Origin of the sequence: Bacillus yunxiaonensis (assembly GCF_037104695.1) — a bacterium.
GTDB classification, from domain to species: domain Bacteria; phylum Bacillota; class Bacilli; order Bacillales; family Bacillaceae_G; genus Bacillus_A; species Bacillus_A yunxiaonensis.
In genome coordinates this window covers 57672-115342 of sequence record NZ_JBAWSV010000011.1, presented here as the reverse complement: position 1 = coordinate 115342, position 57671 = coordinate 57672, and the positions used below count along the sequence as shown (strand labels likewise).

51 protein-coding genes are annotated in these 57671 nt (G+C 34.5%); 16 read left to right on the top strand and 35 right to left on the bottom strand.

Going from position 1 to position 57671, the window contains the following annotated elements; translation table 11 throughout:
* Positions 1–219 precede the first annotated feature (219 nt).
* Positions 220–993: a YwqG family protein gene (locus WAX78_RS22990; protein ID WP_336484365.1), complete on the bottom strand. Its 774-nt coding sequence runs from the start codon at positions 991–993 to the stop codon at positions 220–222.
* Positions 994–1241: 248 nt separating this feature from the next.
* Between WAX78_RS22990 and WAX78_RS22985 the strand changes: the two genes are divergently transcribed.
* Positions 1242–1403, top strand: a complete 162-nt coding sequence (locus WAX78_RS22985; RefSeq protein ID WP_336484364.1) for a YjcZ family sporulation protein — start codon at positions 1242–1244, stop codon at positions 1401–1403.
* A 102-nt stretch (positions 1404–1505) separates the two neighbouring features.
* Positions 1506–2474, top strand: a complete 969-nt coding sequence (locus tag WAX78_RS22980; RefSeq protein WP_336484363.1) for a patatin-like phospholipase family protein — start codon at positions 1506–1508, stop codon at positions 2472–2474.
* Positions 2475–2582: 108 nt separating this feature from the next.
* Here WAX78_RS22980 and WAX78_RS22975 read toward each other — a convergent pair whose 3' ends face one another.
* The 3 genes from WAX78_RS22975 to WAX78_RS22965 form a co-directional block, all read right to left on the bottom strand.
* The gene (locus WAX78_RS22975; protein ID WP_336484362.1) at positions 2583–3293 is read right to left on the bottom strand and encodes a class I SAM-dependent methyltransferase; all 711 of its coding nucleotides are present in this window, start codon (positions 3291–3293) and stop codon (positions 2583–2585) included.
* A gap of 251 nt (positions 3294–3544) precedes the next feature.
* On the bottom strand, positions 3545–3712 hold the full coding sequence (locus tag WAX78_RS22970; protein WP_336484361.1) for a DUF3933 family protein: 168 nt from the start codon (positions 3710–3712) through the stop codon (positions 3545–3547).
* A gap of 35 nt (positions 3713–3747) precedes the next feature.
* Entirely contained in the window at positions 3748–5196 is a 1449-nt protein-coding gene (locus WAX78_RS22965) for an aminotransferase-like domain-containing protein (protein ID WP_336484360.1), read from the bottom strand.
* A 245-nt stretch (positions 5197–5441) separates the two neighbouring features.
* On the opposite strand from WAX78_RS22965, the gene WAX78_RS22960 reads away from it, so the two are divergent.
* Positions 5442–6056 carry a LysE/ArgO family amino acid transporter gene (locus WAX78_RS22960; RefSeq protein ID WP_336484359.1) on the top strand — a complete coding sequence of 205 codons (615 nt, stop codon included), beginning with the start codon at positions 5442–5444 and terminating at the stop codon, positions 6054–6056.
* A gap of 228 nt (positions 6057–6284) precedes the next feature.
* Entirely contained in the window at positions 6285–7253 is a 969-nt protein-coding gene (locus WAX78_RS22955; protein WP_336484358.1) for a DMT family transporter, read from the top strand.
* A 160-nt stretch (positions 7254–7413) separates the two neighbouring features.
* Here WAX78_RS22955 and WAX78_RS22950 read toward each other — a convergent pair whose 3' ends face one another.
* The 4 genes from WAX78_RS22950 to WAX78_RS22935 all read right to left on the bottom strand — a co-directional run bounded on the left by WAX78_RS22950 (position 7414) and on the right by WAX78_RS22935 (position 12013).
* Complete coding sequence (locus tag WAX78_RS22950) at positions 7414–8091, bottom strand: MgtC/SapB family protein (protein WP_336484357.1); 678 nt, start codon at positions 8089–8091, stop codon at positions 7414–7416.
* Positions 8092–8793: 702 nt separating this feature from the next.
* On the bottom strand, positions 8794–9798 hold the full coding sequence (locus tag WAX78_RS22945) for an LCP family protein (RefSeq protein WP_336484356.1): 1005 nt from the start codon (positions 9796–9798) through the stop codon (positions 8794–8796).
* 427 nt (positions 9799–10225) lie between these two features.
* Entirely contained in the window at positions 10226–11074 is an 849-nt protein-coding gene (locus WAX78_RS22940) for a YitT family protein (protein WP_336484355.1), read from the bottom strand.
* 42 nt (positions 11075–11116) lie between these two features.
* A complete protein-coding gene (locus WAX78_RS22935) occupies positions 11117–12013 on the bottom strand; it encodes a LysR family transcriptional regulator (protein WP_336484354.1) in 897 nt (298 codons plus the stop codon).
* A gap of 1246 nt (positions 12014–13259) precedes the next feature.
* Between WAX78_RS22935 and WAX78_RS22930 the strand changes: the two genes are divergently transcribed.
* Positions 13260–14042, top strand: coding sequence for an alpha/beta fold hydrolase (locus tag WAX78_RS22930; RefSeq protein WP_413789229.1), 783 nt, complete (start codon positions 13260–13262; stop codon positions 14040–14042).
* Between the two features lie 299 nt (positions 14043–14341).
* Here WAX78_RS22930 and WAX78_RS22925 read toward each other — a convergent pair whose 3' ends face one another.
* Both WAX78_RS22925 and WAX78_RS22920 read right to left on the bottom strand, forming a co-directional pair.
* Entirely contained in the window at positions 14342–16165 is a 1824-nt protein-coding gene (locus WAX78_RS22925) for an acyltransferase family protein (protein WP_336484352.1), read from the bottom strand.
* A 399-nt stretch (positions 16166–16564) separates the two neighbouring features.
* Positions 16565–17698, bottom strand: a complete 1134-nt coding sequence (locus WAX78_RS22920) for an MFS transporter (protein WP_336484351.1) — start codon at positions 17696–17698, stop codon at positions 16565–16567.
* Positions 17699–17797: 99 nt separating this feature from the next.
* On the opposite strand from WAX78_RS22920, the gene WAX78_RS22915 reads away from it, so the two are divergent.
* Positions 17798–18649 (top strand): LysR family transcriptional regulator, encoded by an 852-nt coding sequence (locus tag WAX78_RS22915; RefSeq protein ID WP_336484350.1) that lies wholly within the window; start codon positions 17798–17800, stop codon positions 18647–18649.
* A 47-nt stretch (positions 18650–18696) separates the two neighbouring features.
* Here the strand turns inward: WAX78_RS22915 and WAX78_RS22910 are convergent, their stop codons facing one another.
* The 6 genes from WAX78_RS22910 to topB form a co-directional block, all read right to left on the bottom strand.
* Positions 18697–18825, bottom strand: a complete 129-nt coding sequence (locus WAX78_RS22910; protein WP_336484349.1) for a hypothetical protein — start codon at positions 18823–18825, stop codon at positions 18697–18699.
* Positions 18826–19166: 341 nt separating this feature from the next.
* Complete coding sequence (gene rfbG / locus WAX78_RS22905; RefSeq protein ID WP_336484348.1) at positions 19167–20249, bottom strand: CDP-glucose 4,6-dehydratase; 1083 nt, start codon at positions 20247–20249, stop codon at positions 19167–19169.
* Between the two features lie 30 nt (positions 20250–20279).
* Positions 20280–21239, bottom strand: coding sequence for an NAD-dependent epimerase/dehydratase family protein (locus WAX78_RS22900; RefSeq protein WP_336484379.1), 960 nt, complete (start codon positions 21237–21239; stop codon positions 20280–20282).
* A 94-nt stretch (positions 21240–21333) separates the two neighbouring features.
* The gene (locus WAX78_RS22895; protein ID WP_336484347.1) at positions 21334–23436 is read right to left on the bottom strand and encodes a glycosyl transferase; all 2103 of its coding nucleotides are present in this window, start codon (positions 23434–23436) and stop codon (positions 21334–21336) included.
* A 19-nt stretch (positions 23437–23455) separates the two neighbouring features.
* Positions 23456–24205, bottom strand: coding sequence for a sugar phosphate nucleotidyltransferase (locus WAX78_RS22890; RefSeq protein WP_336484346.1), 750 nt, complete (start codon positions 24203–24205; stop codon positions 23456–23458).
* Positions 24206–24550: 345 nt separating this feature from the next.
* Positions 24551–26695, bottom strand: coding sequence for a DNA topoisomerase III (gene topB, locus WAX78_RS22885; RefSeq protein WP_336484345.1), 2145 nt, complete (start codon positions 26693–26695; stop codon positions 24551–24553).
* Between the two features lie 522 nt (positions 26696–27217).
* Here topB and WAX78_RS22880 point away from each other — a divergent pair.
* Genes WAX78_RS22880 through WAX78_RS22870 form a run of 3 tightly spaced genes read left to right on the top strand, consistent with a single transcriptional unit; the run spans position 27218 to position 28558 of the window.
* Positions 27218–27559 carry a PadR family transcriptional regulator gene (locus WAX78_RS22880; RefSeq protein WP_336484344.1) on the top strand — a complete coding sequence of 114 codons (342 nt, stop codon included), beginning with the start codon at positions 27218–27220 and terminating at the stop codon, positions 27557–27559.
* A complete protein-coding gene (locus tag WAX78_RS22875) occupies positions 27552–28034 on the top strand; it encodes a hypothetical protein (protein WP_336484343.1) in 483 nt (160 codons plus the stop codon). The genes WAX78_RS22880 and WAX78_RS22875 overlap by 8 nt, the downstream gene beginning before the upstream one ends.
* On the top strand, positions 28031–28558 hold the full coding sequence (locus WAX78_RS22870; protein WP_336484342.1) for a permease: 528 nt from the start codon (positions 28031–28033) through the stop codon (positions 28556–28558). Before WAX78_RS22875 ends, WAX78_RS22870 begins: the two co-directional genes overlap by 4 nt.
* 405 nt (positions 28559–28963) lie before the next feature.
* Here WAX78_RS22870 and WAX78_RS22865 read toward each other — a convergent pair whose 3' ends face one another.
* From WAX78_RS22865 to WAX78_RS22790, 16 genes are all read right to left on the bottom strand, one after another.
* Positions 28964–30439, bottom strand: a complete 1476-nt coding sequence (locus tag WAX78_RS22865) for a protein adenylyltransferase SelO (protein WP_336484341.1) — start codon at positions 30437–30439, stop codon at positions 28964–28966.
* A gap of 468 nt (positions 30440–30907) precedes the next feature.
* Positions 30908–31303 carry a cytidine deaminase gene (locus WAX78_RS22860; protein WP_336484340.1) on the bottom strand — a complete coding sequence of 132 codons (396 nt, stop codon included), beginning with the start codon at positions 31301–31303 and terminating at the stop codon, positions 30908–30910.
* A 32-nt stretch (positions 31304–31335) separates the two neighbouring features.
* Positions 31336–32637: a pyrimidine-nucleoside phosphorylase gene (locus tag WAX78_RS22855; RefSeq protein WP_336484378.1), complete on the bottom strand. Its 1302-nt coding sequence runs from the start codon at positions 32635–32637 to the stop codon at positions 31336–31338.
* Between the two features lie 54 nt (positions 32638–32691).
* On the bottom strand, positions 32692–33873 hold the full coding sequence (locus tag WAX78_RS22850; RefSeq protein WP_336484339.1) for a NupC/NupG family nucleoside CNT transporter: 1182 nt from the start codon (positions 33871–33873) through the stop codon (positions 32692–32694).
* Positions 33874–33985: 112 nt separating this feature from the next.
* A complete protein-coding gene (gene deoC / locus WAX78_RS22845) occupies positions 33986–34657 on the bottom strand; it encodes a deoxyribose-phosphate aldolase (RefSeq protein WP_336484338.1) in 672 nt (223 codons plus the stop codon).
* A gap of 317 nt (positions 34658–34974) precedes the next feature.
* On the bottom strand, positions 34975–35922 hold the full coding sequence (locus tag WAX78_RS22840) for a sugar-binding transcriptional regulator (protein ID WP_336484337.1): 948 nt from the start codon (positions 35920–35922) through the stop codon (positions 34975–34977).
* A 286-nt stretch (positions 35923–36208) separates the two neighbouring features.
* Entirely contained in the window at positions 36209–36928 is a 720-nt protein-coding gene (locus WAX78_RS22835) for a 3-ketoacyl-ACP reductase (RefSeq protein WP_336484336.1), read from the bottom strand.
* A 157-nt stretch (positions 36929–37085) separates the two neighbouring features.
* Positions 37086–38087 carry a branched-chain amino acid ABC transporter permease gene (locus tag WAX78_RS22830; protein WP_413789228.1) on the bottom strand — a complete coding sequence of 334 codons (1002 nt, stop codon included), beginning with the start codon at positions 38085–38087 and terminating at the stop codon, positions 37086–37088.
* A 7-nt stretch (positions 38088–38094) separates the two neighbouring features.
* Complete coding sequence (locus WAX78_RS22825; RefSeq protein ID WP_336484335.1) at positions 38095–38955, bottom strand: branched-chain amino acid ABC transporter permease; 861 nt, start codon at positions 38953–38955, stop codon at positions 38095–38097.
* Positions 38956–38980: 25 nt separating this feature from the next.
* Complete coding sequence (locus WAX78_RS22820) at positions 38981–39685, bottom strand: branched-chain amino acid ABC transporter ATP-binding protein (protein WP_336484334.1); 705 nt, start codon at positions 39683–39685, stop codon at positions 38981–38983.
* On the bottom strand, positions 39663–40436 hold the full coding sequence (locus WAX78_RS22815) for an ABC transporter ATP-binding protein (RefSeq protein ID WP_336484333.1): 774 nt from the start codon (positions 40434–40436) through the stop codon (positions 39663–39665). Before WAX78_RS22815 ends, WAX78_RS22820 begins: the two co-directional genes overlap by 23 nt.
* Positions 40437–40668: 232 nt before the next feature.
* On the bottom strand, positions 40669–41892 hold the full coding sequence (locus WAX78_RS22810; protein WP_336484332.1) for a substrate-binding domain-containing protein: 1224 nt from the start codon (positions 41890–41892) through the stop codon (positions 40669–40671).
* 281 nt (positions 41893–42173) lie between these two features.
* Positions 42174–43097 (bottom strand): CobW family GTP-binding protein, encoded by a 924-nt coding sequence (locus WAX78_RS22805; RefSeq protein ID WP_336484331.1) that lies wholly within the window; start codon positions 43095–43097, stop codon positions 42174–42176.
* A gap of 258 nt (positions 43098–43355) precedes the next feature.
* Positions 43356–43559: a copper chaperone CopZ gene (gene copZ / locus WAX78_RS22800; protein WP_336484330.1), complete on the bottom strand. Its 204-nt coding sequence runs from the start codon at positions 43557–43559 to the stop codon at positions 43356–43358.
* A gap of 21 nt (positions 43560–43580) precedes the next feature.
* Positions 43581–45977, bottom strand: coding sequence for a heavy metal translocating P-type ATPase (locus WAX78_RS22795; protein WP_336484329.1), 2397 nt, complete (start codon positions 45975–45977; stop codon positions 43581–43583).
* Between the two features lie 12 nt (positions 45978–45989).
* Positions 45990–46301 carry a metal-sensing transcriptional repressor gene (locus WAX78_RS22790; RefSeq protein ID WP_336484328.1) on the bottom strand — a complete coding sequence of 104 codons (312 nt, stop codon included), beginning with the start codon at positions 46299–46301 and terminating at the stop codon, positions 45990–45992.
* Between the two features lie 239 nt (positions 46302–46540).
* Here WAX78_RS22790 and WAX78_RS22785 point away from each other — a divergent pair, with 239 nt between their 5' ends.
* Entirely contained in the window at positions 46541–47107 is a 567-nt protein-coding gene (locus WAX78_RS22785) for a hypothetical protein (RefSeq protein ID WP_336484327.1), read from the top strand.
* A gap of 168 nt (positions 47108–47275) precedes the next feature.
* Here the strand turns inward: WAX78_RS22785 and WAX78_RS22780 are convergent, their stop codons facing one another.
* Entirely contained in the window at positions 47276–48925 is a 1650-nt protein-coding gene (locus tag WAX78_RS22780) for a multicopper oxidase family protein (RefSeq protein ID WP_336484326.1), read from the bottom strand.
* 163 nt (positions 48926–49088) lie between these two features.
* Here WAX78_RS22780 and WAX78_RS22775 point away from each other — a divergent pair, with 163 nt between their 5' ends.
* From WAX78_RS22775 to WAX78_RS22755, 5 genes are all read left to right on the top strand, one after another.
* Positions 49089–49772 carry a response regulator transcription factor gene (locus tag WAX78_RS22775; protein WP_336484325.1) on the top strand — a complete coding sequence of 228 codons (684 nt, stop codon included), beginning with the start codon at positions 49089–49091 and terminating at the stop codon, positions 49770–49772.
* Between the two features lie 31 nt (positions 49773–49803).
* Positions 49804–51171, top strand: coding sequence for a sensor histidine kinase (locus WAX78_RS22770; RefSeq protein ID WP_336484324.1), 1368 nt, complete (start codon positions 49804–49806; stop codon positions 51169–51171).
* A gap of 255 nt (positions 51172–51426) precedes the next feature.
* The gene (locus WAX78_RS22765; RefSeq protein WP_336484323.1) at positions 51427–51990 is read left to right on the top strand and encodes a hypothetical protein; all 564 of its coding nucleotides are present in this window, start codon (positions 51427–51429) and stop codon (positions 51988–51990) included.
* 3 nt (positions 51991–51993) lie between these two features.
* Positions 51994–52653: a PspA/IM30 family protein gene (locus WAX78_RS22760; protein WP_336484322.1), complete on the top strand. Its 660-nt coding sequence runs from the start codon at positions 51994–51996 to the stop codon at positions 52651–52653.
* A 110-nt stretch (positions 52654–52763) separates the two neighbouring features.
* Positions 52764–53225, top strand: coding sequence for an alpha/beta fold hydrolase (locus WAX78_RS22755; protein ID WP_336484321.1), 462 nt, complete (start codon positions 52764–52766; stop codon positions 53223–53225).
* Between the two features lie 183 nt (positions 53226–53408).
* On the opposite strand, the gene uptA is transcribed toward WAX78_RS22755, so the two are convergent.
* Positions 53409–54011 carry an undecaprenyl phosphate transporter UptA gene (uptA, locus tag WAX78_RS22750; protein ID WP_336484376.1) on the bottom strand — a complete coding sequence of 201 codons (603 nt, stop codon included), beginning with the start codon at positions 54009–54011 and terminating at the stop codon, positions 53409–53411.
* Between the two features lie 455 nt (positions 54012–54466).
* Here uptA and WAX78_RS22745 point away from each other — a divergent pair, with 455 nt between their 5' ends.
* Complete coding sequence (locus tag WAX78_RS22745; RefSeq protein WP_336484320.1) at positions 54467–55762, top strand: Nramp family divalent metal transporter; 1296 nt, start codon at positions 54467–54469, stop codon at positions 55760–55762.
* Between the two features lie 131 nt (positions 55763–55893).
* Here the strand turns inward: WAX78_RS22745 and WAX78_RS22740 are convergent, their stop codons facing one another.
* Positions 55894–57522 carry a peptide ABC transporter substrate-binding protein gene (locus tag WAX78_RS22740; protein WP_336484319.1) on the bottom strand — a complete coding sequence of 543 codons (1629 nt, stop codon included), beginning with the start codon at positions 57520–57522 and terminating at the stop codon, positions 55894–55896.
* Positions 57523–57671 lie beyond the last annotated feature (149 nt).

Sequence of the window (57671 nt, the reverse complement as noted above, 5' to 3'; positions counted from 1 at the left end):
TTCTTACATATCTCAACTATATACGAATTTTCACAAAAAAGAAAATCCGATTTTTTACAATTACAAATCGCATTAAAGTTAAAAAATGACTTACACATAACGTAATTCAAACGACGATAAACTAGCTATTCATTCTTATACAAATGAATAATGCCCAAACAACTCAATTCAATTATAAAAGCAGCTTCCGTTATACACGTGAAACTGCTTCTTTTTCTTTTATAAACTTTGCAAAATACAACAAGCTTTCTCAAAACGTCGCTGCTTTACATCTTCATTTGCAATACAGAAATATAACATTCCCATATCACCCCACATCATGTTCAAATGTTCCTCATCTGAATCTACTTGAAATAATAATGTTATCTCGCTATGATGTACACCTAAATATTCCTGTGCTTCTTCAAACACTTCTGTTTGAACTGAAAATGGTGTACCGAAAATTTGATGATTGTCATAGTGATCAGGTATTAATTCCTCTAACAATTGTAAGAAACGATCCGAATCATCTTCGTCCTCAATAAACAAATCTGGAAGTTTTTGCCCTATTTCAAATGTAACCCTACATTGAGTATATTGTGCCTTCACTTGATTCGTTTTTTGTACATCATCTATTTCTCCTTCATAATATAAAATACGCCAACCTTCTTTTACATTTAAATTTCCATATACTTCGCAAAAGGCTTCCTGCTTATCATCAGCAAAATAGAAAAAATATAACATGCCACTTTGAGGCAAATCATTCTTCATACCTACAGCTTGAAGTTCAGCTAAATTAAACTGTGCAACAAAATGAAGAGGATGCCCTTTATATGTAGGATAGTCTAACGTTGTTGGTAAATCGGGATATCCTCCCATTTTTGAACACCCTACTGGTAATACCTCTTCTTGTTTTGGTACTACTTTTATACATTCAAATGCTGTAGCCAACAACTCATCTTTTATATGAGTCAATTGATATTTTTCAATTAATTCTTCAATATGTTTCGTCATAAAAACTCCTTATTTAACTTAATTTCCTACATCATATCACAAAATTTAATCGTATTTCTTTCACGTTTTTCTTTATTCATATCTATACCCATTATGAAAAAAGGCTTGTTCGTCATAATCGAAACGTTTCCTTATTGCATAATATACAGTATTCCTACAAACATGCAATCTCATCATCACTTGTAATACACCCTCATAAACTTCACTTTGTTCACCCAAAAATTTTTCATATTAAGGAGGAAATAAGTATGGGTTACGGATATGGCTATGGCCCCGGTTGCGGAGGATTCGGATACGGTGGCGGAGGATTCGGATGCGGATGCGGATTCGGCGGTTTTGCTTTATTAATCGTTTTATTTATCCTTCTCATCATCATTGGAGCTAGCTGCTTTGGCGGCTTTGTCTGCTAAGTAAACTTTAACAACTATTGTAAAAAAGCACGCACTTGCCGTGCTTTTTTGCTGTTTATTTCATATACAAAAATAAATAATGAATCGAAAGGAATTGTTTTCATGAAAATAGATGGTGTCTTTGAAGGAGGCGGAGTTAGAGGAATTGCACATGTTGGAGCAATCTGCGCATTAGAAGAGCATAATTATGAATGGGAGCGAGTCGCTGGTACATCAGCTGGTGCTATTATCGCAGCGCTTCTTTCCTGTGGATATACAGGAAAAGAGTTAAAAACAATTATAAATGGTGCTGATTATACAAATTTCATTACAAAAACATGTATAGATAAAATCCCTATTATCGGAAAAGGAATAAATGTATGGGTTAAAATGGGGATGTATAAAAATGATTTTATAGAACAATGGTTAGAAGATTTATTATCTAAAAAAGGTGTGCATTGTTTTAGTGACTTACCTAACCCTGAAGGCTTAAAAATTATTGCTTCCGATATTAGTAATGGTAAAATGGTTGTTTTCCCCGACGACTTACTACATTATGGATTTCCTAATAAAAAATTTTCTATTGCAAAAGCAGTGAGAATGAGCGCTACAATCCCTTTCTTTTTTCAGCCTGTTAAATGGAAAACTCCTAAATGGAAGCAGCCTTGCTATATAGTCGACGGAGGCATTCTCAGTAATTATCCGATATGGATTTTCGACTCACCAAATATTCCACGCTGGCCTACCTTTGGATTTCATTTTGTGAAAGACGAAATTCAAGCTGAACCTGTTCATTACGAAGAACCTATTTCGATGTTTAAAGGGCTATTTAAAACAATGATGCAAGCCCACGATTTACGCCATCTCAATACAGAAGCAAGAGCACGTACTATTAAAATCCCTACTGGAAATATTACTAGTACCAACTTCCATTTAAGTGATGAAGAGAAAGAATGGCTTTATCGCTCTGGTTATCAAGCAGCTGAAAAGTTTCTACACTCTTGGAACTTTAACCAATATATAAACCGATATCGAACTGGATCTCCATCTAGTACTACAAGTAGTCGAACCAATACTATCGATAAACATTGAACTACCCCCACCTATGTTCTTCGATTCTCTCTGAGTCTTGAGGTAGGGGTCTTACTGCCCGCGAATAGCGGGATAAAGTGAATTTTCCAGTTAGCGTGGAAGAGAGATTCATGCATTTTCAAATTTTTTTCTTACACAAAAAGTAATTGCGTTTGTTCTTAATAACACGTGCCTTTCATCCCTTACAATTCTATACTCAAGAGGCTTTACTACTACGCGTAATTCTTCCCACCCTATATATATCTTACGCAACATATAAAGCATTTCTTCTGTTGCCAGATTTACTTCAAATAAAGGATCTAATTTTACATTCGTGTCCATATCGATTTCCTCTACACTGGAATTCATCACAATATAATTAATCCCTTTATCTTTCGTACCCGTTTTCATATTATGTAATACATTCTCAAGTTCACTCTTGGAAGGAACATGTTCTAAGCTAGATACTGCCACAATATATTCATATTCATTTGCAGTAATTTGATAATGTTCAATAGTACTCTCTACAGATTGAATACAATCTGCAACACCAAAATCATAACTATACTGCTTCAATCGATGCAATGCTGACGACAGCAGATCTACACATACTACTTTCCCTGTTTTTATTTTTTGGGCAATTGGCATACTGTTTCTGCCAACCCCACACCCTAAATCCAACACAGTAACATATTGTTGTTCTTTGAACAAATTCATCATTTCAATAACACCCGAAACTGGCCTATGTAACCATGACCCTTCTTCAAATAACTTATAATTAGCATAACAATGTTCGTGATACTTTTTTTCTTTCTGTCTTATATATTGTGTTCGATTCATTTCTCGTTTCATCTCCTCTACTATGCAACACATATTTACATTCTCATACTGGTATGTAATTCCCTCTCTAAATCAAAATCCACTACAAAAAAGCAAAACCAGTATCTCAAATAAATCTTTCATCAATGGAAATTTTACGAGCAGTTATTCTACACTTGTCTTCTTTATTCTCTCAAAATTTTGAAGTAGTGGTCTTGGATAAGCCATTTCCCAAGTGTAAAAAGATGGTAGCTATAATGGCTACCATCTTTTTACGGATATTGTAATCCTTCTGCTTCTTCCTCTGTAATAACGATATAACGTTCTCCAGTTCTTAACCCTAACAGTTCTGCCTTTTCAATTGCCTCTTGCTTTGTTTCTGCATAAGCAGCTAAATATTTTGTTTCATTTATCACTTGGCAAATTACATAACGTTTCATCTTCATTCTCCTTCTACATTAATCTGTCATATTCATTATTTTATTTCTTGGATAATTTGTGCAAGCTTCTCAATTCCGCTTTCAATATCGTCTAATGATGCATATGAGTATGAAATTCGTAAATATTGGTCAGAATTTCGATCATACAAATTTCCTGGATTGAGCAAGATTCCTGCTTTTAAAGCCTTATGAAACAACTCCTGTATAGAAAACGCGGGGATTATATGCAGCCATATATAAAAACTACCTTTTGGTATATTCCAGGTTGCAATATGCGAAAAATGCTTTTCCAACGCCTGTAACGCAACTTCTCTGCGTGTTTGCAATTCTTTTCGAATATAACCTAAATGTTCTTCATACAACCCACTTAAAAACCAATGAGCAGCAACTTGTTGCGACAAAGAACTAGATCCATAATCTGTCTGCATCTTTATATCTGCTAAGCGTCCAATCACCGGCTCTGGCCCTACAATCCAGCCAATTCTCAGCCCAGGACTAACTGTCTTAGACATACTTCCTACATAAAGAACATTCCCATTTTTATCATATGCTTTCAATGGTTTTGAAGGCAAAGAGTCAATCCACAAATCTTGATACACACCATCTTCTATTATAGGCAATCCAATCTCATTACAAGTTTCCATAAGAACTTGTCTTCGCGCTTCATTCATTAAAATACCAGTTGGATTATGAAAAGAAGGAATCGTATAAAGAAGTGAACCATGGAATTGTTTTTTATATTTTGAAACAAGCGTTGGTTGTACTCCGTTTTGATCCATTGGGACCCCAATTAACCGCATCCCTGCAGACTGAAAAATATTAAGAGAAAATAAATAAGAAGGCTTTTCTACTAGAATCGTTGCCCCTTTCTGTAATAGTCCCATAGAAATTAACTGCAAAGCCTGTATGCCACCCGATACAATTAAAATAGATGAAGAAGATGCCTGTATGCCTAACGTTTTTAAATATTTCGCTAGCTGTTCACGCAGTAAAATATCTCCTTTCGGTTCTTCATAGCCCAAAGGGATGCTCTGCTGCAAAAGTTTACTCATAATGCGTTGTGTCTTCTCTTGTGGCAAAAGTTCTGGCGAAAGTTCACCTGTTCCTAATCGAATCATGTTAGAATCAAATTCAGCTCGGTTAATCTCTTGAATCGTTGGTAAATTAGGATAATGAAGTCCTGTCTCAACATACGAATCCCAATCAGGCAGCGCTGAAGAAACTAGCAAGTCCCATGTATTGCTAATCACTCTTGTTCCTCGTCTCCCGTTGCCTTCGATTAACCCTTGAGCAACTAACTCATCCAATGCTGTTACAATTGTACTTCGATTCACTCTAAATGCATCGGCAAACGCTCGTTGAGACGGTAATTTCGTCCCTATTGTCCACTCCCCATTGACAATTTTCGTTTTTATATATCCTTCAATTTGTTTATACAAAGGAATAGGAGAAGATATATTTGGCTTCCATTCAAACCATTCCATTAAATCACTCCAACTAGCTTTTTATACTTATAGTATATATTTTGGTTGGTTCATCATCCAACCATATGGATGGATACAATTGATATTTTCATTTATATAATAAAACAAAACTTCCATCAGTTAGGAGTTTCTACTGATAAAGAGCTCTCATCAATCTTGATTTTATGAGCAATGTTCTCTGCTTCCTTTAAATTTTGACATAGGAATGCGGGATAAAATTATAATTCTACATAGGAGGAGATCAAATGGGTGAAGCAATACTTCACGGAATTGTTCTTGCATTCGGACTTATTATACCTTTAGGGGTGCAAAATGTATTTGTTTTTAATCAAGGTGCCAGTCAATCTACCTTATTGAATGCTGTACCAGTTGTTATAACAGCGGCAATCTGCGATACTATTTTAATCTTAATTGCTGTGCAGGGCGTATCTCTTATGCTGTTAACATTTTCATGGTTAACAACTACACTCTATATAATAGGGTTTTTCTTTCTTCTTTACATGGGCTGGGTGATATGGAAAAGTGAACCTACTGTTTCCCAAAATGAAGTACAAACGATGACAATCCAAAAACAAATTGTATTCGCAGCTTCTGTCTCTTTATTAAATCCACATGCCATTTTAGATACGATTGGAGTAATTGGAACAAATTCTATTCAATACATAGGTGCTGAAAAATGGGCTTTTTCCTTAGCAACAATTTTTGTTTCTTGGATATGGTTTATAGGATTAGCCATTGCCGGACGAATGCTAGGAAAAGTAGACTCCTCCGGAAATAAAATCAAACTATTAAATAAAATTTCTGGTGTTATTATTTGGGGAGTTGCGTTTTATATGTTAGCAAAGCTTGTCATAAAGTGAAACTTCCATCAGTGGGGGGCTTCATCCCCCACTGATGGTTAGTTGAACCAATCGGGCTCTTACGGGCAGTTATCCCCCCACCTATCTTCTTCGCTTTCTCTAAATCTTGAGGTGAGGCTCTTACTGCCCGTTAGTGCGGGATAAAGTGAAACAGCCGCTTGTATCATCAGAAAAATCAGTTTATTATAGAAGAATTACTGGATTCACAGATGAATTGAGGTGAACGAATTGCGTCCCATTTTTTTAGGTGTTTGTGCAGCATTCTTTTTCGCTTTTACATTTGTTCTAAACCGAACTATGGAATTATCCGGCGGAAGTTGGATCTGGAGTGCGTCACTTCGATATTTCTTTATGGTTCCGTTGCTTTTACTTATTGTTATGAGTAGAAAAAATTTACGTCCTCTTCTAAAAGTCATGAAAGAACAACCCAAAACATGGATTTTATGGAGCATTGTAGGATTTGGATTATTTTATGCCCCTCTTTGCTTCGCAGCAACATATGCACCAGGTTGGCTAACTGCCGGGACATGGCAAATTACAATTATTTCAGGTTCATTACTTGCACCATTATTTTCAGAAACGATTGAAACAGCAGATGGTCCAATAAAAGTTAGAGGTACCATACCATTTAAAGGTCTTGCGATGTCACTCATTATTCTTTTTGGTATCACTCTTATGCTAATAGAACAAGCAAATCACATTTCTTTAAAACATGTATTATTAGGTGTACTTCCTGTACTCGTTGCTTCATTTGCTTATCCACTTGGCAATCGTAAAATGATGGAAGTATGTACAGGGCGTCTAGATGCATATCAACGTGTATTAGGTATGACATTAGCTAGTTTACCATTTTGGATTTTGCTATCAATATATGGTTTCATTACTGTTGGTATGCCCAGCAAAGAACAGACAGTTCAATCTAGTTTGGTTGCTATTTGCTCTGGAGTAATCGCAACTGTACTATTCTTCCATGCAACTGATCTAGTGAGAGGCAATATGCAAAAATTAGCTGCTGTCGAAGCAACTCAGTCTATGGAGGTATTATTTACAGTAGTTGGAGAATTAGTTTTATTAGCATCTCCATCCCCTTCTGCCTTATCCTGGTTTAGTATGTTTCTTATCATGCTTGGTATGATTTTACACAGCTATATTTCACAAAAAAGAAAGATTACTCATAATCAGGAAATTAGCGCTTAAGACTTACAATATCCATGTAAAAGGCCATGATAACATTACCTCATCGGATGTTGTCATGGCTTTATTTTTCATTTTAAAAATGTTCCAAATTACTTATATACATCTGTTGTTTATACAGAATTTGATGTCCAAATTCTTGGGGTTTCATATTACTACTAACTTATCTACTTTCGACTTCCACTGAAACGCTTTGTTTCATCTCTTTTAAAGAGGTATATAAATCAGTTGTATATAACTTTTCAGGAGCTGATACCATCATTTCTAATTGTTGATAACCGCTATCTATATCTTTAATTTTCACACGTTTCACTTGCAAATTTAAATGCTTAATTTGTGTAAAAATTTGATTTAGCTCTTGATGCTTATTAACAACTATTTTTACTGATAAATCCCTTTGCCTCAAAGAATAAGGTCCTGCTAATTTAATAAGATATGGAAATACATTAATTGCCAAAATAATTAAGACCATTGCCACAGCTGCTTCTAAGTAAAAACCGGCGCCAATCGCAATTCCTAAGCCTGATGCCGCCCAAACCATAGAAGCAGTTGTTAATCCAGAAATCACATCATTATTTCTCCGTAAAATAACACCTGCACCGAGGAAACCAACTCCACTAACAATTTGTGCTGCAAGGCGCATAGGATCCATATTCGTATGCCCTGGTGATGAATATACATTTACTGATTCAATAGACACAATCGTAATTAAACAACTTGCTACCGAAATTACCATACTCGTTTTTACACCAAGCGGTTTATTCTTCAGCTGTCTATCAATTCCAATTAATAGTCCAAGAAAGAGCGCTAGACCTAGTTTGAGTAAAAATTCAAATGTCATATTCATTTCTCCTTATTCAATTAGTATGAAATTTTACTGTTTTAAACTCTTTTTTATCATTTTAGCCAAGAAGACTCCTTCCTCAATTTGTGTGAAGGTGCATAGCACCAACAAATAGGTGGGAGATGAATTGGCTTTTTTGCGTAGCGAAACATATACTCCTATGTTATAATTTTCCATGTGCAAGTTGTACTTTGAAAACTGAACGTATGAGGTTGTAGCAGGTACTTATTGGCTCTGCTATGTAAAATGTTCAAGCCTAAGAAGTAGCCGAAGACGCATTGATGATTCTTAGGAATCTTGCAGTAGGCTCATAAGCAGTCCCAAAAGCTAGACTGATGGGATAGAGGGGTTGGGTGTCTATAGCACACCATTGTGTCAACTCCACTAACGTTAAGCGTTCCGCAGTGTTCGATACGTTAGAAACCCCTACTTCAAACGAAGTTAAGTAGGGGAGTATTCATGGTGAAATAGTAACTATAACTGCTTTATACTTTCAATATTAGTCCTTTCTTTTCCTTTTTAAATTATTTCCTCAATTTTATTCGTAGACTCCGCTTCTTCCTCCCATTTTATAGTTAACTATCAAGCAAACGTTTCATTAAAATATCCTTATCATTTTTTCAAAAATAAATATATCGAACTTTAAAAGATGGCTGATTCAAATAGAAAAAGGTTGGCTTTTCGCCAACCTTTTTCTATTTATTTAGATACTGATTTCTCCGTAATACCCAGATGTTCATTCAATTGTTTTGATATTTCTTTTACATTTTGTTCATTTGGTTGGTAATAATAAATTCCATTAATACGTTTGTCTGTGCCCTGTACTTGCATTTTTTCGATGTTTAAGTCTGTCCCTGCCATATTTTTCGCAATCCCTAGCATGTCATCGAATGTTAAGTTTGTTTTTAAGTTTTTATCAACTGCATCTAATAATGAGCTCAGCTTTGTGATTGATTTAACTGATAAAGCTTTTTTTGCAATTGCTTCGATCACAAGTTGCTGTCTTTGACCACGCATTGCATCGCTATCGATTTTACGTGTTCTCGCTAACGCAAGCGCTTGTTCTCCATTTAAATGTTGATAACCTTTTTCAAGATGGATTGCACCAGCTTGGTCTTTGCTGTCTTGTTCAGTAAAGGTAACTGGCACATCAATATCAATACCGCCAAGTGAATCTACTATTTTAATAAAAGATTCAAAATTAAATTTCACATAATAATCAACAGGTACATTTAAAAAACGTTCAACTGTATCACGTGTACTTTCCACCCCACCAAATACGTGCGCATGTGTAATTTTATCTAATTTTTTTCGTGATGGAATATATACACGCGAATCGCGAGGGATACTGACTAATTTTACTGATTTATCATCTTTGTTAATGGTTGCTAATAACAAAGCATCAGTGCGAACAGCTTCACCGTATTGGCTTTTTCTTTGTTCGCTTTCATCTACTCCCATAATTAAAATAGAAATATTATCTTTTAAAGGTGCCACCTCTTTATCACGTTTACTAGACTTATTTATTTCTGCATAAGAATTACTTACAACCGCTTTTGCCTTACTATATATAAATGAACTGTAACTTATCCCGCCAATAACAAGAAGTAAAAAGGGAATTATCAGAAACCATAAAAAGCTTCTTTTTTTGGAACGCATGTTTTTCTTTTCACTTCTACTCGTTGCTTCTATATCTTCTGTCATTTCTACTCTCCTTTCGAAACACTTTCCCTTACTAGTTTAATTGAAATGTAGCATTCTTTGTATCGAATTACATTTCATTCACCTTACATTTTTGTAAGGATTTTTAAATGCTGATAATACCTCTTTACAACATAAAAAGTAACATCGAATTGTTATAACCTGATAAGAATTTAATCTAAAAACGAATATTTTTGGGGATTTTCAAATGTTTTTTCTTATTTGGCACTATTTCCAACAATCTTTATAGAATCATTTCAATCTTAGAACTACAGCAATTTCTTATACACAAATAGAAAAAACTGCATTTTTTACATAATTATAAACCTTCGAACTATCTCCACTTCCATATTATTAAATTTATACATTATTATAATTTTAATATTGAGATAAAAAAATCTGACCCTCAAACATTTGAAGGTCAGATTTGTTAACTCGCTTTAAAGCCACCGCCTAATACATCACGTACATCATGAATAACAACAAATGCATTTTCATCTTTTCTACTCACGACTTGTTTTAATTGAACGAGTTCTTGTTTATTAATAACAATATATAATACTTCCTTATTATTTCCTGTATAACCGCCTCGTCCTTCTAACACTGTTACACCGCGCGTCATGTGCTTCATAATCGACTCTCGAATAACATCTGGATAGTTTGAAATAATTGTCACAGCTGTTCTTGTATCCATTCCTTCTACAATAAAATCAATGACCTTCGCACCAATAAAGACAGCTACAAGTGTATACATCGCTTTCTCCTGTCCGATAATAAACACTGAGCCGGCAATAACAACGATATCAATAATTAATACGCCTTTCCCGACACTCCATCCTAAATATTGATTTGCTAACCTAGCTATGATAGCTGAACCACCTGATGTGCCACCTGCCCGAAACATAAATCCTAAACCAACCCCAACAAAGCTCCCTGCAAAAAGAGCCGCTAATAATGTATCATTATTTACCGGAGTTGCAACGCCTTCTGTGATATATAAAAAGAAAGATGTAGATAATATACCAAGAATTGTATATACCATCGTTTTCTTATCAAAAAATTTATAACCGATTGCAAGTAAAATAGCATTCATTATAAAGTTTACAACACCAGGAGACCAGTCAAACAAATAGTAAGTAATAACAGTAAGACCGATAATTCCCCCTTCTGATAATCGATTTGGAATAGCAAAAAAGTTAATCCCAATCGCAAATAATAATGATCCAACTATAACAAGTAAAATCTCTTTCGTACGTTCATTCATTACATTTCCTCCCATCTATGCCTTTACATGTATGTTATAATTCAACATCTTAGGAAACTAAGTTGTCGCTCTCCATTTCTCTGCATGTTTCTCTATCATTTCAATTAATTTTTTCATCGCCGGAGTCAACCATTTATTTTTATGGTATGCGAGTTCCGTTGTAACAAAATCCTCACTGTATATCCATGGAAGCGCGATTAACTTGCCACGCTCAATTTCCTCCTTAACCGTAATAAGCGGTAAATACGATAACCCTAATCCGCACATGACAGTTTGTTTAATTGCCTCAATACTCCAAAAGTGAATACTTGAGCAATTAACGCCTTCCTTTTTTATCCACTTTTCTAATAAGTCTCGATAACTTCCCGGCTCTGTAAGTAATAACATTTCTCCTTCTAAATCAGCAGGAGTAACGATTTTTTGTTTTGTTAGCGGGTGCCCTGGCGGAGCAACAAGCACAACTGTTTCTCGAACAAGGGAATGAGTGACAATATCTGAACCAAGCTTTTCCGGATTTGTAAATAAAGCAAAATCAAATTTACCTGACTTTAACTCATTATGTAGCTCTTGGCTCTCTGATGGCTGTAAAATGATATGAACTTGCGGATATTTCTTTTTAAATTCATATAATATCACAGGCAATCGATATATCATTAAAGACTCGTTTGCCCCAATACGTATCGTCCCTGATGGTTTACCGTTCATTTGAGATGATTCCAGCGCCTCATTTGATAATTCTAATATTTTTTGCGCATAAGAAAGCATGTGCTCTCCTACTTCAGTTAAAATCACCTTTTTACCAAGACGATCAAACAAGGGGCTTCCAATTTCTTCTTCTAAGGATTGAATATGATTAGTGATTGTTGATTGTGTATATCCGAGCCATTCTCCAGCCCGTGTAAATCCACCGCTTTCCGCTACAATAATAAAAGTTTTCAAATGACGTAACTCCATAATGCCACCTCCTGTTGTACAATCGTTATTTCATCTTTAATAACATAAATTACGGTTTACATTATATAGAAAGGTTACATATACTTTTCTAACATCAATTTATTGTTATACCTATATTTCCATAAGAACCAAAATTGATGTTACAAGATATGCAATACCAAAGATAAACATGTGTTGTATTCATGTAAATTTTTATAAATGACTTTTCTCTGTTATATATAAAATACATACAGTAAAATTTGTCCCGAAACACTCATGAAGCTAACTATTTTCTTAGAAATAGTTAGCTTCATGGACAACCTTATATACTTTTAACCACGTATACTCGAATCGAAAACGATTGATTCCAAACTTAAGCTGCTAGTTTATATAAATGTCCAATCTCAAATGATGTATACAGCATATAAAGAAACTACATAACATTTCCTCTTCACACTCACCTAATCGCTATTATATATTTAGAATAAGAATAAATAAAATGAATTATTTTAATAGAAATCATTAAAAAAAATGATAGATTAATTAAAATATAAAACATGCCATTAAATTGGCATGCTTCTCTACATTATATATTATACAATTTTCTAAAAAATACTGCCCAAATTATAAAGTGACACTTCCATCGGTAGGGGTTTTCTTCATCCCCCACCTATCTTCTGTAGAAAAGCGGAAGCGGCTCGCCCAGAATCGCAGGACGCCCGCGCCCAAGGCAGAGAGGCGCTTTTTGCCTCGTCCGAGGCCGGGAATTCTAGGGACAACGCTTCTCTCTCAATCTTGAGATAGGATCTTACCTCCCGCGAATAGCAGGATAAATTAAAGCTCACTTATCACTACTAAGACCATGTCGACAAGTTATCTTTACAAACTATATAACCATCTAGTATTATTACCTAGTACTTAAAAATAATAACAAACACCAATACTCAATCTATTAAACATTCAAAATAAAAACAAATTAACTCACCAAAACTTATTTTAATTCGTATATAAATAAATTTTATTTTTCATTATATTAAAAATCGTTCTCGTATACATCCTCAATACAGATGAACATTTCTTATATCATGTTTTCTATCATTATGAATAGTAAGATAGCGACTATATACTGATTTACGATATAGTTTATACACACTGCATTGCTGTACTTGATATCACAAAAATGGTAATTAACACCACATCAATTACCTCTGTTCATTGATAATGATGACATTCTAATAGAACGTATTTTCTTTTTGCAAACATAGACTTGAAAGGGGCATACTTTTTGCAAACACAACAGGATCTTAGTAAAAAAACTATCATATTTATCCATGGACTAGTTGGGAATCGTCGTGCATTTAAAAAAGAATGTAAACTATTTTCCTCATCTTACAACATCATAACGTATGATTTACTCGGTCATGGTGACGATAAAGGAGAAGCAATTGATTTTTCTTTAGATCGATTAGTACAGCAATTAGCAAATCTTTATGAAAAAGAAGGAATCCAGCAAGCTCATATTTGTGCCCTGAGCTATGGATGTTATATTGCCACTATATTTGCTCATAAGTACCCAGAAAAAGTATTAAGTCTTTGCCATATTGGAGGTCATTACAATAACCCCTCTAAGTTATTTAATGTCTTTCAAAAGTTTTGGGACAAACGAAATAATGAGTACTCTTCTTGGCTTTCTCAGTATGCAAGTACTATATTTCCAAGTGGCATTCTAAAAGCAAATCCATTTGCGATCGTTTCTAAAAATATTTACTATCGATTTGGATTACAATTACACAAATCTATTATTCGAGAATCACTACGCCATCGTTTAGAGTTCGATTTAAAATCCCGATTACGAGAACTTACACAACCAATTCTATGGGTAATGGGAGAACATGATCATCTCTATAAATCTTGTTTATTTGATTTAAAATCTATTCTCCCAAATGTTTCATATAAAGAAATTCCATTGGCTGGTCATGCTGCAAATATATTTCGACCAAATTATTTTTATGATCTTTACTCTCAATTTTTACAAGAAGCATTATCCTAACGTCAATAATTTTATTAAATAAAGAGAGTCGCATTCCATTGCGACTCTCTTCTCATATACAAAACATATTTTAAATGCAACATCGTTTTTTCTATATATAAAAGCCTTTCTCCCTACTAGTTTAATACGAAACTAGCTTTTTTTAGAAGCACTTCAAAAAGTGTACCTTTTTAAACGGTTTTAAATAAAAAAATCTTTTAAACTTAAACATAGTGATACTATCAAATTTAAAAATGGGATTCTTCATGTCTAAGTGAGATCAAGTGGAAAGATTACTAACCTAATCTCACATTATATTCCTACTTATTAATATGCTTCACTACAAGAGAAGCATATGCCTCTGCCCCTGTCTTCGTCAAATGGACCCCATCTGGTTCAAAATATGCTTGCTTCCCAGCGCTTGCTGAATACCAATCAACTAGTGTGATATTTGAGAAATTCTTCGCGGCTTCTTTTAATCTTTCATTAACTAATGATTCCCATGGACGCGGCACTCTTGTATTAATCAATATAATTTTACGTTCATTACCTATTGATTGAATCAATGATGTTATTTGCTCAGTAGTAAATGCTCCATTTGTACCTAATCCAATAATAACGTAATCTCCTAAATTACCCTCTTTTTTCATTTTATCTACCGTGGCGGTCGCTTCAGACATTTGTCTTCCAATCTTCGCGTCGATATTAATATTAGGAATAGCACTTTTCAAATATGGAGATATGTCAATCATAATGGAATCTCCAATGGCTGTAACTGCTGGAGGTTCTTTAGGCTTATTAGAAACAGTTCCTTTTTCTTCTTTATTTTGAGCTGGTTTATCAGTCTGTTCTGTTTGTTGTTTTTCTTCTTTTTGTTCCGTTTGTACTTTTTGTTCTGTTTGTACTGCTTCTATACTAGCTTTTTTAGAATTCGCTTTTGCTTGGCTCCCTGTTAATAAACCGAAACCAGCTGTCACAGAAACCAATAGTGCAAATGTTAAAGCTAGCTTACTACCTAACGCCAAGTTTCTTATTTTTAAGTTATGTAAACGAATATTCTTCAATGCACCTTGACGAATTGGATTTTCGATAAATTTCCACGAAAGCTGTGCCATAAACAGAATAAGAAAAAATTGAAAAATAGCCCTCGTAAACTGAAATCCTCCAGTACTTACTTGCGGACTTGTCAATGTGATAATCGGATAATGCCAAAGATATATCCCATAGGATCGGACACCAAGCCATCGTAAAGGTCTAAACCTTAAAAATGCACTAATTCGGCTAGCTGGATGAGCAAGATTCGCTACTAATAATGCCGTAACAACCGAGAACAGAAACATTCCTCCGCGGTATAGGAATGGGTCATATTGATTTGTCTTCCAAAACATAACGAGAATCACAATAAGAGCAATTCCTCCAATTACATCAAGAACGAGGCGAGCTGATGGAATAATTTTATTAGCAAGCCTACTGCTCGGCCAAATTAAAGCGAGTGCTGCACCAATGAGTAAGGAAAACGCTCTTGTATCGGTACCATAATAAACTCTACTTGGATCAGCGCCTGGTACATATATCATTGCCATTGCGATAGCTGAAGCAATCGCTCCGAGAAAAATAAATAGAGTCATACGTGACTGTTTTTTTATATAGGAAAATCCTAAACTAATTATGAGCGGCCAAACTACATAGAACTGTTCCTCAACAGCTAATGACCAAAAATGATTCAGTGGAGAAAGTTGTCCAAAACTATCAAAATATGATAATTTGTGAAATATATACCACCAATTACTAACATAAAATAATGCTGCTAACGAATCTCCCCACATTTTTCCAAGTAAAGAACTATGAAAAATTGTAATCCATGCTAAGATTATAACAAGCATGATAAGCATTCCTGGAAGCAATCTCCTTGCCCTACGTAACCAGAAATTCTTCAAATCAATCCTCTTATTTTCCTTCCATTCAATAACAAGGAGATCCGTAATTAAATAACCAGAAAGTACAAAAAATACAGTAACGCCTAGGAATCCTCCAGGCATCCACTTAAAATTGAGATGATACAAAATAACACCTAGTATGGCTAGGCCTCTTAGACTGTCTAATCCAACCATATAACGACTATTTTTCTTTAATGGTGTGGGCATTTACAGTCACCCCCCATCTTTTTCTAAAAACTGTGTAAATAGTTACACTATGAAATTCTATCAATTTATACTTAACCAGTATAAACTAAATAAAAAATAAAAGGTTTACAAAAATAGTACAAAATATATTAACAAACATACTTGTTTTTTATAGTAATGTACACAGTACATAAAATTCTATCATGTCATCCGTTATTATAAAACTATTTTTATTACAACATTACAGTTCCCTTATTGTATGTGAAGCGAAAAAGAACGAAATATTCCAAGCAACAGAGGAACGTATTAAATTCTTTAAATAGACCCCAGCATATAAAAATAGTCTAAGTCTAAATATATAATATGACTTAGACTATTTTTATATATTTTGCAAACTAAACTTTACCAATTTATTTTACTCTACTGCTTTCTTATTATTAAAATGAATTGCAATCCAATTGCAACTACTAATATACCAGCTGTAAAGTATGGCAAATCGAAAGGATTTATTCCTTTTTCTAAAAATATACCATTTGCCAGTGTTCCCATTGAACCAGCAAAATAATTAATAGAACTAAGCAAGGCAATCGAAATAGCAGCATGTTCTGGGCTCATTTCGACTAACGTTTTTTGTTGCGTTGCTAACGCTGCCCACCCAGTAGCTCCCCAAAGAATTAAACAGATAGCTACCAAAATCGCTATTTGATGAGAAATCCCCATAAATATTAAAGATGAAAACATGATAACCATTAAATATATTAATATGATTTTAGGTTTCTTATAGAAATCGATAATATATCCTATTATAAAGCTTCCTCCTATGCCACCTATTCCCCACATCCATATAAAGATTACGGATTTTTCAAATCCATAGGAAGCTATTATGAGATCTAAGTATGTGTATAAACCTAAACTACAAAAACTCAATATCATCGTTATGATCATTACAAGTGAAATACCTTTATTCTGGAACATCATTAGTCGTTCTTTTAGTGTTGGTAAATGGGTAGATTTTATCACTGGGAACCTAAACAATAAGGACAATATTCCCAGTACACCGATTACGACAATAAAGAACATTGTCATTCTCCATCCATACATATCCGAAATATATATACCGAAAGGAACACCTATTACAGTTCCTGCACTCATTCCAAGTAATATCATTCCTAACGCTCTACCTCTTTTATTTTCATGAACAAATGTAACAGCTGCCGATGAGGCGAATGGTGAATACAGACCAGCTCCTATACCTGCTATTCCTCTAGAAAGTAATAAAATGATAAAATTGTTCGTAACTGCACTTACTACATTGGCTGATACGAAAATGGATAATGCTATTAATAATGTATTTTTTGCATTCATTTTACTCATCATTGCAGCAAACAAAGGTGCTGCAATTGCATAGCACAAAGTAAATATACTTACTGTCTGCCCCGCTTTACCTATAGATACACGAAACCCATCTGCAATACTAGGTAAAATTCCTGCCATTACATAAGCGTCTACACCTAACGCAAACATACCTATCGCTAATAAGAAGATCTTGTTCAATGTTCATCACCCTTTTGTTAATTATTCCATTTTTTATCATAAAGGGTATAATGAGATTAGTGAAATTAATGTTTAGCATAGGAGGCATGAATTTAACTCATGACAATAGCAAGATATGAAGTATTCCAAAAAGTGGTTGAACTAGGGAATTTCACAAGAGCAGCTGAACAACTTAACATGACACAATCAGCAGTAAGTCATGCTATTTCTAGTCTAGAAAAAGAGTTTGGCTATCCCTTACTACATCGTAATAAGCAAGCAAAGATTAGTAAAACTGCGTTTGCAGATCGTATTCTCCCGCATATCCGACAAATTCTAAACAGTGAAGCTATTATTAAGCAAGAAATATCTCTTCAAAACAATCAACTAGAGGGTACTTTAAAAATAGGTGCATTTACAAGTGCTGCTGCTCAAATATTACCTAAAATGCTATCGCAGTTTAAAAAGAACTATTCAGAAATTAAAGTAATACTATTTGAAGGTACTTATATGGAGATTGTAGAGTGGATTAATAACGGCACTGTAGATATAGGATTCATTATAGAAGAAGATATAAAAAAACAGTTTCAATCAGTACCTATCACAAAAGATGAAATTGTCTTAGGATTACCGAAAAATCATCCACTAGTGGATGAAAAAACAATTGATATAAAAGCAATTTCTAATATGGACTTTATTATGCCAAAAGGTCCCTATCAATCATTAGTCTTAGAAAATTTATCTGCTCATGATGTATTTCCAAACATTATATTAGAAGTACTGAATTGTGAAACGATTGTTAATATGGTTTCACAAAATATCGGGATTAGCATGGGCCCTGAACTATTTTTTAAATCTCATAAAAATATTGCAATAAAGAAACTAAAACAAAAAAAACATCGTCAAATTAGCCTTGCTTTTAAAGAAAAAACTCCTATCATACATGCTTTTTTAGTATGTAATCAGTTATAACAGTATACATGAAGCCACAAACGTATTGTTTGTGGCTTCATGTATACTCACTTTTGTTTCATTTGTTTTGCTAATAATTGTTTTACTTCGTTATATGTTAAACCAGATTTCTTATTCAGCTCTTTCACTTCTTCAATATCAGTGCCAACAACAGTGTATTTTTTCTCTTTGTTCATGCTGCACGTCCTTTTAATTTATGAATTATACTCATTTTCAGCAAATATAATAAGTTTCCGCCTACATGTAAAATTAATAGTATGTTCTCTTATCTATTCCCTAAAATGAATGCTCTCACTCTCCCTTATTCGCTTCTCCTATTTTCTACTACTCAACAAAATAAAAACCAATGAATAAGATAGTTCACTGACTCTCAAACAGCAGAAGTATACTTCAACTCACAAAAATAAACAAAACCTCGAATTATCGACTCTTTACAAGCTTACGTAATTCGAGGTTTATTTTCATTGACGTTCTTATCATTAACTTTCTAACATATGAAGGTTGCTATTGACTTTACTTATGATTGACAATATTGTTGAATTTGCTTTATACATATTTCTCTCATGCTGGTATTTATATTATAATTTTTATACCATTCAACCGTACTGTCTAATGCCTGCTGAAGAGACCATTTTGGGCTCCAATTAAGTTTGAGTTTTGCTTTACTAATGTCGAGATTCAATAATGTTGCTTCGTGAAATTCTTCCTCTTGTACATCTAATATCCCCCAACTACCCGATCCCCAACTCTTTACTATACGAGTAACTACTTCTTCTACTGGGACAATGCTACTTGGAGTTGGCCCAAAGTTCCATGCTCCCGAAAAACGAGTTCCTTCTGTTAAAATTTTTTCCGTTAAAAGTAAATAACCACTTAACGGTTCCAAAACATGTTGCCAAGGGCGCACTGCATGAGGGTTTCTAATTATAATTTTTTGATTCGCTTCCAATGCACGTATACAATCAGGAATGATCCTATCTACAGACCAATCGCCTCCACCAATTACATTGCCAGCTCTAACACTGGCAATAACTTTCTGATGATGCTCATATTTTTTCTCTGGGAAGTAAGAATTTCGATAAGAAGAAACTAAAAGTTCACAGCACCCTTTACTAGAACTATAGGGATCATGCCCACCCATAGAATCATTTTCTCGATATCCCCAAACCCATTCTTTATTTTCATAGCATTTATCACTAGTAACTATAATACATACTTTAACCGATTCATGTGATCTAACTGCTTCTAATATATTTAGCGTTCCCATAACATTTACGTCGTACGTATATTTTGGATGATGATATGAATAGTTAACAAGTGATTGTGCAGCCATATGAAATACAATTTCGGGTTTATATTTACTAAAAACATTATTTAATTTATTAAAATCTCTAATATCTCCCCGTAAATCAATTATGTCACTTTGGAGATTTGTTACAACAAAATTATCCTTTTTATTTTTAGGGTCCAAAGAATATCCTATAACGGTCGCACCCAGTTCCCTCAACCATATCGATAACCAAGAACCCTTGAAGCCTGTATGTCCTGTAATAAGAACCCTTTTTCCTTGAAATACATTATTAAAGTTATGATTTAACAAGTGATTCACACCTTTAAATGATAAAATTCCTTATAAATTTGGATATAAATGTTTATTATGTTTATACCAACTAATTGTTCTAACTATGCCTTCTTCAACATCTATTTTCGGTTCCCAGGAAAGCATCTTTTTAACTTTGCTAATATTCGGCTTAGGGACCCATCTCTCATTTTCTCTATAAGGAAGCGCACCATAATTTGGTTTTTTATCTGTCTGTAAATGCCCAAAGAGTAACTCTACATAATACTTTAATTGATGCACCTCGCCACTTCCAATATTAAAAATATCATTCTGTACAGAATCATTCTCAATCGCTAAAATACAAGCGTCCACAATATTATCTATATAACAATAATCTCTCAATTGATTACATAAAGTTAAATCCACGTTCCTACTTTGCAATGTTTGTAAAATGATGTGAGCAAAAAGTTTATGTGGTGCTTCCATTTCGCCAAATACGCCAAAAGGTCTGAGGGTTATTATGTTAATATTGTTTTCACGAGCGATTTGATGAGCTATTATTGTAGCCGCCGCTTTGCTGCTTCCGTATATATCTACAGGATTTAATACCATATTTTCATCAATCAATTCAGTCTTATTTCCATATTCCGAACTACTTCCCAGATTAATAATTTTTTTACAATCTACTAACCTTGCAGCTTGAATAATATTTATAGTTCCTATAACATTCGTTTCAACAGCACTCATATAGTCTTTATGAGTTGGATTCACACCATATGCAGCAAAATGACAAATATAATCCGGATGAAATTTTTTTACTGTATTTTGAACTTGAGTTTTATTTCGTATATCTGCTTCATACACTTCAATACTACTTAATACATTATTAAGCCGCCATGAATTTGATGATTCTCTTGTCAAAATACCTACTTTTGCTTGAAGTGTTAATAACCTCTGTATGAAATGGGAACCAATAAATCCATATCCACCAGTAACAAGTACTCTGCAATCTTTAAAAAGGCTATTCATTATTATTTTCTTACATCCCTTTTTATAGTTTTTTATATAAGCAAAAGTGTAAAATAATTGTTGCATTTGTATAATTTTCACAAAAATATAAAAGTCACATTTTTAAATGAAAATCTAAATTGGAGTTTAAATTTGGTAGGGAAGAATACTGAAAATAGTTTTTGGCTGAAGATTTATTCGATGTTTCTACATATAAAGGGGTGAGCTGCTTCATAAGGCTCCTATAGAGGATATGGCATGTCTTTCTTATACTTTCGATGTAAGGAACATAAATTCCCTTTAAAATGAGTTGGTCAATGTTAAGAGTTTCATGTTTCCATAAATCAAACTCATTCATATTAAAAATTTGCATACTGCCAAAATGAAAAGAAACTAATTCATCGTTATTCACAAGAATCTTTTTGTTTTCAATTCTTATAGTATCTTGATTATTTAAAATTAAATTCCACGGTGCAGCATTAATCCCTTTTTGATTTATAATTTTAATATTAGAAAATAAATTAGGAATATGGTTTAAATATTTTTGATCTCCCCATCTATTATATTCAATATCATACTTATCTTCACAGTACTCGAGACACTTATCTCTCCACCATTCTAAAATTCCTATACTATTTTTATCATTTTTAAATCCAATTAATCCAGCTTGATACATACCATGTATGTTTTCAAGTTCTGTTGTACCTCTTTGCGTGCAAAGAAAAATAGAATATTTCCACCATTCACTTAAAATTATGTTAGGATCAGAAAAAAAGTACATATCTGCATCGCAGTATATAATATGATCAACTTCGGGATAATGTTTCAATATATGAAGACATAATGGAGCTTTTAATGTCCAGCAATACTCCTTCAAGCTTCTTTTATTCTTTACATTTAGGAGTTCTTGATTTTCGACTTCTTTAACGTGAATGAGTATAGCATGTTTCAACTGCAATTTTATTAAAGTTTGATAGGTAAAATCATCCATACAACAAATCCATACATTAAAGTTTTCTCCCTGATTTGCTAGTGAATAATAACAGGTTAGCCCTTGAATAATATATTTTTGACTTATAATTAATGAGAAATTTAAGAAATTATTCCACTGATTCATGTTTCTTCTTAATTTTGAATCCTTATATGGCGTTGTTGCTTCTTTAATATCTTTACTACTTAAGAGTTTATTTGTCACTTTACCAATTTTTAATTTTAATTCTCTAAGAATGAATTGAATTCGACTTAAATATGGAGTGTAAATACATTCTAGTATATTATTAGGTATTTCAATTTCTCCTAAAGACCAAAGATCAAATTGATCTTCACTAAAAATTGTAATACATGCAAAATGATAGACAACTAATTTATCCGTCTCAATATACACCTCATTTAGATTTTTTGATATATTAAAATTATTATTATAAATACAATTCCATGGTGCTGCGTTTACTCCTAGATTTTTTGATATCTTAACCATCGGAAAATACATAGGAAAATAGTCCAAATATTTTTGATCTCCAAACCTTCCAATATCAGGATTAGAACCACACCAATCCAAACACTTATCTTTCCACCATCCAACACTTTTTAATCCATATGAATCATTTTTAAAGCCGATTAATCCTGCTTGATATTTACCATATGTTTTTTCTACCCAATCACGGTCCCTCTGAGGACAAAGAAAAACAGAATTCTCTCCCCATTCATCAAATATAACAGCGGGGTTAGAGAAAAAACATAGATCTCCATCACAATAAAGTACGGATGGTAATTTATAGTTTACAAGCAAATATTCTATGAAAACAGGTTTCAAAGTCCAACAATATTCATTAACTTTTCTATTTTCCTTAATACTTTTTAATTGTTCATCCTCCATCTCTTCTACTCGTATAAGCATTACTTGATTCAAATTCATTTCCTTCAATATATAATAAGCAAATGAATCTATACAACAAATCCATAACGTGCACTCTTTTGTGTTTTGCATTAAAGAGTGCTGTAATGCAATTACTTTTATGACATATTCTGTTCCTGCTATGACGCAAAGATGATTCTCGTGTCTAAAGTTCTTATCATATTCTAATTGAGAATCCTTATTGACTGTAGAATGTGTGGAACGATTTTTGACAAAATGATTTTGCGATAGTTGAAAATTTATTTTTTCTTTAGAGGGAATATATGGGCGAGGCAAATTCTCTTTTCTATTGTTAGAGTTCAATATTTTTCACTCCTTTTAACTATCCTTTATTAGGATCCCAATTTTCATTTGCATCTTTCAGATCTTTCGGCGTATCAACACCAATCCAAAAACCATCATATTCAAAAACCGCTAGTTCGTTATTTTTTATTAAATTACGCAATGGTTCTTCCTCGAGGATACACGTGTCTTCATCACTTAAGTAACTAAATATCGCTTTATTAAATACAAAAAAACCTCCATTTATTAAAGCATCCATTAGGGGTTTTTCCTTAAATTCTGTAGCAATTCCGTTTTCAACCTGCAATAAACCATACTGACTATTTTTCCTAATTCCAGTCAGTGTTGCGATTTTTCCTTTTTCTCTATGAAATTTTATAAGCTCATTGATATCTACGTGCGCTAATCCATCACCATAAGTTACTAAAAATAGGTCATCCTGCAGATGATTTTCAAGCTTTTTCAATCTTGCTCCAGTCATTGTTTCTATTCCTGTATCAATAAATTTTATATTCCACGATTCTGGTTCCTTAAGCAAGTGATACTGATTTTTTTGGAGATCTAAAATAAAATCATACTCTTTCCAGTTATAATTCACGAAATATTCTTTGATTTTTTCCCCTTTATATCCTAATGGCAATATAAATTCTTGATGTCCAAATTTACTATACCAGTTCATAATATGCCAAATGAGGGGTTTTCCCTGTACCCTGACTAATGGTTTAGGAACATCTTCTAGAATCCCCTGCATCCTTAGTCCTTTCCCCCCACACAAAATTATAACTTTCATACCATCTCTCCTGACAAGATTAGATTATATAACTAATTTAAGATATGCGGACAGAGTATGAACTGTATACACTTATGAACCATAAGGACAAATTTCTACAAAAGCCGTTTTAAATCCTTAGTCTTCTTATCATCTGAAACATCTCATCTTTAGTTTATTTAATCTACCTTACCCTTCGTATATTTTCATTACAAATTAAAAAAAGAACAAAGCATGAATACTGGTTTTTCATGCTTTGTTCCTAAGTTCTAAATAGTCCCTGTCGTTACATAAACAGGTTCTTTACTAACAAGTGGAAAAATTCCACTTAAAAGCTATCTTAAATAAAAGTCTTTTTATTCCATCTCACTTCTCAAACACAAAATTAATCTTATTATCTTTCCACTCTAATTTCGCATCAAACGTTTTATCATTCTTCTTGAAACCTTTCATTAGTTCCGTCTGTTCACCTTTTAATAGCTTTTTCATATTCTTTTGCGAAATCGTTTTTCCTAAAATCTTTTTAGAGATTGTGAAATCACATTTCGTTGTATTATAGTTCGAGCATCCATAAAAAGTAGATTTATCAATCACATCTCCATCACACTTTTTACATTGTCCGACTTTTTTACCAACTGTAAATTTCGAATTAGATCGTTCAATAGATTCCACATGTAACCCCGTGAAATCCCATTTCTCAGACATTTCAATTGCATCTTCAATAATTTTAGCTGAGAGCTTTTTCGTTTGTTCCATAAACGTTGCTGGTGAAGCTGCACCTTCTCCAATTTCGGCAAGGCGCTGTTCCCACTTTGCTGTCATTTCTGGAGAAGCTAATATTTTATCGCCAATTGCAGTAATTAATACTTTTCCTTTATCCGTCGCATACACTTGGTTCTTCTTCACATCAATGTACTTGCGGTCTTTTAGCATCGTAATAATACCAGCGCGCGTCGCTTCAGTGCCTAAACCTTCTGTCTTTTTTAATACTTTTTCCAGTTCTTCGTTCTCTAAATACTTCCCAGCTGTTTTCATTAACGTAATAAGCTGACCTTCTGTATAACGCTTCGGAGGCTGTGTCTTACCTTCTTTGACTTTCACTTTTACAACTTTTCCTTGTTCGCCCTCTTGTACAATAGGAAGAATTGTTTCTTCATCTTTCTCGTCTTGGAAAATGACTTTACGCCAACCTTCTTGAATTTGCTGTTTTCCTTTTGAAATGAATTCAGCACGTCCATCAACGAGCGTTGTAATCGTAGTATAGTCAAAAATCGCAGCTTCATAATGCGCTGCAATCAATCTTCTCACAATCATATCGTAAATTTTTCTTTCATCACCAGATAGTTTACTTGGATTTGTTACTTGTTCTGTTGGAATAATGGCATAGTGATCGGTAACCTTCTTTTCATTCACATAGCGCTTATTATTCATGATAGAAGCAATTGGCGCTGGTAATACAACTTTATATTCTTCAAACTGACTTAATTTCTGCAAAATATCAGGAAACGTTGCAGCCTCTCCCTCTGTTACGTAGTTAGAATCCGAACGAGGGTACGATACAATACCTTTTTGATATAACGCTTGTGTTATATCAAGTGTCTTTTTCGGTGAAAATTTAAATGCTTTATTCGCCGTTGCTTGTAACGATGATAAGTTAAATAAAAATGGTGGCTGAAACTCTTTCCGCTCTGTTTTCATTTCTTTCACTTCAGCCGGCTTATTTTGACAAAATGCAGCAATTTTATTTGCCATATTCGGATCTTTTAAGCGAGATTCATTATCTTGTTCCCACTTACCTTCATAATTCTTTCCTTCTACATTAAAGGTTGCGAACACTTCCCAAAATGGCTCTGATTTAAAGTTTTCAATTTCTTTCTCACGTTTCACAATTAATGCAAGTGTTGGTGTTTGCACACGTCCCGCCGAAAAAACATCATTCATTCCTTTTTTCTTTAGTAAAATACTAAAAACACGGGAAGCATTCATCCCAACAACCCAGTCCGCACATGATCGTGTATACGCTTCGTAATATGTATTAATCGTATCTGCTTCATCAAGTAAGTTTTTAAATCCTTGATAGATTGCTTGTTTCGTTAAAGAAGAAATCCACAGACGCTTCATCGGTTTTTGTACATTACAAAGATTAATGATATTCCGTACAATTAATTCCCCTTCACGCCCTGCATCTCCCGCATGAATAATTTCTGTCACTTGCGGGTTATGTAACAACTGTTTCACAACATTAAATTGCTTATATTTTGATTTGGTTACTTCAAATTGAAAACGTTCTGGAATCATTGGCAACGTATCTAATGACCATTTTTTCCACTCTGCATGATAATGCTCTGGATTACACAATTGCGTCAAATGACCAATGGCCCACGTACAATAAGCACCATTCGGAAACAATTCATTTGCTTCCACTTCCAAATATCCGTCTTTTCGTCGATATTTAAATTGAGAAACAAGCGCTAAACCTTGATCTGGTTTCTCTGCAATAATTAATTTCATTTTATAACTCCCTATCTAAATTGCTGTGTCACTTCAATTATATCTATTTATTTTTCAGATGAGTATAACCCACGACAGTTCAAATTCCGTTTTATATGTTATAGACCTCTAATATTATACGCTTAATCGAAATACCTTCACAATAGTGATTGGGTATTCAATTTTTATAAAAAAGTTAAATCATTTTTTATTATTTGTTAAAAAATATCTGGCATTTTCAACTGCTTCACTTTAAAAACACTCTTGCTTTTCTTGGCGTTTTTCACCTCGACAACATCTATAGATGACATTGCATTCATTTCTGTTGACTTTATCAATTGGTGATATTTGCAATCGAATTCATGTTATCACAAAGATAAAAAGCATGTTGTATTTTTTAGAATTGACATGACGTTATATTAAATTTATACTGTCAGTAACATATTACTGTTAACGACAGTATAATGTTATTAACAGTGCTAATTTTAATGTTATGTTAACGAAAAAAAATTTTTACATTTAAATTAGGAGGTTATATATTTTATGAAACATACAGGGAGACATACAGGTGCATTTCTTTTGCTGTTTTTAACAGAGGGAGATAGCTATGGAGGGAAACTTCTGCAGAAATGTGAAGAGGAGCTTCCCATCAATCCAATTGATAGTGCCATCATATATCGCACACTAAAAAAATTAGAAAAAGAAGGTGCTGTTGAGTCTTATTTGGATACATCTGATCAAGATAAGCCGATAAAGATGTACAAAATTACTACAGCTGGAAAAAGACAATTAGAAGATTTTCAAATGGATATTGAAGAAAAGATTAAAAATTTATCATTTTTCTTAAGTAAATATAAAAAATGGAAGGGGTGTAACCATGATTAATGGCGCTATCCTTTACGCTATAGCCATTATTCTGACCACTATTTCTTTTATAAAAGATCGAAATAAAACAAAAGAAGCTCTATTAAAGTCATGGAAAATGTTTCGTAATCTTATACCTTCCATGCTATCAATTATGCTTTTCGTTGGACTATCACTATCTATATTAACGCCTTCCTTCATTTCTTCCATCATTGGGGAAAAATCTGGATTCATCGGTATTGTTTATTCAGCAATCATTGGCTCTGTTGCACTCATTCCAAGCTTTGTTGTGTTTCCTCTTGGACATACATTAGTCCAAAATGGTGCGGGCTTCCCTCAAGTTGCGGCATTAATGTCTACATTCATGTCAGTAGGAATCACAACTTTACCGATGGAACAAAAAATATTTGGGCGAAGTTTTGCTTATTCTCGTAATGCATCTGCATTGTTAATGTCTCTCCTATTCTCGTATATTATTTGGGTGGTGATGGGATGAATGAATTAAGAAAATATCGTTTCTTTTTCATTTTACTATTGGGACTCGTTATATTGACTTTTATAAACCAATCGTTGGGATGGAACGCATTTCAATTAACAGGAAAAAGTATTTTAGATATGCTGTTTCTACTTCCTCCTGTCTTACTATTCGTAGGATTGCTTGACCAGTGGGTGAAGAAAGAAACATTAATTAAATATATGGGGAAAAAATCTGGCATCTATGGCATCTTGTTCTCCCTATTATTAGGAGGAATTGCAGCTGGTCCCCTCTATGTTGCTTTTCCAATCGCGGCACTTTTATTAAAAAAAGGAGCGAGCATACGATACATTGTATTTTTTCTAGGAGTTTGGACAACTGCAAAATTACCGGTTATGGTGTATGAATTTGCTTCATTTGGAGCTAAATTTACACTCATTCACATTTGTTTCGGTCTATTATTTTTCTATGTAATGGGTATTATTTATGAGAAGTTTTATGACCAACGACAATTGTTAAAGTACGATATAACGAAAGAAGTTTAGATTTAGATCAATAAGCCTTGAAGCCCTTCAATCCCAAATTCTTTTGTAGCTGTAGATTTTAAATAGCGTTACACATTTTATAATTGGAAAAGAAAAGTTAACATTTGAAATTCCTTGACGGAAACCTGTAAATCCATCATGACTAACTACTTGAATGTAAGGATATTAGTCTAATTCAAATTTTTTTTATAATCGCTATGGCCTAGTAAACAAGCTAGACATTGGGTATTTCAAAATATTAACTTGCTTGACATGAGGTGTGATTCCTACTAAAAAGGAAGAAATGACAAACTAAGATAATGCTACCTCAAATAAAGAAGTAGCATTATCTTATACGAACCTTAAGTCATAATAAAACGTCAACATGATTGTAGAAAAACGAAAAGAACCATCCCTTCTTCTATATCATGTACCGCAAAAAGTTCGGTAAGGACATGATGATGGCGCAGGTAGTGTCGCGTACTCATCTTGTTCAGGGGAGTGCGCGTAAGGGTTTGAAAGGACATGAAGAAAACGCTCCATCACGCTGTAATCTCCATGTTTCACAGCAGCTTCTAGAGCTTCTTCTACCCTGTGATTCCGAGGGATTATCGCAGGATTGTTTTTCCGCATCAATAGATGTGAAGAATCTTTTGATTCTTCCTGTCTACCTAGTCTTTCCTGCCACCGCTCATGCCACTGGTGAAATTCTGGAGTTTTAAACAAGTCCATATCCTCCAGCTTATTAAAAGTTAACGCACGGAAGGTATTCGTATAGTCTGTACGATTCTTCTCCATGATAGTAAGGAGGTCTTCAATAAGGGATTTATCCTGCACTTCTTCGTTAAATATCCCCAATTTAGCTCTCATTCCCGCGAGCCAGTTAGTATGATATAACTCGTTATAATTCAAAATTGCATCCTGAGCCATTTCCATAGATTTTGCATAATCACTATGCAACAGTGGTAATAAAGTTTCAGCAAACCTTGCAAGATTCCATCCACCAATATATGGCTGATTGCCATAAGCATAGCGACCTTGAATATCAATGGAACTGAATACTGTTTCCGGATCATAAGTATCCATGAAGGCGCAAGGACCATAATCAATGGTTTCACCGCTAATGGTCATATTGTCAGTGTTCATCACCCCGTGAATAAAACCAACAAGTTGCCATTTTGCAATCAACGAAGCTTGACGCTTAATCACTTCTTCAAGTAGGAACAGATAGCGATTTTCAGCAGCATCACCGTCTGAATAATGTCGCTGTAATGTATAATCAGCTAGAGCTCGGAGCTCTTCAACTGCGCCCCATTTAGAAACGTATTGAAAGGTGCCGACGCGCAAATGACTTGCAGCCAAACGAGTAAGAATTGCACCAGGCTGCTCGGTTTCACGAATAATTGATTCACCGGTTGCTACCACCGCTAGGCTGCGAGTAGTAGGAATATCAAGCGCATGCATTGCTTCGCTGATGATATATTCGCGTAGCATCGGTCCAAGTGCCGCTCGACCATCTCCCCGACGAGAGTATGGTGTTCTACCAGAACCTTTCAGATGAATATCAACCCTCTTACCTAAGGGAGTGATTTGCTCACCAAGTAGCAGAGCTCGGCCATCCCCTAACCGGTTAAAATGTCCGAATTGATGCCCCGCGTAAGCTTGAGCAAGAGGAAAAGCGCCTTCGGGAATCCGATTTCCTGCAAGCTCCGCTACCCCATCGTCACTTTCTAGTTCCTGAATGTTCAATCCTAGAGATGTTGCCAGCGAATCATTGAGAATAATCAATTTCGGTGAGCGAACAGGAGTTGGATTGATGCTGGTGAAAAATAATTTCGGCAGACGGGCATAACTGTTATCAAAGTTCCATCCTGTTTCTATTCTTTCTTTCTTATTTGTCATTGTATCACCATTTCTTCTTTTATCTTTTTTACATAAAGTGAAGCTTCTATCAGTGGGGGGCTTCATCCCCCACCTGTCTTCTTTGATTCTCTCTGAGTCTTGAGGTGGGGACTTACTGCCCGTTAGTGCTGGATAAAACAAAAACTATAAGAATTAAATGTTAATTATGTATTTCTACATCAATACAAAGCAACCTCTTTTAGTGTCTACTTCGGTTAATTTATTATACCCTTTCTGACAACTGTACTGCGTCGATTCAAAAACTATAAGTAATAGTAAATACCCTTCTAATTATAATACATTAATATAAAAAAGAATTAGCAGAATATGTACCTTACGAACAGATAAGTGTTATCTGTTCTATTTCAATTTGAACTGGTTATCCATAACAAAGAAGCTATCCCTCTATTTGATATTAGGAATAGCCTCTTTGTTTTATCATTTACAGATTACATATTATATCTTTCACTAAATTAAGTCATCAATTGAAAATCCACCTGGCAATAAACTTTCAACCGTCACTTCTTTTTCATCGCCTTTTTGATTCGTCAATAATACTGGCATATGTGGATCACAAAATTCTGCGATTACTTGTCGGCACGCTCCGCATGGTGAAATAGGACCATCCGTATTACCTGTTATTACCAAATATTTGAAATCGCGTTCTCCTTCTGACACTGCTTTAAATATTGCTGTTCTTTCGGCACAATTACATAAACCGTAAGACGCATTTTCTATGTTACAGCCTGTATAAATTTTACCATCTTTCGTAACGAGTGCTGCTCCAACAGGGAATTTCGAATACGGAATATAAGCTTTTGATAACATTTTTGTAGCTTCTTCAATATATTTTTGTTTATCCATATCAATTCCTCCTCAAAGTAAATGTAATTCTATTAATCAGTGATCACAGTGTAAATTAATTTTGGAGCTTCGGCCTTTTCTGATATAGAAATATTTTCATAAATTTTAGCTTTTACATCTTCCACATTTTCACGATTTGCGTAGATCGTAACTAATGGCTCGCCTTCTTTTACAGCTTCGCCAACTTTTTTGCGTAACATTAAACCAACCGCTAAATCAATTTCATCCTCTTTTGTCGCACGGCCTGCCCCTAGAAGCATCGCAGCAATACCGATTTCGTCTGCAACAATGTTAGACACAACACCTGAAGTTTTAGCTGGTACATCAATTACATATTTCGCTTGTGGTAACTTTTCTGGATGATCTACAATCGAGCTATCGCCGCCCTGATTACGTAAGAACTCTTTGAATTTCTCAATCGCTTTTCCGTTCTTCATAACTTCCTTCAACATTTCACGTGCTTCTTCTAATGTATTTGCTTTTTTACCAAGTACAACCATCTGACTACCTAATACAAGCACTAATTCCGTTAAGTCTTCTGGACCTTCTCCTTTTAGCGTATCAATTGCTTCCTTCACTTCAAGAGCATTACCAATCGCAAAGCCAAGTGGTTGTGACATATCCGAAATAACAGCCATTGTTTGACGGCCAACATTATTTCCGATTCGTACCATTGCATGTGCTAATTTTTTCGCATCCTCTTCTGTTTTCATAAATGCCCCTGCTCCTGTTTTAACATCAAGAACAATTGCATCAGCTCCAGCTGCAATTTTTTTACTCATAATCGAACTTGCGATTAATGGTATCGAATTCACAGTTCCGGTAACATCACGTAGTGCATATATTTTTTTATCGGCAGGTGTTAAATTACCTGTTTGTCCAATAACTGCAACCTTATCACGATTCACTAAATCAATAAATTGCTCTTTCGTAATCTCAACATGGAATCCTGCAACTGCTTCTAATTTATCAATCGTACCACCTGTATGCCCTAAACCACGTCCAGACATTTTTGCAACTGGTACATCTAAAGCAGCTACTAATGGTCCTAAAACTAATGTTGTTGTATCACCAACACCGCCAGTTGAATGTTTATCTACTTTAACCCCTTCAATCTCTGATAAATCAATTGTCTCACCAGAATTCACCATAGCCATTGTTAAATCAGCACGTTCACGATCAGACATGTCTTGGAAAAAGATAGCCATTGCTAGTGCACTTACTTGATAATCAGGTATTGATCCATCTGTATATCCTTTAATAAAGAATTGAATTTCCTCTGTTGTTAATTCTTTACCATCACGTTTTTTTGCAATAATATCTACCATTCTCATCTTAATCACCGATCCTTTTTATTTTAATTTGTAAAAGGTAAACTTATTAAACTCTCAATATATTAATCCAACTATTGTTGCGGATAAAAAGCTTACTAGAGTTGCTCCGAAAAGCAGTTTCAAACCAAATCTCGCTACCACATTCCCTTGTTTTTCGTTCAAACTCTTAACAGCACCAGCGATAATTCCGATTGAAGAGAAGTTTGCGAATGAAACAAGGAATACTGAAATGATAGCAGTCGTTCTTCCTGAAAAATTAAAGTTTCCTTGTGCTAAATTTGTCATAGCTACAAACTCATTTGATACAAGTTTCGTCGCCATAATATTACCCGCATTAACAGCTTCATGCCAAGGAACACCCATAATAAATGCAAATGGTGCAAATACATAACCAAGAATCTCTTGGAATGAGATACCAATTACTCCTTTAAAAATGGCATTAATAAAAGCAATTAAAGCAACAAATCCAATTAGCATAGCAGCTACTGTAATAGCAACTTTAAAGCCATCTACTATATATTCCCCTAATACTTCAAAAAAGGTCTTTTTCTCTTCCTCTTGTACTTCTAAAATATCTTCTTCTTCCGTAACCTCATAAGGGTTAATAATGGAAGCAATAATAAACCCGCCAAACAAGTTCAGCACTAAAGCGGTTACAACGTATTGTGGTTTTAATAACACCATATAGGATCCCACTATAGACATAGAAACCGTTGACATCGCAGACGCACATAATGTATATAATCTTCTTTCCGATAGTAAACCTAACTGCTTCTTAACAGAAATAAATACTTCTGATTGCCCTAAAATCGCTGAAGCTACAGCGTTATATGATTCAAGTTTCCCCATTCCATTCACTTTGCTTAAAGCTAAGCCAATATATTTTACAATGAACGGTAATACCTTAATGTGCTGCAAAATACCAATTAAAGCTGATATAAATACAATTGGCATTAATACGCCTAAAAAGAATGAAAATTCTTTTTGATTTAACAAACCGCCAAATACAAAGTTAACACCATCAGCAGCGTACTTTAACAATTGTCCAAAACCATCTGCGATTCCTGCTATTAGTACGTTCCCGATACTTGTATTTAATAATAAGAAACCTAAAATAAACTGAAGGACAATCATCGTTATAATAGGACGATATTTCACTTTTCTTCTATTATTACTTGCAAGCCATGCGATACCTAACACAATTATCAAGCCTATGATACCGATTACATATTTCATAAAAATCCCCTTCTTTTCCGTATCCGCTTACATATTTTTAAAATGTTAAAGCAATAGATACACCATGCTTTTTCAACAATTCGTATATCTATTGCTTACAATTTTTTATGAATTAATAGTTATCTGAAACGCCGTTTGTATCATTTAATACAATTGCAACACTAGCACTTGCACCGATTCTAGAAGCACCAGCTTCAATCATTTTCTCTGCATCTTCACGTGTACGAACGCCGCCAGACGCTTTCACACCAACGTTTGCTCCAACAGTTTTGCGCATTAATGCAATATCTTCCGCAGTTGCGCCGCCAGTTGAGAATCCAGTTGAAGTTTTTACAAAATCAGCACCAGCTTTTACAGATAATTCACAAGCACGAACTTTTTCTTCATCTGTTAATAAACAAGTTTCAATAATAACTTTTACAAGCGCTTTTCCTTTTGCAGCTTGTACAACTTCACGAATATCATTTTTAACGAATTCATTATCTCCATCTTTTAAAGCGCCGACATTGATTACCATGTCTACTTCAGTTGCGCCCTTTGCAATTACATCTTTTGTTTCAAATACTTTTGTCTCAGTTGTATTTGCACCTAAAGGGAATCCGATTACTGTACAAACATCCACATCATGTCCTGCTAATTCTTCAGCAGCTAATTTTACCCATGTAGGATTAATACAAACAGAAGCGAAATTATATTTCTTTGCCTCTTCTAAAACTTTAATAACGTCTGCTTTTGTAGTATCCGGTTTCAAAACTGTATGATCAATTAACTTTGCAATGTTCATTTTCTTCACTCCTCATATCTTTTAACAACTTCATTCTAACTCCACTCTGAACAAATGTAAACACACTTTTGAAATTTTGTTCAACATTTTTTTGAGATAGTGAAATAAGTTTTTAAAATTGACACCAAAAGGGCGCTGCCATATTAACAGCTCCCTCATAAAACACAACTTTTATTCATTCACAAAAAATCTATTTCACAAATTTCTTATGCAAACCATTACTTCATCATGAAATTTTTATCGAAAAACACATATGTTGCACAACCACATACTAAAAGAAGGTTGCTCAAATTTTTATTTTTGAGAAACCTTCTTTTTTAACCTTTTCGATAATGTAATAACTCTTTCGCGGTATGCTGATCGATAATCAACACATTCGCATATCCGCCTCTTAACGCACCATCAATTGCTTCTATTTTTCTAGAACCTCCTGCAACAAGAACAGAGCGCTTCTTTAATCGTAACTCTTCTAAATCAATACCAATTGTTCGTTGATTAATTTCCTCACTGCAAATATTACCGTCTCCATCGAAGAAACGTGAACAAATGTCCCCAACAGCTTGTTCTTTCAATAAGTTCATTTCTTGTTCATTCAAATAACCTAGTCGAAATAATAAAGCCTCATCCCTAACAGTTCCAACTGTGAAAATGGCAATATTAGCTTGTTTTCCCATCTCAACAATATGATGAATATGCCTATCCTGCTCTACTAATTCTTTTGTAACTGCATTATCAAATATCACTGGGAGTGGTAGGTTTCGCGGTGTCGTTTGAAAGGCGTCCGCAAACAAGGCAATTGTTTCATTCGCATATGTATTTACACTTGAATGACTAATACCGCCTTTTAATTGGACAACTTCTACACCTTTCACATGCTGAGGGACAATTTTTCTAGCGATTTCATACATAGTCGTTCCCCAGCTCACACCAACCACATCACCATTTGTAACAGTCTTCTCCATATACTCAGCAGCATACTTACTAATATACTCCGTAATGACTGTATACTCTGGTACTGAAGCAAATACGACATGCGCCTCTAATAAGTTATATTTTTCTTTAAGTAGGTTTCCTACATTATCTAAATCAGCAAATGGATCAGCTATTTTAATTTGAACAAATCCTTTTTCTTTTGCATATTTTAACAATCTTGAGATCGTCGGCCTTGAGATATTCAATTTATTTGCAATCTCTTGTTGACTATAATCAGATTGGTAATATAACCTTGCAACTTCAACGCTCAATTGTTGTTTTTCTTTATCCATATTCGTTATTTCTATACCCCTTCCAAACTAATTCTCTCTTAATGGAATCATAACATTTCATGTTAGAAAATTCGACTATCTAAATTGGAAATAAACGTATTTCACAAAAACATTTTTTCATAGTTCCCCCATTACGTTTGTCTGTTGATGAAGTGACATGTTGGAATAAGATGAACATTCTATCGTCAAATAATTAAGAAACCATGTACTAAGGTTACGCCTAAAAAAAGATAGCTGTTCTGAAAAAGAACAGCTATCTTTTTTGTTAATTCAATCATCCATTCTCTTACGGATTTGTAGACCATAATCCAGCAGATTTAATGAATGTACGTTTATTTAATTTCAGCTGTGCTACAATAAATTCGGCAATATCTTCAGCTTGCATAACTCTATCTGGATTACCATCTGTCAAACCTAATTCTACTGCCATATCTGTTGCAACTGTACTCGGTGTTAATGCTGTTACACGAATATTATGTTTACGTACTTCCATCGCTAACGATTCTGTTAAACCAAGAACACCAAATTTAGAAGCACTGTACGCACTTGTTACTGGCGCTCCCTTTTGTCCAGCTGTTGATGAAATATTAATAATATCACCGGACTGCTGTTCAATCATTTCTGGTAACGCAGCACGAGTCACATAATAGACGCCCATTAAGTTCACTTGAATGATTTTTTCCCATTCTGCAACATCTAGTTCTAGGAAATTGCCAAATTTAGAAATTCCGGCATTGTTAATTAAAATGTCAATAGAACCTAAACCATTTTTTAATGTTTCAATAGCTGCAGTTACTTCTGAATAAGAAGATACATCAGCAGTAGCAATTACAGCTTTCACGCCTTCTGCCTCAACTTCTTTTGCAACAGCTCTTAAATTTTCTTCTGAACGTGCTAAAAGCCCTACATTCACGCCTTCTTTTGCTAAAGCAATTGCGACAGCACGGCCAATCCCTCTTCCGGCTCCTGTAATTAATGCATTTTTTCCTTGTATTAATTCTGCCAAATCTAACACTCCTTATTCATTCTAAATTGCTAATTTTTTTATATCATGAATTTTATCTATATATTATTTAAAATACAATACTGCACTTTAATGTGCGTAGGTTACCTATAAGTAACTATAAGGTTCATTATCAGTTAAAAAGCCATTTTTTAGTGTATTAAGCACTATGCTCAATTTGCTCCCTCTTCCCTTTTTTCTTATGTCGTTTCCAGCTCACCAACTTCCTAACTGTTCCTAGCATACCTGTTGGAAGACCTAATAAGACGATGATATACAATAAACCAAGAAAAATTGTCCATCGTTCAAAAATTGGATACTGAGCAGCAAGCTCCGACAAATAGTATTTCAAAGATTCAATCATTCCTGCCCCTATTATCGCTCCTAATAATGTCCCAATGCCACCGATTGTCGTCATTAATAAAGCATTTAGCGTCATGTCAATTGAAAAAACGGTCGTATTTACAAAACGAAGTGTGATAACAAATAACCCGCCGCTCACAGATGCTACAATTCCAGCTACAACACTCGCAATTACTTTATAGTGAAGAATTTTATAACCGAGCGCTTCCACACGTTGTTCATTTTGCGAAATCGCTTTTAATACGTTTCCAATTGAAGATTTCGTAAACAGTTGTAGTAATAAAAAAATGATTACTAGACTTATTAATGTAATATAGTAAAACGTGAAGCGATCTCGAAATATATCAGGTACACGGAATGTAAAACCATCACCCCCATGCGTGACAGTTCGCCATTTTTCAGCAAGTACGAAGAATAATTGAGAAATAGCAAGCGTTAGCATCGCATAAAAATGACTTTTTAATCGTAAGGAAAGCATACCGACTATATAACTAATGACCGCAGATAAAGTAACTGCTAAAATAATCCCAATAAAAAAACTCGATATTGTTGCCTCTTGTCGATCTAAAAGGAGTGCAACGCAATAAGCACCGATTCCAAAGAACATACAATGTCCAAACGACACAATTCCTGTATAACCTAATAGAATATCAAAGCTCATTGCAAAGATTGCGAAAATGAAAATTTGTGTAAACAAGATTAACATGCTCCTTGAATCATTTATAAAAGGAAATATGATGAAACAGAAAAGAATTGCTCCTCCAAAATATAAGCTAGCCCGATTAGATGATGTAGTCATAACAATCTCACCCCTTTTCACCAACAAGTCCCGTTGGCTTAACTAATAAGACGAATAACAGCATCAACATGTTTATTGCAAGCGATAAATCTGGAATATAGTATGCTGTAAAAGCTCCTGCCAAACCAACAATTAAGGAGGCGATTACTGAGCCTTGTACACTGCCTAATCCACCAATGATTACAACGATAAAAGCTAAAATAGCATACTGCATCCCCATTTCAGCAAAAATAATACCCGAATAAGGCGCGAGAAGAAAGCCGCCTAACGCTGCCATTCCAGCTCCTAACAAAAACACGAAAGAAAAGATAGCTTTCACATTAATCCCAAGCGCTTGAACCATCTCTTTATCCATTACACCAGCACGAATCATAAGCCCGATTTTCGTTTTTCGAAGTAACAATACAAATCCGATGTAAACGAATAAACCGATTAAAATAACAAATAAGCGATACTTGATTAATATGATTCCATCAAATGTAAAACTTCCTTGTAGCCAATTTGGTAATTTAGCTCCTATCGGATTCGGCCCCCAAAATACTTTTATACATTCACTAAGCACGAGCATACCACCAAGTGTAACTAGAAGCTGACGAACATGATTTCCATAAACCGGACGAATGAGGAATCTTTCTAATATCCAACCAAGAAACATACCCATCACAATAGCACCAAATAATGCAAACATATAACTGCCTGTTACATTAAATAACCACACCCCAGTAAAAGCACCCCATGCAAATAGCCCACCATGAGCAAAATTAAGAACACTCATTAAACCGAAAATGAGTGTCAGGCCAGATGCTAATAAGAAAATAAGCACACCTGTCGAAACACCATTTACGAATAAATTAACTAACACATCCACGTTTTTCACCTCACTCATATCAAGGTTAAGAAATCCCTAAATATTTATGACATGTTTCCTTATCTTCCTTCAGTTCACTCATCGGACCATTATGCACAATTTTCCCATTATCCATAATGTAAAAATAATCGCCAATTTGACTGGCCATCATAAAGTTTTGTTCGACAAGTAAAACAGTTGTTTTCTCCTTCATTTTTAAAATTGAGATCATCAACTTCTCAATCATGATTGGTGACAAGCCTTTACTAGGCTCATCAATAAGCAGTAGGCCTTCACTGTTAATATAAGCTCTTGAGATAGCGAGCATTTGCTTTTGGCCTCCACTTAATAAGCCACTCTTTTTATGCCAAAATTGTTTTAAGTCTGGAAAGAGATTCAGCATCCACTCTACTTTCTCATCTGTTTCTTCATTCTTTTTCGTTTGAGCAAGTGCAAACGTTTCTTCAACCGTTAAGTCGTAAAATATTCCTTGGTTTTCTGGCACATACCCTATACCTTTTCGAGAAATCATATGTGTTGATAGCCCATTTACTTTCTCGTCTCCAAAATAAACTGCTCCGTTAGAAATGGTATGAAACCCCATAATAGAACGCAGCGTTGTCGTTTTCCCTGCTCCGTTTCTTCCAAATAAGACTGTAATGGTTCCTTCCTCCACTCCAAAAGAAACACCTTGCAAAATATGAAACTGATCTAAATATGTTTCTATATTATCCACTTTTAATAGTGTCACTGTATAATCCTCCTAAATATGCAGTTTGCACACGCTCGTCCTTCATAATCTCTTCTGGTAACCCTTCAGCTAATAACTCACCCTGAAATAACACAATGAGATGATCAGATAAATGAAGGACCATATCCATTTTGTGCTCAATTAGCACAATCGTATTTTCACGATTATTTTTTATATTTTCAATTACTTGAAGAATAGCAGGAACTTCTTCAAGAGAAATACCCGCTGTCGGTTCATCTAACAACAACATATCTGTTTTAAGTGCTAAAAGCATTGCAAGTTCCAATTTTCGCTTTTCTCCATGAGCTAAATCTTTTGCAAGTACTTCTTCCTTTTCATTCAGCAACACAACTTCAAGTAAATGGCGTGCTTCTTCTTGTTGCTGCTTATACCGAGACGGGCGCGGAAAGAAATTATAATAATCTTTCGCATAAGACTGTACACCAAGCCGAACATTTTCAAGAACCGTTAATTCTGGAAAAATGTTTGTAAGCTGAAAGGAACGTCCTATACCAAGACGCGTTCGATCTGGAATCGATAACTTTGTAATGTCACGTTCCTTAAAATAAATCTCCCCTTTTGTCGGAGAAAGTTGACCGCTTAACAAATTAAAAAGGGTGGTTTTCCCTGCTCCGTTCGGTCCAATAATGGAAATAAGTTTTCCTTTCGGTATCATCAAATTTACATCTTTAATAACATGATGTTCTCCAAATGAGACACAAAGATCGCGAGTCTCTAACAATTTCTCCACACTATGTCCTCCTCACAAAGAATTCCTTTATAAAGTGAAACTTTTATCATTGGGAGTTTTCTTAATTCCTACTGATTACTAGTCTCCACCTATCTTCTTCGTTTTCTCTGAATCTTAAGGCTCAGATTTTACTACCCTTTCATACGAAGTGAAAAGTTTTCCATCCCTTTATGATAGGAATGGAAAACTTTCACTGTTCGTTACAATAAGAGTTATTTTTTAATTATTCAGATTATTTATTACGAATTGGCGGTTCTGTTTCGGTCATTTTTAATTCCCGCTCTAAAACTGGAACAGGATAATCAATTCCATCTTGTTTTTTCAATGTAATTGAATAAAGCGTTTGCAAAGCTTGGTGATCCTTCGCACGAAATTTCATTGTTCCTTTTGGTGTTTCAAATTCCATTCCTTCCATCTTTTTAATGAGCGTATCAGCATCAGTATCGCCTTTCGTTTTCTTTAAGGCCTCGACGATTGAAATAGCAGCTGACATCCCACCAGCTGTAAACAAGTCTGGAACAGCACCGTTAAATCGTTTTTTATGCTCTTCTACTAACCAATCATTCACTTTATTTTTGGGAAGCGTATGATAATACACTGAAAATCCTTGCATGCCAACTAACGCATCCATCGTTTTTAACGCTGGAATATCAGGTGCACCCGTTGAAATTTTAATACCTTGCTGCTCCACATTCATATCTTTTAATTGCTTCCATGGTGAATTTGCACCTGCCCAAACAATAAATAAATAATCTGGTTTTGAGCTTATAATATTTTGTATATTTGCCGTAAAATCAGTAGAATTCGCATCAGCATATTGCTCATTTACAATATTCGCGCCTAACTTCTTTGCTGCATCTTTAAATGCCGCAATCCCTTCTCTTCCGAATGCATTGTCTTGAGCTAGTGTAGCAATCTTCACATCTTTCTTAGCAATTGATGCTGCACCAGCAATTGCATCTTGAGATGAATTCCGCCCTGTTCTAAAAATATATTTATTCCAGTTCTTCCCCGTAATACTATCTGCTACAGCTGGCTCAACAACCATTATTTTTTCATACTCTTCAGCCAATGGTAAAACTGCTAACGTATCACTTGAACTAGATGAACCAACCAAAAAGTCTACTTTATCTTCTTCTAATAGTTTCGTAGCTTTCTTAACGGCTACATCCGCTTTTGTTTCCGTATCTTCTACAACAAACTTAATCTTTTTCCCTTCCACTTTTCCTGTTCCACCTGTTGCGTAATCTAGACCGAGCTCAAATCCATTTACTGTTTGTTTGCCATACGATTCAAGTGGTCCAGTTAACGAAGCAAGAACACCTACCTTAACTGTTTTTGTTTCCTCATTACCTGTACTTGCTTTTTTTCCAGAGCACCCAACTGATACGAACAATGAACCAAGTATACAACTTGTGCACACCATTTTTAGCCACTTACGTTTTTTCACTGACATCATGATTCCTCCCCTATCATTTACCTTCTTAGAGAATTGAATACACTGAGGTGAACTATCCGTAATAATGACATTTCTCAATATTAATCGCTACTATGATATAAAATTTCTTGAAGTACCTCTAATTTCTCTAACTTTTCCCAAATCCCTCCCAGTTTATTTGTAAATATTTACTAATAACATATTCGTTTCTTAACTAAAAAAGGGAATGACTAAAAAAACTAGTCCTTCCCTCTCTAATAAAATTAATATATTCATCTGAAAACAACCGTACACAAACCTTACAACCCAACTTGTTCCAAACTCTCTAGCTCCTTCTTCAGTTTCGCTTTATCTAAATTCTCTCCAATAATTACAAGGTTTGTAGGGAAACCAAAATCCTGCTCCATTAAAGATGGCACACCAAATGAGTATTGCAGCAAAGTTGGGTATTTATCACCATGAAATTTCACAAACCCTTTTACACGATAAATTCCCTCAGGTAAATTAGAAAGCCATTCGTACAATTTGCCCTGATCAATTGATTTTTTAAATGGATAGGTCATAGTTTGAATATGTAAATGCTGTTCCACATGCAATTTTTCATGATTTTGGTTATCTGCTAGCTTTACCTCTTCGAAATCCTCTAAAGATATATTACAATACTGTGTTTCGTATAATTTTGCATGTCTATTTATTAACGCTACTTCTTCAACAACCTGTTTCTTTTCTTCGTCTCTAAGCAAATCTGATTTATTGATAAGAATATGACTTCCATACTTCATTTGTTCATTTAAAAGTTGTTGCACGCTTTTACTTAATGTTTCCCGATTTAACCACCTGATTGCATCTAATACAACAATAATGGACTTCACCTCAATATAAGGAGCTAAAATAGGTGAGAGACAAGCATCTAATACTTCAATCGGATGCGCAACTCCCGTTGTTTCTATATAAACTACATCAGGTCTCTCCTCCTGATATAAGGAATGTAGCTGAATTTCTAATTCATCTTTCATCGTACAGCAAATACAGCCTTTTAAAAGTTCTCTTAAAATATTTTCTCGTCCTACAATATCTGTATCTACGGAGTATTCGCCTATTTCATTCATTAGCACTGCAACTTTTCGATTTTTCTTCTTTTCTGCTAATAATAAATTTTGAAGCAGCGTTGATTTCCCGCTTCCTAAAAAACCACCTAAAATATGAATTTCTACTTTGTTCATATTATCAACCATCCATTTCTTTGTTTCTGACTACACTTGCAGCTACTTTTACAACGCCACCATAAAACGTAACTATTACGATTTATATTCATTATTCTAGTAAATTCAACTTTATTTGTAAACAAAACACGATTATTGGGATAAAAGATTATGCCTATTCGAAGCCTATCACATTTAACGATACAACTTTATCATTAAATGTGATAGGCCGCTTTTAATAAAACGGCCTTTTTACTAAGATTTATTGAATTTACCTATTTACTTCACGTCATATCCTTGATCTTCAATAGCTTCTTTCATCTTTTCTACATCTACTTTTGCTTCATCATATTTTACATTTACAGTTCCCTCTTGCAGGTTAACTTCTACATTTTGTACTCCTGCTAACTCTGTAAGTGCATTTGTTACTGCCATTTTGCAATGATTACATGTCATTCCTTGTACGTTTAATGTAATAGTCATATTAAATTCCTCCATATTAATTTATATTTTAACGCGTTTCAAACGAAGTGCGTTAGTCACAACAGATACAGAGCTAAATGCCATTGCCGCTCCGGCTACCCAAGGCTCTAATAATCCAAATGCCGCTACAGGAATACCGATTGCGTTATAAAATAAAGCCCAAAACAAGTTTTGACGAATATTTTTCATCGTCTTACGACTTAACTCAATCGCTTTTGGTATATGGGATAAGTCACCGCCAACTAACGTAACATCTGCAGTTTCAATTGCTACATCTGCACCTGTTCCAATCGCCATACCAATATCAGATTTCGCAAGAGCTGGTGCATCATTAATACCGTCACCTACCATTGCGACTCTCTTTCCTTGTTTTTGTAAATCCTCTACAATCTTAGCTTTATCCTCTGGCAATACTTCTGCAAATACATGGTCAATATGAACTTGCTTTGCAATTGCCTCAGCTGTACGTTTATTATCACCTGTTACCATGTATATTTCAATTTCCATTTGCTTGAGTGTTTGAATTGCATCCTTCGAACTTTCCTTTACAGTATCAGCAACAGCGATTATTCCAGCAAGTTTCCCATCAATTGCGACAAGCATCGCTGTTTTACCTTGATACTCTAGTTCTTTCATGACCTCTTCATGCTGTGAGGTTTCTACAGATTGTTCATTCATCAATTTACGTGTTCCAACAAGAACCTTTTTATTTTCAATATCCGCTTCAAGCCCCTGGCCTGGAATTGCTGCAAAGTGCTGTAACTCTTTCGATTTTATCTCATGTTGTTTTCCATATTCAACAATCGCATGCGCTAACGGATGTTCAGAAGCACTTTCAGCTGAAATCGCATAATCCAACATACCTTCTTGAAATTCTAATACATCGGTAACTTCTGGTTTCCCTTTTGTTACGGTTCCTGTTTTATCCAGCAACACTGCATTGATTTTATGCGTCCCTTCTAGGTATTCACCTCCTTTAAAGAGAATACCCTTTTCTGCTCCTTTTCCCGTACCAACCATAATCGAAGTTGGTGTAGCCAAACCTAGTGCACACGGACATGCAATGACAAGAATCGCAATTCCTACTTCCAATGCTTTTGGTAAATCTCCTGGTGTTATAAAGAAATACCATACAATAAAAGCAACTAAAGCGATCGCTACAACAATAGGAACAAAAATACCCGAAATGATATCTGCTAATCTCTGAATAGGTGCTTTAGATCCTTGCGCTTCTTCAACAATTTTAATAATGCCCGCTAACGCTGTGTCTTTTCCAACTTTTTCAGCTTGAATGGTCAGCATCCCATTTGCATTAATCGTCGCACCAATAACAGAATCTCCTTCTTTTTTATCCACTGGAATAGACTCTCCAGTAATCATAGATTCATCAACAGAAGATACTCCCGAAACTACGATACCATCCACCGGTATTTTTTCACCGGGTTTTACAATCATGATATCTCCAATCACAACTTCTTCTAGCGGCACTCGTACCTCTTGACCATTACGAACAACAAGCGCATCTTTCGCCTGTAAACTTAACAATTTAGAAATCGCTTCTGTGGTACGTCCTTTTGCCAATGTTTCAAAGTACTTTCCAACCAAAATTAACGTAATTAAAACCGCGCTTGTTTCAAAATATAAATCAGGAGTGTATGCAGGATTTCCTAACGTTTTCAAAGTTTCATATAAACTATAAAAATAAGCTGCTGATGTTCCTAATACAACTAAAACGTCCATATTCGCACTTTTATTTCGAAGAGCCCGGTAAGCACCTACATAGAAGTGTCCTCCAATGTAAAATTGAACTGGTGTTGCTAATAAAAGTTGAAACCACGGATTCATAAGAATATGCGGCACTGGTACTCCTGTATCAAATGGCATATGTCCAAGCATTGTATAAAGCAAAGGTAAGGACAAAATAATAGAAATAATAAGTTGACGCTTTTTCTCCTTAATAATTTCTTCTTTTTTTTCGGAACGCTCTGCGTTTTCGTTACGGATGTGCCCCTTATATCCAATTTTCTTTATCTTTTCTAAAATATTTTCTGTAGAAACTAAACCTTCATTGTACTCTACAACGGCGCTATTTGTAGCTAAATTAACAGTTGCATGAGAAACGCCTTCCATTTTATTTAGTACTTTTTCAATTCGATTCGCACAAGCTGCACATGTCATTCCCTCAATATCAAAAGTAACTTTTTCTGCTGATACGCCATACCCTAATTTCTCAATTTTCTCTTTTATATTTGAAATTTCTTGCTGAGAAGAATCATATTTGATACTTGCTTTTTCCATTGCTAAGTTTACGTTAGCTTCTACCCCATCCATTTTATTTAACACTTTTTCAATCCGGTTGGCGCAAGCTGCACATGTCATTCCTGTAACTCCAAGCGTAACATGTTTTTGTTTATCCACCTTATACCCCTCCTATTTTGAAAATTGCTTTATTACACTCATCAATTCTTGAATGGATTCGTCCCCATTCCCCTCATGAATCGCCTTTGCTACACAATGTTTTGTATGGCGCTCCAATAAAGAAAAACCTACTTTATTTAAGGCTGCATTAATCGCTGAAATTTGAATTAAAATATCAACACAGTAACGGTTATCTTCTACCATCTTTTGAACACCACGTACTTGCCCTTCAATACGCTTTAAACGTTTTATAACACTTTGAATTTCCTCTTCTGTTCGAGGAACCATTTTTTGATCTATATTATTTCCCTCACAATGATCCATTTATATCACCTCTTGTATTGTAATTATCAATCTTTACATACATTATACGGGTATGGGGTATAAAAAGCAACTGTTCATAAGTCTATTTTTTGAAATGTTTTCAAATAAAATACATACAAACACGCGCTTGTATGTATTTTATCAACACAACTATTTTCATTACCTTTCTTAAATTGTGCGGATATTGTGCAGATTTATATAAGCATAAAAGCTCTGGATTTGTACATATGATGAAGTGAATGAAAGGACAGGGAGGTATCACTATGTCGACATATACGTTAACTACCCTAACGCTTTGTTTTATCTTAGTTATTGTTGCAGCATACATTTCTAAATCTAAAGGTACCCTAATGGAGTATATGGTATTTGTGATGTCTTTTAGCATGAGCATAGGATTAAGCATAGGATTTTATTTGGGTATTATCTTTAAAGGTGACTTGTTGTATTCTGCTTTACTTGCTATGTTGATTAGTGGCATAGTTGGACTTTTAGTTGGGCTATCCTTTCATCTGTACCCTGCTTTAGAAGGTATGTTTTCTGGATTGATGGCAGGTATGATGGGAGCTATGGTGACAGAAATGTTGAATGCTCAGCAAGCACACAGTATACTTCTTATTAGTATTTTGCTCACAATTACTATTACTACGTCATGTATTATTCAATTCTTGTCAAAAATTTTCTCTTCTTACATTCACCGCTGGTTTCTATTTTTACTTTCAGTTAGCATTATAATTCTCCTCACTGTTTTTATAACATTTCCAGATCATAATTCACCTTCTTCTCAACACAATCAACATATACATTAACTAAATCAAGATTTCAAAAAACAGTATAAAGTGAAACTTCCATCAATGGGGGCTTATTGCCCACGAATAGCGGAATCGATTAAACGCTTCATACAACATATCAATAAAGCAGCTCTCCAATTGGAAAGCTGCTTTATATTATCTATAATAAATTACACAAATTTCACATCACTCTGGCATATTAGGAATATTAGGATTGGGAACATAATCAGATTTATAATCTTTATATTTCACTTCTGTTACCATCCCTGCAGAGGCATGATGCAAATCATGGCAATGGAACATCCATTCACCTGGATTATTTGCTACAAATGCTACCTCATATTCTTCTCCTGGTTTCAAGTTTAATGTATCCTTTACAATCGGAGAACCTTCTATTGGTTTTCCATTTTTACTTAATACTTGGAAGAAGTGCCCGTGCAAATGCATCGGATGATCATCCATTTTAGAACGATTTACTAATTTTACTTTTACTAGATCGCCTTTTTTCACTTGAATTGGATCAATATTAGGGAATGTTTTCCCGTTAATTGTATATACCATTCCATTGCCGTTCATTTCTGTGTTCAAATCCATTGTATATGTGGCATTATATTGCTGATCTAATGTGAAGCTTCCTAATTTCTTAGAACCATATTTCGTTATATCTAATTTTGGAAGTTTTTCTTTTTCATTCGCTTTATCTTTCATATCTTTGCTGCCATCATACTCAATAACAGCTTTCATTCCTTTTACACCTTTTCCTTCTCCATGGTCCTCAACATACCATTTCCCAGGGTTATTCGCCGTAAACTCAACATCATAACGTTCCCCCGGTGCAATTGAAATCACTTCGTCTTTTACAACCTTTGGATCATTTATTGGCTGCCCATCTGTTGCAATTACTTTTATATCATGACCATGAACATGGATGTTGTGTGATAAGTAACCAGCATTGATAAATCGTAGCCGAACTTTATCACCTTTTTTTACTTTCAACGGCTCTATTAAATCCCCGCTTTTCCCATTGATTGTGAATAGATCATACATACTCATATTATGACCTTCCATATTCATATTTCCATGATCCATTCCTTCCATATTGCCTGATTCTTTTTTATTACTTCCCATATCCATACTAGAATGATCCATACCGTTCATATCATCATGCTTTTCCATATTTCCATGATCCATACTAGACTTATCACCATCTGATTTTTCGGTTTTCTTTTTTGTCATTTCCTTAATTTGTTTGTCAATTTCTTTTTTATCAGTTACCCATTCATCTAACATTAACGTGTAATCTTTATCATATTTTTCATTTGTATCTTCTACAACAAGAGCACCATACAGTCCTCGATCTAGTTGATTAACGGAGTCTTGATGCGAATGATACCAATACGTTCCTGGTACGTTTGCTTCAAATTCATACGTAAAACTTTTCCCTGGCTCAATCGCGTCTTGCGTAACTCCTGGAATTCCATCCATGTTGTTTGGAACAGGATATCCGTGCCAGTGGATCGATACCGGTGCAGATAGTTCATTTTTTAGTGTGACCTTAACCTTTTCACCTTTTTTCACACGAATTTCTGGTCCAGGAGAAGAACCATTAAATGTCCATACTGGAACAACAACACCGTTACTTAGCTTTTGCTTCTCTTCTTTCGCCACTAGCGTAACTTCAGGCCCCTTTATCACTTGTAATGGTTTTGTCGCTGTTTCGGTCTGTGTGGTCTTTTTATCGTTCATATTTTTATGATCACTTGTTGTAGTTGTAGAACATGCAGCAAGTAAAGAAATTACTACGACTGAAATCCCTGTTAATACCGTTTTCTTCATAAAAAATCCCTCCCCAGTTTGTTCGTAATTATTATATAGAACAATTATCAAGAAATTATGGAGAGACAAAAACGAGAAAACAAATAGCGGCCTGCATAATTTCTTCAATATCTTTTAGTAAAATATCTTATGTTTATGTATCATTTAATTAAGGAGGGCCTATATGATTAACATTCTATTAGTAGATGATGAACCACGTATGCTAGATTTACTTTCATTATATTTAGCCCCTAGGGGGTATCACTGTACAAAAGCAACTTCTGGCAAAGAAGCGATTTCTTTATTAGAAGAAAAAGAATTTCGATTAATTTTACTAGACATTATGATGCCCGAAATGGATGGTTGGGAAACTTGCGCGAGAATTCGTGAGTTCAATAGTGTACCAGTTATCATGCTAACTGCTCGTGATGATACACAAGATGTTGTACAAGGATTAAAAAGAGGAGCTGACGATTATATCACGAAACCGTTTCATGAAGAAGAATTATTAGCTCGCATAGAGGCCGTGCTACGCAGAACAAAGCAGCATCATAAAATAGAATATAAAGGATTGGTGTGGGATGAAGCAAAACATACTGCTTCTGTGCATGGAAATGAACTGTTATTAACCCCAATTGAATTTTCGCTACTCGGTTTATTTTTAAATAATGTAAATTACGTATTTAGTCGTGAGCAACTTATTGAACGTATTTGGGGACATACATCAGAAACAGAGGATCGAACTGTAGATTCGCATATTCGTAACTTGCGCGAAAAATTACGAAAATCTTCATTTCCAATTCATGATCACCTTAAGACGATATATGGAATCGGATATCGCTGGGCAAGTGAAGAGAAAGATATATGATATTACTAAACAACAAGGATCGTGAAGGTTTATGAAACGTATCTCAGTAAAATTCGGATTTTATTTTTTTATTTGTACTTTTCTAATTGAAAGTATATTGTTTCTTTTACTTTATTACAGCTTGGTCAATACGAGAGTTCAGGAAGAAGTAAAATCTCTCCTTACTAGAGGAAATAATCATCGTGATGTACTGGAGAAATACTTCGATGATCAAACTATATCTCATGTGGCTCTCATGGAATCGGAAGCAGAAACTAAAGTTGTCATTACTTCGAAAAATGGAGAAATTCTTGCAAAATCAAGCAATGTAGATTATTCCATGGAAAAACATTTACATACAAAAATGTCCCTTGTTAATAAAAATGGCACAGTTGTGGAAGATCATTGGAAAACATCTAATTATATTTGTACAATTAGTCCCATTCAAGTTGGTAGTGATACGAAAGGATATGTATACATGTTTCTAGGTACTGACTCCATTAAGCAAATGATTCAACGCTTAACATACCAATTTATAGTTATTGGTGCCATTACCTTTATCCTTACTGTTATTACCATGTTCTTATTATCAAAACTTCTCACTAATCCTTTAATTAAAATGAAAAAAGCAACAGAAAAAATGAGTAAAGGGGATTTATCCGTATCTTTAAATATTAATAGAAATGATGAAGTAGGAGAACTAGCGCAGTCTATCCAAAAACTTGCAGATGATTTAAATTATTTGAAAAAAGAACGAGGTGAATTTCTAGCTAGCGTTGCACACGAACTTCGAACACCGTTAACATATGTTAGAGGATACGCTGATATTCTTATTAAAAATCAGATTCCTGCACAAGATCAAAATCATTATTTATCTATTATTAAAGAAGAAGCTGATCATGTAACACGGCTTGTTCAAGATTTATTTGAATTAGCTAAAATGGAAAAACACAATTTTGTTATTCATACAAAGCAGACTAATCTATATAACTTATTAAAAAACATATTAACAAAAATCCAACCAGCTTATACCGATAAAAATATTCGTATTATTTCCTCGTGTCCAGAAGACGTTGTTCTTCTACTCGACGAACAACGTTTTGAACAAGTTATTCTCAATCTGTTAAACAATGCATATTCTCACTCTGACATAAATTCTAAAGTATTTGTTACAGTTACAGAGAACAAGGAAATCGTTAAGATTAGAGTAAAAGATGAAGGAGAAGGCATCCCTGAACAAGATCTATCTCATATTTTCGAGCGGTTTTATAGAGTCGATAAATCCCGAACTCGCGCAACAGGCGGAAGCGGTTTAGGTCTTGCAATTGTAAAAGAAATTATTGAATTACATGGAGGCAATATTTCTGTAGAGAGTGAATTAGGTTATGGGACTATTTTTACTATCTATCTAAAAAAATGAAATATGTTATTTAAAAATTAACTCGTCAACTATTTGGCGAGTTTTTAATTATAATGAGAATTTTCTTATATATTTCTCATATTTTCATCATTCCCCTTTCATTCCCTTCTCACATCTAGGATTTACACTAGGAATCACTAAAGATATAACGAGGTGATATATTCAAACAAAAACATTCAGATTTTGACTCTATCAAAAGTAGTTCTAGATTCATTTTTTCTTGAAACATCATGAATCATAGATGGAGGTGAACACATGAAAAAGAAAAAGAACAAATGCAAAAAGCTGCGCTGGCTAAAATGGATTTTAATCCTTCCCCTGCTTCTTACTTTACTATTCTTCGGACTACATAGTATGAAGCACGAAAGATGGGATTATGAGAAGCATAGAAAAGCTGAATATGCCGTTGCCTCCCATAAAGAGGGACAAGCTTTCTTTACGGAGAAAGGGCGCTTCGCTGACTCTGAAAGACATACTCATCATGAAAAGCATCATGAAAAAGAGTTTGGTGATGTATTCTTTGCACCATTCCTATTAGAACTTGGCTTTGTTCTTTTCGGTTGGTTAATTCTTCGCAAATCTGAAGGAAATATGGCTAAGAAGTGGACAGGAGTGCTACTCCTTGTTATCGGTTTATTCCCGTTCATTCCAATACTTGCGCTTGCCGCAGTTATTATTTGGGCGTATAAAAAATTCAAACAAAAAAGAACGATAGCAAATGAGCATATCGATATTCACACATATAATTTTTCAACAATGCAAAAACAAATAGACATTTTAGATCAATGGGAACGTAATATTCGTAAGGAGGAGAACTAAACAATGGGTATCCTAAAACGTATTAAAAATATTGTAATGGCAGATGTACACCAAACGTTGGATAAGCTAGAAAGCCCTATGAGCATGCTGAAACAATACTTGAGAGAGACAGAAGAACAAATTACAAAAGCGCAAAAAGCTCTTGCTCACCAATTATATTTAGAAAAGAAATATGAAGCATTAATTTTGGAAGCTGATGCTCTTATCGCAAAAAGAACTCGTCAAGCTGAACTTGCGGTATCTCGCGAGGAAGATAACATGGCACAGCTAGCTTTACAAGATAAAATCACAAATGAAAAGAAAGCTGCATTATATCGTGACCAGTACGAAATAACAAAGCAACAAACAGCTGCATTATATGAGCAAATTGACAAACTGCAAGAGAAATATCAAGAATTACAATATAAAGAACTTGTACTTGTTTCCCGATTAAATGCGGCGCAAGCCATAAAAAATAGTAACACTGCACTTGCTTCTTTCCATACAGAAAATGCAGTGAAAGGCTTTGCACGTGTTGAAACTTACGTGCAGAAACTAGAAGCAGAAGCAGCTGCAAGTAACTATTTTTATCAGTTAAACGCTCCTAATCAAGCACAAATTTTAGACCATAATCTACAAGAAGAAGTACAACAAGCATTAGCAAAATTAAAAGAAAATAAATAGTTTCTTTTTCAATTAACTATTATGTAATATAAAAAAGCCCATCTCATATGGGCTTTTTTATATGTAAAATTTCTCGTAAACAAAAGAGCTGTATCAAAAGCCACCTTTACATGACAAACCCCACAGAGAAAATGAATTTTCTCTGTGGGGTTTGTTATTTTTTATGTTTTCTTCTTGAAACAAGTTGTTCTTTTCCGCTTGTTTTAAGAAGTTATGAGCTAATGGGGAAATATCACGATTTACAGTTTATGGATAGGAGAAACCCTGAAATCTTAGAAAGCTTAGATAAGGAGCTTAAACACCGTTCTGATTTTCGAGAATATATACATACTGCTCCTGAGTTCTTTGAAGATTATACTCAAATTACACCTGAAATCTCAGTACCAACCCTCGTAATTAGTGGCAAGTATGATGATGCTATTGGACCAGATCACTATAAAAAATTTAAGTTCCCTAACATGTCTGTTACTATATTAGAAGATAAACATCATCCTTATTTAGAAAACAAAGACGAATTTAAGCGTGTAATTCAGGAATTTGTACTAAATACATCTACCCTTAAAACAACTTAAATATACTCACGAGAAAAGGAATTGTGGAAACATAAGATGTTTATACATAAAAAAACACTTTTTCAGTTTAATACTTTATTCTATGGCCTGAAACATTTTTTATATAACATATATAAAAAGGGCTGTCCCATAAGTCAGTGTAACTAACTTATGGGACAGCCCCTTTATATCATAAAAGTACGATTATGCTTTTGACACGTTCTTCTTCATAACCTTTCTAATTATATAGACGGCTAGTATGACAATCGCGCCGATCATAATATACTTCACATACGGACCAGACACTTGATTAGCTTGTTCCCATCGGCTTCCTAATACATTACCTAAGTAAATAAAAAGCATACTCCACGGAACAATTGCAACCACTGTGTAAAGCGTGAACTTTGTTGCAGACATTTTTGAGATTCCTGCTGGAATAGAAATAGCATGTCTTACTACTGGAACGAATCTTGCAGAAAAAATCACACCTGATCCATATTGTTGGAACCATCTTTCAGCCATTTCTAAATGCTTAGGACGAATTAACAAATATTTTCCGTATTTTAATAAAAAAGGCCGGCCAGCATAATATCCTAACCAGTATAGGAATAATTGAGCAATTGTGCCTCCAATCGTTCCCGCAAGAACAGCCCCCCAAAATGTCATCTGTCCTTGTGATACAAGAAATCCTGCGTACGATAGAACAACTTCACTCGGAATCACCTCAATCATAAGCGCTAGCATGACACCACCATAACCGAGCTTAGCCAAAAACAAAGAAATTGCATGAATTGCTGCGTGCATTATCAAAACCTCCAAAAAATTACTGCCTTTGGACATTCTAACAATCAAAACTAAATAATAGATGAAAACAAGATTAGAATCACATTAGAAATGTGAAGTATGTTACATTTTCAAAATATACACTCGATTTTCTATCTAACTCTTCTTGTCAAAGATATCATTTTTACTATACACAAATCCTCTTTTCAAAACACCCTATTTATTTAATGTTTCATAAAGTGAAATTTCCATCAGTGGAGGCTTACTGCCCACGAATAGCGGGATAAATACTTAACTTACAAATCCACTATATGTATAAATAAACTAGCACAATTGTTTCCTAATGTAATATAATTTGCACAAAGGAAAAATTTATGTTCAAATAAAAGAAATATAATTTATGTATTTTGATTTAATAAAATAAATAACTAACATAAATACAACAAAATGCACCTAGATAACAAAAGGGGAAACAAAACATGACAGAAAACAGAAAAGAACGAGAACACCTTCCACCAGAAAATAAGACGATGCAATCAGCGCAATTAGTTTTAAGCGGTGAAACAAAAGGACTGAAACGATTATTACCATTTTTGGGACCCGCTTTTATTGCATCTGTAGCTTATATTGACCCAGGTAATTTCGCTACAAATATTGCTGCCGGATCTCAGTACGGCTATTTACTACTTTGGGTCATCCTTGTTTCAAATTTAATGGCTGTATTAATCCAATCCTTGTCAGCTAAATTAGGAATTGCAACTGGAAAAAACCTTCCGGAAGTTGCTCAAGAGCATTTTCCAAAGCCTGTTTCTATTGGGTTATGGATACAAGGTGAATTAGTAATTATGGCGACTGATCTCGCTGAATTTATCGGTGCTGCCTTAGGGTTAAATTTACTATTTGGCATTCCACTATTGCCCTCAGCGTTAATTACAGCAGTAGGCTCATTCATTATTCTAGAGTTTCAACGCAGAGGATTTCGTCCGTTAGAAGCAGTCATTACTGGTATGGTCTTTATTGTCGTTATTGCTTTTGGCGTGCAAGTATTTTATGCAAAACCAGAACTAAGTCCTCTTCTATCGGGACTTTTCGTTCCTAAATTTCAAGGTGTAGATAGTATTTTACTTGCAGCTGGAATTTTAGGTGCAACAGTTATGCCACACGCAATTTATTTACATTCTGCTTTAACGCAGCGCCGCGTAGTAGGAACGACAGATGAACAACGAAAAAAGATTTTCCGTTTTGAATTTATTGATATTGTAATTGCGATGGTCATTGCCGGAGTAATTAATGCAAGTATGTTAATTGTAGCAGCTGCTCTATTCTTCAAACATGGCTTGCATATTGAAGACTTAGATGTTGCTTTTCACGGATTTGAACACTTAGTCGGATCTGCATCAGCAATTCTTTTCGGGATTGGTTTACTAGCTGCGGGCTTATCTAGTTCTTCCGTAGGTACGCTGTCCGGTGATATTATTATGCAAGGATTCGTCCGTATGCACATCCCTTTATATTTGCGACGATTTATTACAATGGTTCCGCCGCTTGTTATTATTGCATTAGGTGTGAATCCAACTCATGCCCTCGTAATGAGTCAAGTCATTTTATCATTTGGGATTGCATTTGCATTAGTTCCGCTCATTGTTTTCACAAGTAAAAAGAGCATTATGGGTGGTCTTGTCAATCATCGTGTTACAACAACACTCGCATGGATAATTGCGGTATTAATTATCGCCTTAAATATATTCTTGTTGTATCAAACATTTGTTGGTTAAGAAAAAAGAGAATGCCCTCAAATCTAAAGGTATTAGATTTGTACGGCATTCTCTTTTTATTTTGCTATTTGTGAAATAAAATAAAAAAGAGCTAAGACTTCCCAAAAGCTCTTAGCCCTTTTATATACTACCTATTGCTCTTTTCGACTTATATAAGCATGTTTATACGTATAAACACCACCAAATTGATGCATTTCAATTCCTTTTACATATTCCTTTTGAAGGTATGCTGAACCAGTATGATAAAGCGGTGCAACAGCAGCGTCTTCTAATAATATTCTCTCTGCTTCTTGCATAGCTTTCCAGCGTTTTTGCTCTTCCAATACAAGATCATTTTTCGCACTATTTATAAGTTCATCATAATGCTGATTAGAATAGTTCATTTTATTATTTGGATTATCTGTCGTAAATAATTCTAAATAGCTAATCGGATCTTTGTAATCCGGTCCCCATACAACCATCGATATATCATACTGTCCTGTTTGTTCAAGTTGTAATTTTTGTTTAAATGGTTGTGGTTTTATTTTTATTGTTAATCCTTGTAAATTCTTTTCAAGTTCTCCTTTTATATATTCCGCTGTCTGCTTCGCTTGATCCTGTTCGTACGTTAAAAATTCAAGTGTTATCTGTTCTACACCAAGCTCTTTCTTCGCATCTTCCCAAAAATTCTTTGCCTTTTCAACATTATATACGGCAAGGTCACCGTTCTCTTTTCTGAAATCTTTTCCATCTTTTTCATTTTTGTATCCTTCGGGTATTAATCCTTGAGCTGCTGTTGCACCGTTGTTTAGAAAATGATTTACTACTGCTTCTTTATTTAAAGCCATAGAAATTGATTGTCGTAATTTTGTATTTGCTAGTGCAGAATTCTTTTGATTAAAACGTAACATAGCTATAGCAGGATCTTTCGTTGTATAAAAATCACTTTCCCCTTTATATGTATCAACAAACGAAGAATTAATTGGAGTACGATCGATACTACCAGTTTCATATAAATTAACAGCTGTTGCTGTATCTTTTACAATATGAAAATTAATTTCTTCTAATTTCACGGTATTTTTATCCCAATATGTATCATTTCTCTTCAACTTAAATTCTTGTTCATGTTTCCATTCCGATAATACAAATGGACCATTATAAATCATATCTTCTGGTTCTAATCCATACTTACTCCCTTTTTCCTCAACAAACGATTTGTGCTGTGGTAAATAAATAGGAAGTGTCAGTAAATTAAGGAAGTAAGGAATCGGTGTCTCTAACTGTACCTCTAATGTAACATCGTCAATAGCTTTTACACCTAGTTGATCTACAGCTAAAGCTCCTTTATTTATTGCTTCTGCATTTTTTATATAAAATAACATGTATGCATATTGCGATGCTGTTTGCTGGTTCACTGTACGCTGCCATGAATAAACAAAATCATTTGCTGTTACAGCATCCCCATTCGACCATTTTGCATCTTTACGTAAATGAAAGATATATGTTTTTCCATCTGTACTTTTTTCAAAAGATTTTGCAACACCAGGCACTGGATTATCTTTCTCATCAAGTACATATAACCCTTCAAATATATTTTGCATGACATGTGATGATGTACCGTTCATTGATTTTGCAGTATCTAAGGACGGAATTTCTTCTGATATCGTTACATTTAATACTTGTTTTTCACTGACTTCCTTCGGTTTACTCGAGTTATTACTACAAGCTGAAATTAATAAAGAGGTGGCAAGTATAACTCCCATCATTAGTTTTTCTTTCATAAATCGGCTCCTTTAATTAAATTACAAAACGTTATATATTATAACAGAATAATTATCTCAAAAGTGTTACATTTCACTGAATTTTTATTCTTTCAAATATAAACAAAAACGCTATCCTTTCATTTGATGAAAGGATAGCGTTCTCTTAT

Bases quoted from the DNA above. Each gene is read 5' to 3' on its own strand.
- WAX78_RS22990 (WP_336484365.1), bottom strand. From the start codon at position 993: ATGACGAAACATATTGAAGAATTAATTGAAAAATATCAATTGACTCAT.
- WAX78_RS22985 (WP_336484364.1), top strand. From the start codon at position 1,242: ATGGGTTACGGATATGGCTATGGCCCCGGTTGCGGAGGATTCGGATAC.
- WAX78_RS22980 (WP_336484363.1), top strand. From the start codon at position 1,506: ATGAAAATAGATGGTGTCTTTGAAGGAGGCGGAGTTAGAGGAATTGCA.
- WAX78_RS22975 (WP_336484362.1), bottom strand. From the start codon at position 3,293: ATGAATCGAACACAATATATAAGACAGAAAGAAAAAAAGTATCACGAA.
- WAX78_RS22970 (WP_336484361.1), bottom strand. From the start codon at position 3,712: ATGAAACGTTATGTAATTTGCCAAGTGATAAATGAAACAAAATATTTA.
- WAX78_RS22965 (WP_336484360.1), bottom strand. From the start codon at position 5,196: ATGGAATGGTTTGAATGGAAGCCAAATATATCTTCTCCTATTCCTTTG.
- WAX78_RS22960 (WP_336484359.1), top strand. From the start codon at position 5,442: ATGGGTGAAGCAATACTTCACGGAATTGTTCTTGCATTCGGACTTATT.
- WAX78_RS22950 (WP_336484357.1), bottom strand. From the start codon at position 8,091: ATGACATTTGAATTTTTACTCAAACTAGGTCTAGCGCTCTTTCTTGGA.
- WAX78_RS22945 (WP_336484356.1), bottom strand. From the start codon at position 9,798: ATGACAGAAGATATAGAAGCAACGAGTAGAAGTGAAAAGAAAAACATG.
- WAX78_RS22940 (WP_336484355.1), bottom strand. From the start codon at position 11,074: ATGGGAGGAAATGTAATGAATGAACGTACGAAAGAGATTTTACTTGTT.
- WAX78_RS22935 (WP_336484354.1), bottom strand. From the start codon at position 12,013: ATGGAGTTACGTCATTTGAAAACTTTTATTATTGTAGCGGAAAGCGGT.
- WAX78_RS22925 (WP_336484352.1), bottom strand. From the start codon at position 16,165: ATGCCCACACCATTAAAGAAAAATAGTCGTTATATGGTTGGATTAGAC.
- WAX78_RS22915 (WP_336484350.1), top strand. From the start codon at position 17,798: ATGACAATAGCAAGATATGAAGTATTCCAAAAAGTGGTTGAACTAGGG.
- WAX78_RS22910 (WP_336484349.1), bottom strand. From the start codon at position 18,825: ATGAACAAAGAGAAAAAATACACTGTTGTTGGCACTGATATTGAAGAA.
- WAX78_RS22900 (WP_336484379.1), bottom strand. From the start codon at position 21,239: ATGAATAGCCTTTTTAAAGATTGCAGAGTACTTGTTACTGGTGGATAT.
- WAX78_RS22890 (WP_336484346.1), bottom strand. From the start codon at position 24,205: ATGAAAGTTATAATTTTGTGTGGGGGGAAAGGACTAAGGATGCAGGGG.
- topB (WP_336484345.1), bottom strand. From the start codon at position 26,695: ATGAAATTAATTATTGCAGAGAAACCAGATCAAGGTTTAGCGCTTGTT.
- WAX78_RS22880 (WP_336484344.1), top strand. From the start codon at position 27,218: ATGAAACATACAGGGAGACATACAGGTGCATTTCTTTTGCTGTTTTTA.
- WAX78_RS22875 (WP_336484343.1), top strand. From the start codon at position 27,552: ATGATTAATGGCGCTATCCTTTACGCTATAGCCATTATTCTGACCACT.
- WAX78_RS22870 (WP_336484342.1), top strand. From the start codon at position 28,031: ATGAATGAATTAAGAAAATATCGTTTCTTTTTCATTTTACTATTGGGA.
- WAX78_RS22865 (WP_336484341.1), bottom strand. From the start codon at position 30,439: ATGACAAATAAGAAAGAAAGAATAGAAACAGGATGGAACTTTGATAAC.
- WAX78_RS22860 (WP_336484340.1), bottom strand. From the start codon at position 31,303: ATGGATAAACAAAAATATATTGAAGAAGCTACAAAAATGTTATCAAAA.
- WAX78_RS22855 (WP_336484378.1), bottom strand. From the start codon at position 32,637: ATGAGAATGGTAGATATTATTGCAAAAAAACGTGATGGTAAAGAATTA.
- WAX78_RS22850 (WP_336484339.1), bottom strand. From the start codon at position 33,873: ATGAAATATGTAATCGGTATCATAGGCTTGATAATTGTGTTAGGTATC.
- deoC (WP_336484338.1), bottom strand. From the start codon at position 34,657: ATGAACATTGCAAAGTTAATTGATCATACAGTTTTGAAACCGGATACT.
- WAX78_RS22840 (WP_336484337.1), bottom strand. From the start codon at position 35,922: ATGGATAAAGAAAAACAACAATTGAGCGTTGAAGTTGCAAGGTTATAT.
- WAX78_RS22830 (WP_413789228.1), bottom strand. From the start codon at position 38,087: ATGACTACATCATCTAATCGGGCTAGCTTATATTTTGGAGGAGCAATT.
- WAX78_RS22810 (WP_336484332.1), bottom strand. From the start codon at position 41,892: ATGTCAGTGAAAAAACGTAAGTGGCTAAAAATGGTGTGCACAAGTTGT.
- WAX78_RS22805 (WP_336484331.1), bottom strand. From the start codon at position 43,097: ATGAACAAAGTAGAAATTCATATTTTAGGTGGTTTTTTAGGAAGCGGG.
- copZ (WP_336484330.1), bottom strand. From the start codon at position 43,559: ATGACTATTACATTAAACGTACAAGGAATGACATGTAATCATTGCAAA.
- WAX78_RS22790 (WP_336484328.1), bottom strand. From the start codon at position 46,301: ATGGATCATTGTGAGGGAAATAATATAGATCAAAAAATGGTTCCTCGA.
- WAX78_RS22785 (WP_336484327.1), top strand. From the start codon at position 46,541: ATGAAAGGACAGGGAGGTATCACTATGTCGACATATACGTTAACTACC.
- WAX78_RS22780 (WP_336484326.1), bottom strand. From the start codon at position 48,925: ATGAAGAAAACGGTATTAACAGGGATTTCAGTCGTAGTAATTTCTTTA.
- WAX78_RS22775 (WP_336484325.1), top strand. From the start codon at position 49,089: ATGATTAACATTCTATTAGTAGATGATGAACCACGTATGCTAGATTTA.
- WAX78_RS22770 (WP_336484324.1), top strand. From the start codon at position 49,804: ATGAAACGTATCTCAGTAAAATTCGGATTTTATTTTTTTATTTGTACT.
- WAX78_RS22765 (WP_336484323.1), top strand. From the start codon at position 51,427: ATGAAAAAGAAAAAGAACAAATGCAAAAAGCTGCGCTGGCTAAAATGG.
- WAX78_RS22760 (WP_336484322.1), top strand. From the start codon at position 51,994: ATGGGTATCCTAAAACGTATTAAAAATATTGTAATGGCAGATGTACAC.
- WAX78_RS22755 (WP_336484321.1), top strand. From the start codon at position 52,764: ATGACAAACCCCACAGAGAAAATGAATTTTCTCTGTGGGGTTTGTTAT.
- WAX78_RS22745 (WP_336484320.1), top strand. From the start codon at position 54,467: ATGACAGAAAACAGAAAAGAACGAGAACACCTTCCACCAGAAAATAAG.
- WAX78_RS22740 (WP_336484319.1), bottom strand. From the start codon at position 57,522: ATGAAAGAAAAACTAATGATGGGAGTTATACTTGCCACCTCTTTATTA.